Source organism: Pseudomonas sp. NPDC077451 (assembly GCF_044543345.1).
In the GTDB taxonomy this organism is placed as follows: Bacteria; Pseudomonadota; Gammaproteobacteria; order Pseudomonadales; family Pseudomonadaceae; genus Stutzerimonas.
In genome coordinates this window covers 657,525-714,365 of the sequence record NZ_JBITVX010000001.1, presented here as the reverse complement: position 1 = coordinate 714,365, position 56,841 = coordinate 657,525, and the positions used below count along the sequence as shown (strand labels likewise).

Sequence of the window (56,841 nt, the reverse complement as noted above, 5' to 3'; positions counted from 1 at the left end):
TCCGCCAGGCAATTCCCGGGTTCGAGAGCCCGGTTTCCCCAGACGAGTTGGCCGGCTTGTCCCTGGAGGAAGAAGTCGAGTCACGCCTGGTCATCGAACATGGCGAAACTCCGTGGGAGCTGCGCCGCGGCCCCTTCAGCGAAGAGACCTACCAGAACCTGCCGGAGCGTGACTGGACGTTGCTGGTCCAGGCCGTCGACCAATTGGTGCCAGAAGTTGCCGAGCTTATCGAGCACTTTCGCTTCCTGCCCAATTGGCGGATCGATGACATCATGGTCAGCTTTGCAGCACCGGGGGGCGGTGTGGGCCCGCATTTCGACAATTACGATGTATTCCTCCTCCAAGCGCATGGCCAGCGTCGCTGGCGCGTAGGACAGATGTGCGACAGCGAGAGCAAAATGCTCAAGCATGCCGACCTGCGCATACTCGCGGATTTTCAAGGCACCGACGAATGGGTACTCGAGCCAGGCGACATGCTTTACCTGCCACCAAGACTGGCTCATTTCGGTACCGCCGAAGATGCGTGCATGACCTACTCGCTAGGCTTCAGAGCCCCCAGCGCAGCGGAGGTCCTTACCCATTTCACTGACTTCCTGGCGCAGTTCCTGCCTGATGAGGAACGCTACAGCGACGCAGATATGCTTCCGATCGAAGACCCGCACCAGATCCAAAGCGATGCGCTGGATCGCCTGCGCGCGATGCTAGCCGAGCATATGGGCGACGAGAGATTGCTGCTAACCTGGTTCGGCCAGTTCATGACCGAACCGCGCTATCCGGAGCGAGTCCAGGGTCCGGAAATCGACGAGCAGGCAATGCTCGCAGCATTGGATGATGGCGCCATACTCGTGCGAAACCTGAGTGCACGCCTGGCCTGGAGTGAAGTGGACATCGGCTTGTTGCTGTTTGCCAGCGGTCAAAGCCGGCTGCTTCCAGGCCATCTGAAGGAGCTATTGAAAATGGTTTGTTCAGCCGATGCGCTCCATTCCGAAAACCTCGCTGGCTGGCTGAGCGACGAGGATGGGCGTAATCTCGTCCTGCAACTGGTCAAACAGGGAAGTCTGGAGTTTGCTGATGAGTGACATAGAAGTTCGCATCGCCGACTGGCAGCAGGATAACGCCGACTTACGCCGGATTAGGGAAACTGTGTTCATTGCTGAACAGTCAGTGCCCCCGGAACTGGAGTGGGACGCTGACGATGTCGAGGCCGTGCATTTCCTCGCCTTGGAAAGCGGCTATCCGATTGGTACCGCGCGACTGCTTAATGACGGGCATATCGGTCGCGTTTCGGTATTACGCGACTGGCGCGGAATGAACGTCGGCGGCGCGCTGATGAAAGCGGTCATCGAAGAAGCCGAGCGGCGCGGCCTCACCGAACAGCGACTCACCGCCCAAGTGCATGCCACATCGTTCTATGAGCGCCTTGGCTTCGAAGTAGTCAGCGAAGAGTTCCTTGAGGCCGGCCTTCCCCACGTCGATATGCTGCGAAAGAGCCACTAACCATATGATGCATGACGACCTGGATCACTCTATCAGCGAAGACGCCCGGTCGATGATCGAGTTCCAATCACCGGGTCGCTTCCAGATTGGTAACCCAGCGGCACAGCCTGCTCTTCAACAAGAATGGCAGGCCGCGCCGTTTACGCTAGGCGTCAGCACTACAGTTCAAGCTTTCGATGACATGGGCGAAGCTCGTAAGCATGCGCTTGCGCTGATTGAGCAGGTCAGGCGCAGCCTGAGCATCTATACGCCGGACCTGGAACCTTGGCTGTACAACCACAGCTGCATTCAAAAGGCATGCTCGCAGTTTTTACGGGCCCATCCACGCAACCGCTTGCGTATCTTGGTGGGCGACTCGTCTCGCGCAGTCAAAGAAGGTCACCGCCTGGTCACTCTGAGCCGCAGATTGACTAGCAGCTTGCACATTCGCCGCACTCATCAGGATTATCAGCTGCAAACCTCCGCGTTCCTCGTAGTCGATGGGTGCGGCATGCTGATTCGCCCGAATGCGGATCAATTCTCTGGTCAAGCGCTATACCGAGACCCTGGTCGCGCTCGCCAACAGCTAAGGCTATTCGACGCCGCCTGGGACCGTAGCCTTCCTGATCCCGATATGCGGAGTTTTTTGCTATGACTCGTCGTTTTATCGCTGCGTGCCTGTTAATCGCTAGCTCGGCGCTTAATGCTGCGACAGAGGTAATTCCGCTGGACTTCCGAATGGCGGAGGACGTGCTACCGATCGCCCAATCAGTTGTAGGGGATCAGGGCAAAGTCAACGCATATGGGAACCAGCTGATCGTGAACGCGCCGGCCGCTGTGATCACTGAGCTGCGCGATGTGCTGTCCAAGCTAGATACCGAACCTCTCAGGCTGCTTATAAGTGTCGATACCCAAAACTCGGCCGCAGGCAGCGAAAGTGGCTATCGGGTCGACGGCACAACCCGCATCGGTGATGTTGAAATCCAGAGCGGCGACGGCGAGAAGAGAGGCAGAGACCAGGCGCGCATCATTCGTCGCAGCACCAACAACCAAGGCGGAGGTGTTCAACAGGTCCAAGCCACCGAGGGCTATCCTGCATTGATTCAGATAGGCCAAAGCGTACCAATTACCACCATGGGGGCCGACGGCTACGGGCAGATCTATCAACAAACTCAGTATCGGGATGTCACGCGAGGTTTCTACGCCACCGCTACGGTTCAGGGCGACCGGGTGCAGGTTACGATTAGCAGCCATAACGACCGTATGAGCGCAGCCCAGCAAGGCGCAATCAACGTCCAGCAAACCGATACTCGGGTCAGCGGACGGCTCGGCGAATGGATTGAGCTCGGCGGCGTTGACGAATCTGCAAGCTCCAGCGAGAACGGAATGCTACGCAGATATTCCACAGCCGGCAGTCAAGACCTTTCCCTGCGACTAAAAGTAGACACGCTGGATTAAGAAAGTTCAGCAGACAAATAACGCTCGGTTAAGAAATGTAGTGCCTACCAAAGTTCACTACAAAAACATTTGACGAACCATTTTAGCCGGAGCATGATGGCCCCGCTCCCGCTAACCAGAGACTCTGAAAGGGTCTCCGGATCGCGCTCAGCCAACCAGCAGAGGCGTTCCGTGACTGTACTGCCCACAAGGCGGACTGACGAGGTTGCGACTGGAACGAGTCGTCCTGAGGGACGGGGAAGCGATTAACGCATCAGCTCGAGACATCAGTTCGCTGATCCACTCAACGGCCCCGCGTCGCTGTGTGTTGGAATGCCACGATCATTCCACAGCTAACCGAATCCTCTTGCGGTCGTAACTGCATACCCTCCTCCTCTTGGTTCAATCCTCGTCTCGGTCGATATTTCGACGCTCTGCCACGTGTTGTCCGCTTCATCAGCGCAAGCACGTAGGTTTCAGTGGGAAAAGTCGGTGCTCAACCAAACACGAATTTCTTTGAAGGATTGACCATGTCCGCTTATCAAAACGACATCAAGGCCGTTGCCGCTCTGAAAGAAGCAGCTGGAAGCAGCTGGAGCGCGATTAACCCCGAATCCGTAGCACGTATGCGCACACAGAACCGTTTCAAGACCGGTCTGGAAATCGCGCAGTACACTGCCGACATCATGCGCAAGGACATGGCTGAGTACGACGCCGATACGTCCGCCTACACCCAGTCGCTAGGCTGCTGGCATGGTTTCATCGGTCAGCAGAAACTGATCTCTATTAAGAAGCACCTGAAAACCACCAATAAGCGCTACCTCTACCTGTCGGGCTGGATGGTTGCCGCGCTGCGCTCCGAGTTCGGCCCGCTGCCAGACCAGTCGATGCACGAGAAGACCGCAGTCTCCGACCTGATCGAAGAGCTGTACACCTTCCTGCGCCAGGCCGACAGCCGCGAGCTGGACCTGCTGTTCACTGCTTTGGACGCCGCTCGCGAAGCCGGCGACACTGCCAAGGCCGCCGAGATCCAGTCGCAGATCGACAACTACGAAACCCACATCGTCCCGATCATTGCCGACATTGACGCTGGTTTCGGTAACCCGGAAGCCACCTACCTGCTGGCCAAGCGCATGATCGAAGCCGGCGCATGCTGCATCCAGATCGAGAACCAGGTTTCCGATGAGAAGCAGTGCGGACACCAGGACGGCAAGGTAACCGTTCCTCATGCCGACTTCCTGGCCAAGATTGCCGCCGTCCGCTATGCATTTCTCGAGCTGGGCATCGACAACGGCGTCATCGTTGCGCGTACCGACTCTCTGGGCGCCGGTCTGACCAAGCAGATCGCAGTGACCAAAGAGCCGGGCGACCTGGGTGACCTGTACAACTCCTTCCTTGACTGCGAAGAGATCACCGAAGCCGACCTCGGCAACGGCGACGTTGTGATCAAGCGTGAAGGCAAACTGCTGCGTCCTAAGCGCCTGCCGAGCAACCTGTTCCAGTTCCGCAAAGGCACCGGCGAAGCGCGCTGCGTACTCGACTGCATCACTTCGCTGCAGAACGGCGCGGACCTGCTGTGGATCGAGACTGAGAAGCCTCATGTTGGCCAGATCGCGGCCATGGTTGACGAGATCCGCAAAGAGATCCCGAACGCCAAGCTGGTCTACAACAACAGCCCGTCCTTCAACTGGACCCTTAACTTCCGCCAGCAAGTATTCGATGCATTCGTTGCCGAAGGCAAGGACGTCTCCGCCTACGACCGCGCCAAGCTGATGAGCGTTGAGTACGACGAAACCGAGCTGGCTCAAATTGCCGACGAGAAGATCCGCACCTTCCAGAAGGATGGGTCCGCTCATGCTGGTATCTTCCACCACCTGATCACGCTGCCGACTTACCACACTGCCGCGCTGTCGACCGACAACCTGGCAAAAGGGTACTTCGCAGATCAGGGCATGCTGGCCTACGTCAAAGGTGTACAGCGTGAAGAGCTGCGTCAGGGTATCGCCTGCGTCAAGCACCAAAACATGGCTGGCTCCGACATCGGCGACAACCACAAGGAGTACTTCGCTGGCGAAGCGGCTCTGAAGGCAAGCGGTAAAGACAACACCATGAACCAGTTCCACTAAGAACTGAATATGGCCCAGGCGCCGCCTGGGTCAATGGTGTAACAGATGTCTTGGCATCTGCAAAAAGCTGCCCCTATATGGAGCAGCTTTTTTTTGTGTACGACGCGCAAACGAGATCTAGTTTACCCCCGCCTCCCCTTCCCCTCGCACCCTCTTTGCGCAGCCCCACCCAAACAGAGCACTACTGACAAGCCGATCAAAGGCGTTCGACATTCATCACAGTGCTAACCCTGAACGACGGCATTGGAGCTCGTTTAGGCATGGCCGCCGCTAGCTGCTTCCTAGCTAAGGGGTGTTTAAAGGATGCCTTTGATGCTGCGTATGACGGCGCTGCATCCCATCAACCTGGACAGCTAGCGCGAAAGCTCTACCAACCAGATGAACATGCATATCTGAACTCGCATGCACAGTCTTCCCCGATAGGAAGACCTTCAGCTCTAAAACGGACGTAGCTAGAGCAAAAAAAAATCCGATGCCAGAATCTGGCATCGGATTTTTTGAAAGCTTAGAAGGAGCCCAAGACTAAACAGGGCACCCACCAGCTAGCGAAACAAGATACGAATTAACGAACCTGTGCTTCGACTTCAGCTTCTACACGACGGTTGATCTGACGGCCTTCCTCGGTGCTGTTGTCAGCAACCGGGCGGGCTTCACCGTAACCGACCGAATCGACACGCTGGCTCTCAACGCCGTACTGGTTGACCAGCACCTCGCGGACAGCCTGAGCACGACGCTCGGACAGACGCTGGTTATATTGATCGGTGCCCACCGAGTCGGTGTGACCTTCAACGATGGTGTTGGTCTGAGGGTACTGCTGCATGAAATCAGCCAGGTTCTTGATGTCGTTGTAGCTTTCTTCGCGAACGCGAGCCTTGTCAAAATCAAACTTGACGTCCAGCTCGACGCGAACGAGCTCTGGCTCTGGCTCCGGCTCGTTGTCGACCATTGGCGCCGGTGCTGGCGCAGGGGTCGGCTCGACCTGTGCTACCTGCTGCTTAGCACCACCACCGAAGTTCAGACCGACACCTACGCCAGCCATCCACTCGGCTTCGTCCGCATCGATGTTGTACATGCCGTCAACACTCGCCTTGGCGAAGAAGTTTTCGGTGAAGTAATACTTCACGCCAGTACCGACGTTGGCGAAGGTGCTGTGATCACGACCGCCACGGGCAGCTTGACCAATGCTTTGGTGAGCGGCACCTGCGGATACGTAAGGACGCAAACCAACGCCCGGCTGGCCGAAGTGGTAAGTGGCGTCCAGAGAAGTCAGGCTACCCTTGATATCTTTGTGCCCGCCTGCGCCGACCGAGTCTCGGGACGTCAAGTCGTGGTATTCGCCGTACGACAGACCAAGCGAAACGTCATCAGTCAGGAAGTAGCTAGCGCCAGCTCCGTACAGTTCGCCGTCACGCTGAACATCGCGCGAGCTATCGGTGAAGTAATGCTTACCGAATGCTTCCACCTCTACGGCACCTTGGCCCTGGGCCAGCGCGCTAATAGAAGTGGCGGCAACCAAAGAACCAATTACAACGCCTAAGGTGTTTTTAAGCTTCATCCGTAAATCCCCATCTGGTGGTGAGTATCAGAACAATCTAAGGAAACCGGCTAACTGCAAGCCCAAGCTGTTCGCTAACGATAGGACAGCTTAATGCCGTTAAGTTTCAGCGATTCCCGAAAATTTTTCGCGTAATTTATCTAGCGCCCGCTTGTAACGCATCTTTGTTGCGCTTAGCCCCATGTGCATAATGTCGGCAATTTCCTGAAACTCCAGTTCTGCCACAAAGCGCAGAACGAGAATCTCCCGATCGATCTGGTTCACATGGACCAGCCACTTGTCTAGCTCCGGCCTTTCCTCAACGTTCGGCGCCTTTTCCTCGGACGCCTCTTCCACAGGATCAAGGCTCAAAGCATCAAGTAAGCGGCGCTTGCGGCGCTCTTTCCGGTACTGAGTAATACACTCGTTGTATGTAATGCTATATAGCCATGTCTTGAACTTCGATTTACCTTCAAAGTTCTTTAAACCATATAAAACCTTGAGCATCACTTCTTGGCAAACGTCATCAGCGTCTCGGTCGTTTCCTAAATAACGTGCGCATACGTTGAAGAGTGTACGCTGATAACGGCGCATCAGCTCTTCATAGGCTCTCGTTACATGAAACAGCTCCGCATGGGCGCGCTGCACCAGCTCCTCATCGGAGAGCTGGCGGGGGTCGTAGCTCATGGTCGGCGGATGGGTTTTAGTCAAGGCGCTTCGAACCGGCAATAATCGTGGCGGCCGTTCGCGGTAACCCGCAGAAGAGGCTGCGCACTTTAACAGAATACCGGGCCTAACGGCTGCCTACGCGCTGCTCTAGCAGCACTCTATTTGCAACCGAGATCAGCTCGCCTTCATCGGTAAGCAGCAAGGTCTTCGCGGTTCCAATCTCTTCGATCGAACCCTCCAGCTCCTCGATGCGCACCCTCTGGCCAACCTCGTAAAGTTCACGAACGTAAATGCCGGCGAGAATCTGACTCACCAAGTCTCGGCTACCGAGACCGAAAGCCAACGCAACCGCCAACCCGACAGAGATCAGTGCAATTGCGATGACGTAATTAAGCAGCTCGGTCTTAACCTCCAGCTGGCCGATTGCGACGGAGATAATGATGATGATCACCAACCCCTGCGCGATTCGTCCAAGCCCGGCGGAATATTCAAGGCCAACGCTTTCAGCAGCGCCTCGCACCAAACCATTGACCAGCTGCGCCAAGAGTATGCCAACCAACAGGATCAGCCCCGCTCCGAACACCTTGGGCACGTATAGCGCGAGCATATCGAGCGTCGCCGAAACGCGAGCGAGTCCCAGAGATTCCGCAGCCGACACCAGAAAGATCAGCAATACGAACCAATAGACGATCTTGCCAATCAAGGCCGAGATCGGCATGCGAATACCGGCACGCCCAAGCAACTTGGTCGCCCCGGTACCGGCAACCAACCGGTCCAGACCCAGTTTTGCCAGGACCTTCGACAACAGAGTGTCCAGTAGCTTGGCGACGACAAAACCAACGGCAACCAGCAAGAGCGCCCCAAACAAACGAGGAATGAAGGCAGCGATAGGTTGCCAAAGGGCGCTCATAGCACCCAACAAGCTCTGGCTCCAGGGATCGAGTTCCATGATCAGTCGACCTTATTGAAAGTAGTACGGGAACCGGAATGGCGTCGAGTGACTGCCGAAGTGTGCGGTGCGCCAGCGCTAAACGCGATCAGCACAGCCTGTAGCCAATGCCCCATCAGGCCAAACAGGTCGCCAGCGCCCACCTGCCGGTTGGCCGTTTTCAGTACACGATCCAGGCGGGCATCGTCATGACGCTCCGACTGCGTGTTGAGCATGTCCCGCAGGGATTCTTCAAAGGGATCGTGCATGTTTACCTCTGCAACAGTGAGACTCTGACGGCACAGCCATACCAGTAGTCACATCACACCCATTTCAATCGGCGGAAGATCCACCATTGGAAACAGGCCACCGCACCAATAAGCACACAAGCCACAACAAATCCATAAGGATGCTCGGACCCAGGGATGCCGCCCACGTTGATCCCAAGCAAGCCTGTGAGAAAGCTCATCGGCAGAAAAAAACCGGTAATGATGCCGAGCAAGTACATGGTCCTGTTCATCCGCTCGCGCATTCGCCTTTCTTCTTCTGCTTCTAGCACTAGATTGACTCGCTCACGGACCAGCTCCAACTCCTCCAGATAGCGAATCAACCGGTTGCTCAGCTCGTTCCAGTAATCTGTATCGTCATCAACAAACCACGGCAGACGATTGCGCGTGAGCTGCGCGTATATCTCGCGCTGTGGTAACAGAAAACGGCGCAGACCAGCGGCCTGGCGCCGCAACGACAGCAACTTGTCTTGAGGCGGTGTATATCGTTCATCCGTCTCGACTCGGTCTTCTTCTCCATCCAGCTTTTCCGTCAGAACGGCAACGAGCTCATCAACCCGCTCGGTCAGCGCGTCAGCCAGGCCGAGCAATACTTCAGAGGCCGTTTTCGGACCAACACCGGCATCAAGCTGCTGGAGCACCACTTCGGTCGAGCGCAGCGGCCGCAGGCGCAACGAAATAACCCTGCGCGCATCTGCGAATACCCGTAGCGAAACCATGTCCTCGGGCTCCGCGTCGGGATTCAGGTTGACGCCTCGCAGGAATAGCAGCAACTCGTCGCCAGGCAGCGCCAGCAAACGTGGACGAGTATTTTCTTCCAGTAACACGTCGCATGCGAACGCGCTCAGGCCGCTCCGGTCGCGCAACCAAGCCTGGGCCTGAGCCTGACTGCGATCCCAATGAAGCCACAAGCTTTCATGCGCGGCTAACTTCAAAGAGGAAATGTCTGCATAGGCAATTCTGCGTGCACCACCTTGCCCGTTTAACACAAGGGCATGTAGAAGCCCTGTACGGCCTATTTCGTCAGGCAACGGTCGCGTCTCCTACAAATCGTAAAAAGCCCGGCATAGCCGGGCTTGATCAACCAACTGCCCCGGGCTAGTCGGGCATCTTCAGCTCTTCGGGCGAAACGATAATGCCGTTGTTGTCGGCATAAACGTATTCACCAGGGCGGAAAGTCACCCCACAAAAGGTCACCGGTACATTAAGGTCGCCTATTCCGCGCTTGTCGGTTTTCATGGGATGAGTGGCCAGCGCCTGGACGCCCAATTCCGTTTGCGCGATCACGTCGACATCACGGATGCAACCATAGATCACCAGCCCCTCCCATCCATTGCGCGCTGCTTTCTCAGCAAGCATGTCCCCGAGCAATGCACGACGCAGCGAGCCGCCACCGTCTACCACCAGCACCTTGCCTGCGCCGTTTACATCTACCTGCTCCTTGACCAATGAATTGTCTTCGAAGCATTTGATCGTGACGATCTGACCACCGAAGGAGTCGCGACCACCAAAATTGCTGAACATCGGCTCAACCACCTGCACCAACTCAGGGTAGGCATCGCATAGATCAGGGGTGATGTATTGCATGGTAAGTCTCCTCAAACTTGAAACGCGTTAGGCTCGGTCGCCACCATGCTTCAAAGATAAGCAATTTGCCTACCCGCACCGGCTTCCAGCCACAACGGCTATAGCAGCATTAGCGGAAGCGGCATGCATCGCGACAGAGATAAACGGCATTGGCTGATAGAACCGCTCGTGCTCAACGGCAAAAAGGGCGGAAACCGCCCTTTTTGCCGTGCTGTGTTTATTTGATCTCGGCGTCAGCCAGGAAGAACCAGGTATCGAGCACCGAGTCCGGGTTCAGCGATACGCTCTCAATACCCTGCTCCATCAGCCACTTGGCCAGGTCCGGGTGATCGGAAGGCCCCTGACCACAAATGCCAATGTACTTGCCCGCTTTGTTACAGGCTTCGATCGCATTCGCCAGCAGCTTCTTGACTGCAGGGTTACGTTCATCGAACAGGTGGGCAATGATGCCGGAGTCACGGTCCAGTCCAAGCGTAAGCTGGGTCATGTCGTTCGAGCCAATGGAGAAGCCATCAAAGAACTCGAGAAACTCATCGGCCAACAAAGCGTTGGAAGGCAGCTCGCACATCATGATGATGCGCAGGCCGTTCTCGCCACGCTTGAGTCCGAACTGACCGAGAATGTCGATAACCTGCGAGGCTTCGCCCAGGGTGCGCACGAACGGCACCATCAGCTCGACATTGGTCAGCCCCATCACGTCGCGAACCTTACGCATGGCACGGCATTCGAGTTCGAAGCAGTCGCGGAAGGATTCGCTGATGTAGCGCGATGCACCGCGGAAGCCGAGCATCGGGTTCTCTTCTTCCGGCTCGTAGAGCTTGCCTCCGATCAGGTTGGCGTATTCGTTGGACTTGAAGTCAGACAGCCGCACGATGACCTTTTTCGGCCAGAATGCCGCAGCCAGCGTGCTGACACCTTCTACCAACTTCTCGACGTAGAAGTCGACCGGGTCGCCGTAGCCGGCAATGCGCTTTTCGACACTGCTCTTCACGTCGGCCGGCAGGCCATCGAAATGGAGCAGCGCCTTGGGGTGAACACCAATCATCCGGTTGATGATGAATTCGAGACGCGCCAGACCGACGCCTTCGTTGGGTAGCTGGGCAAAATCGAATGCGCGATCCGGGTTACCGACGTTCATCATGATCTTGAACGGCAGTTCTGGCATCGCATCGATAGAGTTCTGGCGGATATCGAAGCCCAGCTCGCCTTCGAAGATCAGACCGGTATCGCCCTCGGCACAGGTGACCGTGACGCGCTGGCCATCCTGCAGCAACTCGGTGGCGTTACCGCAACCGACGACGGCGGGAATACCCAGCTCGCGTGCAATGATGGCTGCGTGGCAGGTACGACCACCACGGTTAGTGACGATGGCGCTGGCGCGCTTCATCACAGGCTCCCAATCTGGGTCGGTCATGTCGGAAACCAGTACGTCGCCCGGCTGAACCTTGTCCATCTCGGAGACGTCGTGAATGATCTTGACCGGACCGGCGCCGATGCGCTGACCAATAGCACGGCCTTCGACCAGTACTTTTCCTTTCTCCTTCAGCAGGTAACGCTCCATGACGTTCCCGCTGCTACGGCTCTTAACTGTTTCCGGGCGAGCCTGGACGATGTAAAGCTGGTTATCATCGCCATCTTTGGCCCACTCAATGTCCATCGGACGACCATAGTGCTTCTCGATGGTCATCGCCTGATGGGCGAGATTGGTCACTTCCTCATCAGTCAGGCAGAAGCGCATACGCTCAGCCTGATCAACCTCGACGGTTTTGACCGACTTGCCGGCGCTGGCCTCCTCGCCATACACCATCTTGATTGCCTTGCTGCCGAGATTACGACGCAAAATGGCAGGGCGGCCGGCTTCAAGGGTGTGCTTGTGTACGTAGAACTCGTCTGGGTTGACAGCACCCTGGACGACAGTTTCACCGAGGCCATAGGCACCCGTGATAAACACGACGTCACGAAAGCCTGATTCGGTATCTAGGGTAAACATCACGCCAGCCGTGCCGGTCTCGGACCGCACCATGCGCTGAACACCTGCGGACAGCGCAACCAGCTTGTGATCGAAGCCCTGGTGGACGCGGTAGGCAATCGCACGGTCGTTGAAGAGGGAGGCGAAGACTTCCTTGGCGGCACGAATCACGTTATCCACGCCGCGTATATTCAGGAAGGTTTCCTGCTGGCCCGCGAATGAGGCGTCCGGCAGGTCTTCAGCCGTGGCCGAAGAACGAACCGCGACCGCCATGTGGTCGTTTCCACCGGCCATCTCAGCGAATGCGGCACGAATGTCGGCATCGAGCTTAGGAGGGAATTCGGCTTCCATGACCCAGCCGCGAATTTGTGCGCCGGCTTTGGCAAGGGCATTGACGTCGTCCACGTCCAGCGCATCGAGAAGCGCGTGGATTTGCTCGTTGAGACCGCTGAGCTCCATGAAATCACGGTAGGCCTGGGCGGTAGTGGCGAAACCACCAGGTACCGAAACTCCCGCACCTGCAAGGTTGCTGATCATCTCGCCGAGGGAGGCGTTCTTGCCCCCTACACGCTCAACATCATGATTGCCGAGCTTATCGAGGGAAACTACGTACTCTACCAAGGTGATCTCTCCACGTTGTGTTGGAAACTCGGTTCGTGCCCATCCGCGGCACGGTGGCCTGGCCCTGCAAAATAAGTAACAATGCCAGCCAATCGAGGCTCGGCGAAGGGGCCTACTATAGCTGAGAACCGTTCTTGACTTAAGGTCCCATGCGCAATGAAACGAACTGCATTTTTCATATCCGACGGTACCGGGATTACAGCCGAAACGCTCGGCCAAAGCCTGTTGGCACAGTTCGAAACCATCACGTTTACCAAGCTCACCCGGCCATATATCGATACGGCTGAAAAAGCGCGTGCAATGGTACAGCAAATCAATAAAGCGGCGGAAAGCGACGGCGCCCGGCCGATCATATTCGATACGCTGGTAAACCAGGAAATTCGCGACATCCTGGCTGAGTCCAATGGCTTCATGATCGACATCTTTTCTTCCTTCCTTGCCCCGCTGGAACATGAACTGATGTCACGCTCTTCCTATTCTGTCGGCAAATCCCATTCGATCAGCCATAACGCCAACTACATGGAGCGAATTGACGCCGTCAACTTCGCTCTGGACAACGATGACGGTGCCCGCACGCACTACTACGACAAGGCGGATCTGATTTTGGTCGGCGTCTCCAGGTGCGGCAAAACGCCCACCTGCTTGTACATGGCGATGCAGTACGGCATCCGGGCCGCCAACTACCCGCTGACCGAAGACGACATGGAGCGACTGCAACTTCCGAGCGCGCTCAAAACCCACCGCGACAAACTGTTCGGCCTGACCATCGACCCGGACCGCTTGACCGCCATTCGCAATGAGCGCAAACCCAACAGCCGATATGCCAGCTACGCCCAATGCGAGTTTGAAGTTCGCGAGGTAGAGAACCTCTTCCGCCGCGAAAACATCAACTACATCAACTCCACGCATTTTTCCGTAGAAGAGATATCCGCCAAGATCCTCGTGGAAAAGGGCGTAGAGCGTCGGCTCAAATAGGCGCCGTTCTGCTAGACAACAAAAAGGCCGCTTAGTGCGGACTTTTTGTTTTTCGCGCTCGACAAATTTGAGCTTTGCCAACGCCGAGTCGCATGATTGTGTCGGCAATCGCTTAGAACGAGTCACCAGGAACGCGCACCCAGCCCTCCATGAGAACTCTGGCGCTCCGACTCATGATCGCCTTGGTTACCGACCATTTTCCGTCAGCCTGCTCCGCCTCGGCACCGACGCGAAGCGTGCCGGAAGGATGCCCAAAGCGTACTGCCGTCAGTTCGCCGCCACCGGCAGCCAGGTTAACGAGAGTACCAGGCACTGCCGCAGCCGCACCGATAGCAACCGCACAGGTCCCCATCATGGCGTGATGCAACTTGCCCATGGACAATGCCCGCACCAGCAGATCAACCTCGCCTGCTTCGATGGTCTTGCCGGATGACGCTCGATAGGTTTTTGGCCCTGAGACAAACGCAACCTTTGGCGTGTGCTGGCGGGTCAACGCCTCTTCCGCTGTCCTGATCAGCCCCATACGCAACGCACCGGCAACTCGAATCGCCTCCAGCCGCGCCAACGCTTCGGGATTGCCGTTGATATCCTCACGCAGTTCGGTGCCCTGGTAACCGATGTCCTCGGCATTGACGAAAACCGTTGGGATGCCCGCACTGATCATGGTCGCCTTGAGCGTACCGATGCCCGGGACGTCCAGCTCATCGATCAGATTGCCGGTGGGGAACATCGATCCTCCCTCCTCGCCGTCGTCGGACGGATCGAGGAATTCCAGCACGATCTCGGCAGCCGGAAAGGTCACGCCGTCCAGTTCGAAATCGCCAGTTTCCTGAACTCGACCTTCGGTGACCGGTACGTGGGCGATGATGGTCTTGCCGATGTTTGCCTGCCAGATACGCACCACACAGGTACCGTTCTGAGGAATGCGCTCGGAATCCACCAGTCCGGCATGCAGGGCGAACGCACCTGCGCCGGTTGAGAGATTGCCGCAGTTGCCGCTCCAGTCGACGAAGGGCTTGTCGATCGACACCTGACCATAGAGGTACTCGACGTCGTGACCAGGCCGGCCGCTCTTCGACAGGATGACGCATTTGCTGGTACTGGAGGTCGCACCGCCCATGCCGTCGATATGCGCCGAGTAAGGGTCGGGACTACCGATCACGCGCAAGAACAGCTCGTCGCGCGCAGCGCCCGGCACCTGGCAGCTTTCCGGCAGGTCCTGCAAGCGGAAGAACACGCCCTTGCTGGTGCCGCCACGCATGTAGGTCGCGGGAATTCTGATCTGGGTTTGATGAGCCATGAGTGAGTCCTGGCTGGAAGATGATTGGGTTGTAGGGTGGATCACGCTTGACCGATCCACCGCGCGGGCTGGTGCGGTGGATGGAAAATCGCCATCCACCCTACGAGGACGGCCGGTCACACCTGCCCGAGAAAGTCCTTGGCGAAGCGCTGCAGCACGCCACCCGCCTGGTAGACGCCCACCTCGGCCGCGGTGTCGAGGCGGCAGATGACCGGCACAAGGGTTTCTTCACCGTTCTTATGGTGAATGACCAGAGTCAGGTCGCAGCGCGGCGACAGTTCGCCATCAATGTCATATGTTTCGGTGCCATTGAGACCAAGGGTCAAGCGGGTAGTACCCGGCTTGAACTCGACCGGCAATACGCCCATGCCGACCAGGTTGGTGCGATGAATACGCTCGAAGCCTTCGGCCACGATCACCTCGACACCGGCTAGCCGCACGCCCTTGGCTGCCCAGTCACGCGAACTACCCTGACCGTAGTCGGCACCAGCGACGATGATCAGGTTTTGCTTGCGGTTCATGTAGGTTTCGATGGCTTCCCACATGCGCATCACCTTACCTTCCGGCTCGACCCTGGCGAGCGAGCCCTTCTGCACCTTACCGTCGACCACAGCCATCTCGTTTACCAGCTGCGGGTTGGCGAACGTCGCCCGCTGTGCAGTCAGGTGGTCGCCGCGATGGGTGGCGTAGGAGTTGAAGTCCTCCTCCGGCAGGCCCATCTTCGCCAGATACTCACCGGCTGCTGAATCCAGCAGGATGGCGTTGGATGGTGACAGGTGATCGGTAGTGATGTTATCCGGCAGAATCGCCAGCGGACGCATGCTTTTCAGCGTGCGTTCACCAGCCAGCGCACCTTCCCAATACGGGGGACGACGGATGTAAGTGGACGTCGGCCGCCAGTCGTAGAGCGGGCTTTCAGCTTCCTCGATGGTGCCGAGGTCGAACATCGGGATGTAGATCTGACGGAACTGCTCGGGCTTCACCGACGCCGCAACAATGGCGTCGATTTCCTCGTCAGATGGCCAGAGGTCCTTGAGCGTGACCGGATTGCCATGCTGATCGGTGCCAAGCACGTCCTGTTCGATGTCGAAGCGCACAGTGCCCGCGATGGCATAGGCGACTACCAAGGGTGGCGACGCCAGGAACGCCTGCTTGGCATACGGGTGGATGCGGCCATCGAAGTTACGGTTGCCTGAAAGTACGGCCGTGGCGTACAGATCACGGTCGATGATTTCCTTCTGGATCTTTGGATCCAGCGCCCCGGACATGCCATTACAGGTCGTACAGGCGTAGGCGACGATGCCGAAACCGAGCTTTTCCAGTTCGGTCAGAAGGCCGGCGTCTTCCAGGTACAGCTTGGCGACCTTGGAACCTGGAGCGAATGAAGTCTTGACCCAGGATTTGCGCACTAGACCCAACTCGTTGGCCTTCTTCGCCAGCAGGCCGGCCGCAACCACGTTCCGCGGGTTGGAGGTGTTGGTGCAGCTGGTGATGGCCGCGATGATCACTGCCCCGTCCGGCAGTAATCCTTCAGCCTCTTCGGCCCGCGCCGCAGCCAGCATATCTTCGTCAGCAATGCCGCGCTCGTGCAGCGCCGAGGTCGGCAGACGCTTGTGCGGGTTGGACGGGCCGGCCATGTTGCGCACCACACTGGACAGGTCAAACTCCAATACGCGCTCGTACTCAGCCCCTTCCAGCGCCGCTGCCCACAAGCCGGTTTCCTTGGCGTACTGCTCGACTAGCGCGACCTGCTCCGGCTCGCGGCCAGTCAGTTTGAGGTAGTCGATAGTCTGTTGGTCGATGTAGAACATCGAAGCCGTTGCGCCATATTCCGGGCACATATTGGAGATCGTCGCGCGATCGCCGATCGTCAGGCTGTCAGCGCCTTCACCGAAGAACTCTACCCAGGCCCCGACTACTCGCTCCTTACGCAGGAACTCGGTCAAGGCTAAGACGATGTCGGTAGCGGTGATACCCGGCTGCCGCTTGCCAGTCAGGCGCACACCAACGATATCGGGCAGGCGCATCATCGACGGTAGGCCGAGCATCACGGTTTCGGCTTCAAGACCGCCGACGCCGATGGCGATCACACCCAGCGCATCGACGTGCGGCGTATGCGAGTCGGTACCGACGCAGGTATCCGGGAAGGCCACGCCACCGCGCGCCTGAATCACCGGCGACATCTTCTCCAGGTTGATCTGGTGCATGATGCCGTTGCCGGCCGGGATTACGTCGACGTTCTTGAACGCTGTCTTGGTCCACTCGATGAAGTGGAAGCGGTCCTCGTTGCGACGCTCCTCAACGGCGCGGTTCTTCTCGAACGCATCCGGATCGAAGCCTGCAAATTCGACCGCCAGGGAGTGGTCGACGATCAACTGAGTCGGAACAACCGGATTGACCTTCGCCGGGTCGCCACCCTGCTCCGCGATCGCATCGCGCAGACCGGCGAGGTCGACGAGCGCGGTCTGGCCAAGGATGTCATGGCAGACGACGCGTGCCGGATACCAGGGAAAGTCGAGGTCGCGCTTGCGCTCGATGATCTGCTTCAGCGAATCGGTCAGCGCTTCGGGCTCACAGCGACGCACCAGCTGTTCGGCCAGGACGCGGGACGTATAGGGCAGCTTGTCATAGGAACCCGGTTGAATAGCTTCGATCGCCTCACGGGTGTCGAAGTAGTCAAGCCCAGTACCTGGCAAAGGTTTGCGGTGTTCTGTATTCATGCCGGAAGAACTCAATTCAGTAATGTTCTGTGGGGCAAGGTGCGGGGAGCCCGACGACGAGCCCCCTCGCTCCGATCAACGCTGGGCGATCGGGACAACCTTGCGCTGCTCCGGACCGATGTACTCGGCGCTCGGCCGAATGATCCGGTTGTTGCTGCGTTGTTCGAACACATGGGACGCCCAGCCGGTGACGCGCGAGCAGACGAAGATCGGCGTGAACAGCTTGGTCGGGATGCCCATGAAGTGATAGGCGGACGCATGGTAGAAATCGGCGTTCGGGAAGAGCTTCTTCTGCTCCCACATGGTTTCGTCAACGGCGACCGAGACCGGATAAAGCACGGTGTCGCCCACTTCATCCGCAAGCTTTTCGGCCCAGACCTTGATCACCTCGTTGCGCGGGTCGGAAACGCTGTAGATCGCGTGGCCGAAGCCCATGATCTTGTCCTTGCGCTCGAGCATGCCGAGGATGGCTTCACGTGCTTCTTCCGGGCTCTTCCACTGCTCGATCATGTCCATGGCCGCTTCGTTGGCGCCGCCATGCAGCGGGCCACGCAGCGAACCGATAGCGCCGGTCACGCAGGAATAGAGATCGGACAGCGTTGAGGCGCAGACGCGGGCTGTGAAGGTCGAAGCGTTGAACTCGTGCTCGGCATAAAGAATCAGCGAGACGTTCATCACCTTGACGTGCAAGTCGCTAGGCTTCTTGTCATGCAACAACGCGAGGAAATGACCGCCCAGGGTCTCTTCGTCGCTGGAGCAATTGATGCGCACGCCATCATGGGTGAAGCGGTACCAGTAGCACATGATCGCCGGGAAAGCGGCCATCAGGCGCTCGGCCACGTCGCGCTGCTGGTCGAAGCTGAGCTCCGGCTCGAGCGTGCCGAGCACCGACGAACCGGTACGCATGACGTCCATCGGATGCGCACTGGCAGGGATGCGCTCGAGCACTTCCTTTAGCGCCTGCGGCAGGTCCCGCATGGTCTTCAGGCGACTCTTGTAATCAGTCAGCTGCTGTGTGTTTGGCAACTCGCCGTAGAACAGCAAGTAGGCCACCTCTTCGAAATCGCACTCGGCCGCCAGCTCACGTACGTCGTACCCGCGGTAGGTCAACCCGGCACCGGTCTTGCCCACGGTACACAGGGCGGTCTGGCCGGCGATCTGGCCACGCAGGCCTGCGCCACTCAAAACTTTTGCTTCAGCCATTGCTATCTCCTTCTTGGATTTGTTCTGGATACTGCAAATCACGTTGTAAATGACCGCATCGACCTCGCTGACTCAGCGGGGTCTTTCTGTCAGCTCTTTTTCTGAGCGAACAGTGCGTCGAGGTGCTGCTCGAATGCGTGGTAGTTGATGCGATCGTAGAGCTCCATGCGCGTCTGCATGGTGTCGATCACATTCTTCTGAGTGCCGTCACGGCGCAGCGCGGTGTAGACATTCTCGGCCGCCTTGTTCATGGCGCGGAACGCCGACAATGGGTAGAGCACCAGGGACACATCGACGCCGGCCAGCTCTTCGGTGGTGTACAGCGGCGTTGCACCGAACTCGGTGATATTGGCCAGAATTGGCGCCTTCACGCGGTCGGCGAAGGTCTTGTACATCGCCAGCTCGGTGATGGCTTCGGGGAAGATCATGTCGGCACCCGCTTCGATGCAGGCGGCGGCGCGGTCCAGTGCGGCATTCAACCCTTCCACCGCCAGCGCATCGGTACGCGCCATGATCACGAAGCTGTCGTCGGTGCGCGCGTCCACAGCCGCCTTGATGCGGTCGACCATCTCCTGCTGGGTGACGATTTCCTTGTTTGGGCGATGGCCGCAGCGCTTGGCCCCAACCTGATCCTCGATATGGATCGCCGCCGCGCCGAACTTAATCATCGACTTGACGGTACGCGCCACATTGAACGCCGAGGAGCCGAAACCGGTGTCTACATCTACCAGCAGCGGCAGGTCGCAGACATCGGTGATGCGACGCACATCGGTCAGCACATCGTCGAGACCAGTGATACCGAGGTCCGGCAGCCCCAGCGAGCCCGCGGCAACGCCGCCGCCGGACAAGTAGATGGCCTTGAAGCCGGCGCGCTTGGCCAGCAAGGCGTGGTTGGCGTTGATGGCGCCAACGACCTGCAGCGGATGCTCGCTGGCCACCGCGTCACGGAAACGCTGACCGGGGGTAGGAAGTGTCATGCCTCACCTCTTGGTTGTGATGTCTGTTGTTGAGCAGCCAGGTAGTGCCGCTCGATATTGCGCTTGGAAGCGCAGATGTGGCGCCGCATCAGTAGCTCGGCCAGCTCGCCGTCACGGTCGGCAATGGCATCGAGGATCCGGTGGTGTTCGGCGAACGCCTGACGCGGGCGGTTGGGCGTTGCGGAAAACTGGATGCGGTACATACGGACCAGTTGATACAGCTCGTCGCACAGCAACTTGGCAAGAGTGCGGTTACCGCTGCCTTGGATAATCCGGTAATGGAAGTCGAAGTCGCCTTCCTGCTGGTAGTAGCCGACGCCGGCCTGGAAGGCCTCATCGCGCTCGTGGGTGCTCAATACCTTGCGCAGGTCTTGGATCTCCGCCTCGCTCATACGCTCGGCTGCCAGGCGACAGGCCATGCCTTCCAGTGACTCACGGATCTCGTAGAGCTCGATCAGCTCGGCATGGCTGAGCGACACCACCCGTGCGCCAACATGCGGCACGCGAACCAGCAGCTTCTGCCCTTCCAGCCTGTGGATCGCCTCGCGCAGTGGCCCGCGACTGATGCCGTAGGTACGCGCAAGCTCAGGCTCCGATATCTTGCTACCGGGCGCGATATCGCCTTTCACAATGGCCGCCTGAATCCGTCGAAATACGTGCTCGGAGAGGGTTCCGCTGTCCACCTGATCAAGGCGGGGGACTTCCAGCGCATCCAGCATATTGTTGACACCTCAGCGATTTATGGCCACAACTTAGCCCTGAGACCACGCCCGGTCAATGATACAAAAGTAGATTGTCGACAATCGCCCTGATGATGCTGAGTCGCCTGGACCCATGGCGCCGCAGTACGGCTTGAGCCTAGCTTCGTGATCTGCCGCCCATGCTAGAATGCGCCGCTATATACGCCACGTCCGGCGCTCGCTCCGACGTGCTTCAGCCTGGCTCGTTGTTCCGGCCGCTTTTCCGACTCGACTACCTGGATTTATGAGCACCAAAACCCGCCTTCTATTGCTCTGCCTCTTAAGCGCCCCGCTCTGGTCACAGGCCGATGACAAAACGATCTACGGCCTGAATGAGCATGTGGCATTGCCGGATTTTGGTCTGGAGGTGCCAGCCAAGCTTGATACCGGCGCCCAGACTGCCTCGCTCAGCGCGCGCGACATCGAACGCTTCAAGCGCAACGGAAAAAGCTGGGTGCGCTTTTACCTGGCTATTGATGAAGCCCATGACCGCCCCATCGAACTCCCGTTGCAGCGCATCAGCAAGATCAAGCGTCGTGCTGGTGACTTCGACCCAGAGGAAGAGAAAACCTATACACCGCGCCCGGTTGTTGAACTCAATTTGTGTATGGGCAAGGCAAAACGCAGCATCGAAGTGAACCTCACGGACCGAAGCGCATTCCAATACCCACTTTTGATCGGTTCCGATGCGCTTTCTCGCTTCGGTGCCTTGGTCGACCCTGACCTTAAGTACGCTGCTGGCAAACCCGGCTGCATTATCGAATCTGACGCTGACGAGTAACCCCATGCGCGCACTTACCCTGCACCTGAAAATCCTGATTCTTTTGCTCGTCTCGCTGGGCATCGCAATCACCGCCTACCAGATATTCGTATTGGGCATTCCGGTGACTGAAGATGAAACCGATGACCTTTGGAATATTGACGCCAAGGTCGAATTCCAGGCCAACCCGCGCGAGCCGGTGAAGCTGCAGATGTACGTACCGCCGCTCAATCAGGAATTCGTCAGCCTCAATGAGAGCTTCATTTCCAACAACTATGGCGTGAGCATCAATCGTGCCGATGGCAACCGCCGGGTTACCTGGTCAGCGCGGCGCGTCAATGGCAAGCAGACGCTGTACTACCGACTGGTACTGACCCGACGCTATAGCGGTGAACAGACCAAGGCTACCGGCCCGATCTTCCGTGACAGCATTCCGGTTGAAGGGGCTGAGAAAATTGCGGCAGAAGCATTGCTATCACCCATTCGCCAGCATTCGGCAGACGTTGAAACCTTCATCAGCGAAGCCATCAAGCGGGTCAACAATGCCAATGACGACAACGTCAAGCTGCTGCTTGGCGGTGACGCTTCGACGCCCAACAAGGCACGGGTGATCGAGCTATTGCTGTCCATAGCCCACGTACCCATGGAGCGCGTACACACGGTTCGCCTGCAGGCCGACATGGCGCAATCTCCGGAGCTCTGGCTGCGGAGCTTCAACGGCGACAAATGGCTGTATTTCAATCCGGAAACTGGCGAGCAAGGTTTGCCTGATGACCGTCTGGTCTGGTGGACCGGCAACGAGCCGCTGCTGAACCTCGAAGGTGGGCGCAACCCGCAAGTTACCTTTACGCTCAACAGCAGCGAGATGAATGCCATCCGTCTGGCAAAACTGACTGACGAAAATACCGACGCCGACTTCCTCGAATATTCGCTTTACGGCCTTCCACTGCAAACTCAGCAGACCTACCAGATCATGATCATGATTCCGATCGGCGTTCTGGTCATTCTGATTCTGCGCAACCTCGGCGGTTTGCAAACACTGGGTACCTTTACACCAGTACTGATTGCGCTGGCCTTCCGTGAAACCCAGATCGGCTTCGGCATCATCCTGTTCACCGTCATCACCGCAATGGGCCTGTCGCTGCGCTCGTATTTGGAGCATTTGAAACTCCAAATGCTGCCCCGCCTGTCCGTTGTGCTCACGTTCGTCGTGGTGCTGATCGCGGTGATCAGCCTGTTCAGCCACAAGCTTGGGCTCGAGCGCGGCCTATCCGTCTCACTGTTCCCCATGGTCATCCTGACCATGACCATCGAGCGCCTCTCCATCACCTGGGAAGAACGCGGCGGCGGTCATGCGTTCAAGGTGGCAGTCGGTACGCTCATCGCAGCTGCGCTGGCGTTCCTGCTGATGAACATTCCGGAGCTGACCTACTTCATCTTCACCTTCCCGGCGGTTCTGCTGATCATGGTTGGCTTCATGCTCGCGATGGGTCGTTATCGCGGCTACCGCCTGACCGAACTGTTTCGTTTCAAAGCCTTTTTGAAGGATTGAGCCATGTTCGGTCTAATCAAGACGTGGAAGGCCCTCGAAGCCAAAGGCATCATGGGTATCAATCGCCGCAATGCGGACTACGTGCTCAAGTACAACAAGCGCAACCTGTATCCGATCGTCGATGACAAGATCATCACCAAGGAGCGAGCAATCGAAGCCGGTATCGATGTCCCGGAGATGTACGGGATCATCGAGACCGAGCGTGATATCGAAAAGCTCAAGGATATCGTCAAGGACCACACCGACTTTGTGGTCAAACCAGCCCAGGGTGCGGGCGGTGACGGCATTCTCGTCATAGCCGATCGATTCGAGGGTCGTTACCGGACGGTGTCAGGAAAGATCATTACTCACGACGAGATCGAGCATCAGATTTCCAACATCCTCACCGGGTTGTATTCGCTGGGCGGTCACCGTGACCGCGCCCTGATCGAATACCGCGTTACCCCTGACCCGATTTTTAAGAGCATCAGTTACGAAGGCGTCCCGGATATTCGCATTATCGTTCTGATGGGTTACCCGGTAATGGCCATGTTGCGCCTGCCGACTCGGCAGTCAGGCGGTAAGGCCAACCTGCACCAGGGTGCCATCGGCGTTGGAGTAGATCTGGCGACAGGCATCACGCTACGCGGCACCTGGTTGAACAATAAAATCACCAAGCACCCCGACACCACCAACGCAGTGGACGGGGTACAGCTGCCGAACTGGGACGGCTTCATGAAACTTGCAGCCGGCTGCTACGAGCTTTGCGGCCTTGGCTATATCGGTGTCGACATGGTGTTGGATGAGGATAAGGGGCCGCTGATTCTCGAGCTCAACGCACGCCCTGGCCTCAACATTCAGATCGCTAACGACTGTGGCCTGACCCACCGCGCCCACGCCGTGGAAAAGCGGGTCGAGGAGCTCAAGAAGGATGGGGTGCAGGAAACCCCCGAAGAGCGAGTGCGATTCGCTCAGGAGCTGTTTGGCCACATCCCGGCTCACGACTGAACCTGAGCCCGGCCCACTGGCCGGGCTTCCTCCGAACGAAACACATCATGCCCCTCTGCACGCTCCATGCCCTTCCCTATCGCCCCGACCCAGCTTTCTGGTTCGAGCGCATCCACCATGCGCCCGGCGCAGTGCTGCTCGATTCCGGCCGGCCGGTTGCCGAACGTGGCCGATTCGACTTGCTCAGCGCATGGCCAATACAGGTTCTCGAACCTAGCGCGTCGGAAACGGGCGTTGAATTTTTTTCGAGGCTGCGTGAGGCGCTCCGTTCGTTAGGTGATGCCGAAGCGCCGCCGAACGCCGATCTTCCCTTTATAGGCGGCCTGCTGGGCTATCTCAGCTATGACTTCGGCTCACGATTGGAAAAGTTCTCAAATGATGCTGCCGTCGACCTGGATCTTCCCCATGCTCGGTTCGGCATCTATGCCTGGGCAGTGGTGAACGATCATCAGCGTCAATCCACGCACCTGGTCTTTCATCCATCAATGGATCAGACGGAACGCGATCGCCTGACCACGCTGTTCGAAACGGATTGGCAATCTCCACTCGTAACGTTCAGCCTGTCATCTGCCTTCACACCCGACCTGATACCCAGCAAGTACCAAGACGCGATCGAGCGTATCCAGCATTACATCCAAGCAGGTGACTGCTATCAGGTGAACTTCGCCCAACGCTTTCAGGCCACTTATAGTGGCGACCCGTGGCGGGCGTTCCGCCTCCTGCGTGACGCATGTCCGACCCCCTTCGCTGGCTTTATGGCGACCGAAGAAGGAGCCATTGTCAGCGTCTCCCCTGAGCGCTTCCTGCGCGTGAGCGACAGGACAGTCGAGACCCGCCCGATCAAGGGCACTCGCCCTAGAAAGCTCGATCCTCAAAGCGATCAGGCACAAGCCGACGCGCTGATGGCCAGCACAAAGGACCGGGCAGAGAATCTGATGATTGTCGACCTGCTTCGCAACGACCTGGGCCGCAGCTGCGAAATCGGAAGTATCCGCGTGCCGGAGCTGTTTTCCCTGGAAACCTACCCCAATGTGCATCACTTGGTTAGCAGCGTCAGCGGGCGACTTGCAACGGGCAAGGATGCGCTCGATCTGCTCACCGGCGCCTTTCCCGGCGGATCGATTACAGGCGCACCGAAGATCCGCGCGATGGAGATCATTGGTGAGCTAGAGCCGACTCGCCGCGCCATTTACTGTGGCTCGCTACTTTACCTGGATGTGCGTGGCGAAATGGATAGCTCTATTGCGATCCGCACCCTGCTGTTCCGAAAAGAAGACGTCTACTGCTGGGGCGGCGGCGGCATCGTGGCAGATTCAGCCTGGCAGGCTGAGTATCAGGAAACCCTGGATAAGGTGAGCGTGTTGCTGGGAACGCTGGAGACAACGCTAGAAGCATAAGGCTCCACGGCGGCTGGGCATGCTGCCGTGGAGCCAATTTCTTTACAGCGTCAGCTTGCGGCTGGATGCCTTGATGAATTCTTGCTTGAGCGCATCGAAGGTATGCACCGCGGGAAACTGCGGGAACTCTCGGATGACGTTGTCCGGCGCATGGAAGAGGATGCCGGCATGCGCCTCGGAAAGCATGGTGGTGTCGTTGTACGAGTCGCCTGCTGCGATGATGCGGTAGTAAAGGCTCTTCAGCGCGATCACCGACTGTCGCTTGGGATCTTTCTGGCGCAGCTGATAGTCCACGACGCGATCCGAGTCGTCGATGATCAGACGATGACAGAGCAGCGTGGGGAAACCCAGCTGGCGCATCAGTGGCTGCGAGAACTCGTAAAATGTATCGGACAGAATCACGACCTGAAAACGTTCTCGCAGCCAGTCCACGAAATCGACGGCGCCATCGAGCGGCTTCAGCGTGGCGATGACTTTCTGGATGTCCGAGAGCTTCAGATTGTGCTCGTCCAGAATTCTCAGTCGCTGTTTCATCAGCACGTCGTAGTCAGGAATGTCGCGCGTGGTCGCCCGCAGCGATTCGATTCCGGTTGCCTCGGCGAAGGCAATCCAGATTTCCGGAACCAAAACACCTTCCAGGTCGAGACAGGCTATTTCCACGGACGCGCTCCTTACAGCAGAAAAATTGAAGCGGCACTCTAACGGCATGGACCCAGCGAAGCAACGCGTCGCTTATTCCACAAAGATCGGTCTGTAGACCTGAAACGTTATTTAGCGTCATAACTACTGTTTGTTAACATCGTCGCCAGCAGAGCGCGCCAAGCGCCAACCAAGGAAGCCGCCTGATGAGCCAACCCATTGATGTAGCCGCGCTGGCAGCCTCCTATGCCGGCAAATCCCCGCAGGACATTCTCAAACTGGCCTTTGATCTTTTCGGTGATGATTTGTGGATCTCGTTCAGCGGAGCTGAGGACGTCGTGCTGGTCGACATGGCCTGGAAGCTGAACAAGAGCGTGAAAGTGTTCAGCCTCGATACCGGACGACTGCACAGCGAGACCTATCGCTTCATCGAGCAGGTTCGCGAGCACTACGGTATTGCCATCGAAATCATGACGCCGGATCCAGCACTGCTACAGCCTATGGTCAACGAAAAGGGGCTGTTCAGTTTCTACCTCGACGGCCATGGCGAGTGCTGCGGGATTCGCAAGATCGAACCCTTGCGTCGCAAGTTGTCAGGCGTTCGCGCCTGGGCAACAGGCCAGCGCCGCGACCAGAGCCCTGGTACGCGCAGCCAGGTTGCGGTGCTCGAGATTGACAGCGCGTTTTCCACACCCAACCACAGCCTGTACAAGTTTAACCCGCTGGCGGAGATGTCCAGCGAAGAAGTGTGGGGCTACATCCGCATGCTCGAGCTGCCATATAACAGCCTGCACGAGCGCGGGTTTATCAGCATTGGTTGCGAGCCGTGCACACGTCCGGTGCTGCCCAATCAGCACGAACGTGAGGGCCGCTGGTGGTGGGAAGAGTCGACCCAGAAGGAATGCGGTTTACACGCTGGCAACCTGATCGCTAAAAGCTAACGACCGACACTAGCCTTTCTCGATGAAGGGGCTGACGAATGGCCCCTTGTCGCGGCTTGGCACCGAACGCTCCCGTTTCGCCCGCTCCCCGCCTCTTGTCGAGATGGGCCTAAAAGGTTGGCAGGTCGACGTTCATGAACAATTCATCCAGCTCGACCTTATTTTTGCAATGCACGGCTTTCTCGAGCATTTCGCGGTCGAGATGCGGCGCAAAAGTTTCAATGAAGTCGCACATGAAACCGCGCAGAAAGGTGCCGCGACGGAACCCGATTTTGGTCACGCTGGGCTCGAACAGCTCGCTCGCATCGAGCACGACCAGATCCGGGTCGAGCTTTGCATCGACGGCCATGCGCGCAACGATCCCGACACCCAATCCGAGGCGCACATAGGTCTTGATGACGTCGGCATCAGCGGCGGTAAAGACCACCTTCGGTGATAACCCCCTGTGGCTGAACGCCTCGTCCAGCTTGGACCGTCCGGTGAAACCGAACACGTAGGTCACGATTGGATGCTCAGCCAAGGCTTCCAGCGTGAGCTTCTCCAGTTTTGCCAGCGGATGCCCCTGCGGCACGACGACGCAACGGTTCCAGCGATAGCACGGCATCATGACCAGGTCGCCGAACAGTTCCAGCCCCTCGGTAGCAATAGCGAAATCGACGGTTCCATCTGCGGCCATCTCTGCAATCTGCATTGGCGTGCCTTGGTGCATATGCAGCGATACGTCCGGGTATTGCTTGATGAATGCACTGATCACGGGCGGCAGTGCGTAGCGCGCTTGCGTATGGGTGGTCGCGATGCTCAGCGTGCCGCGCTTCTCGTTTGAGAACTCCTGGGCGATCTGTTTAATGCTTTCGCATTTACGAAGGATCTCTCCAGCGGTAGTGATGATCCGCTCACCAGCTGGCGTAACCCTGGTCAGATGCTTTCCGCTGCGCGCGAAAACCTCTACGCCCAGCTCATCTTCGAGCAAACGAATCTGTTTGCTGATACCAGGCTGCGAGGTGAACAGGCTTTGCGCTGTTGCCGAGACATTGAGGTCATGATGCGCCACCTCCCAGATGTAACGCAGTTGCTGAAGCTTCATAGAGATCCCTCAAAGGCCAATGGCGCCCGGACGCCACCCATATTTTTATAACTTTAAGCACCAGAACGGCGGAATTCTAGGCCATTTTCGTATGAGTCACCTGCAGATATCGAGCCATAGACTCCTTCCGCCCTTCGCCAAGGCAGAGCGACAAGCCCAACCCTCGCTCTTTATAGGTCTGCCAACCCAATCGCATTGCCGGGCCAGCCACAGAACCCGTATCTGGCGGTCCTATTGAGCTTAGCAGCCGAGAAGCGAACCACTACGGCACCGAGAACCGCCCAGCGGACATGAGCCGCCGGGCGGGCTGGCCAAAATCGTCAGAGAGCGCGTGCTGACAGGAAACGCAGAGCCTGGTAAAGCGCCTCGGTCTTCGGCATCGCAAATCCCACGCCTGCCGCAGCAGCCAGCGGAGCGGCGTAGATCGCATCAAGCTCCATCGGGCGACCGTTTACATGATCGTGATACATGCTCGGCAGATAGTTGGGCATGTGATCGGTGGCCATCAACATGCGGTCCACCAGCGCATCGGGCAGCGGCTCGCCACACGCGGCAGCAGCTCCACAGGCTTCCAGCATGATCGATCTGACCAGCGCTCGGCTGTTAGGATCTTTCATCAAGGGTTCCGTACCGGCGTCGAGCAATACGGAAAGACCGTTATATGGCAGATTCCAGACCAGCTTCTGCCAACGCGCCTGCGCGAGGTTCGTAGCCGCATTAGAGTCGACACCCGCCGCACGGAACATTGAGACACCCTCTTCAACCAAGCTCTGCTGCTCAGCGGCGCTGGCCGGGCCGGAGTGATAGCCCAGATTCACTCCACCAAGCGCCTGGTGCTCCACAACGCCTAACGCTGAACGATGCGCGCAGATGAAACAGAGACCACCCAGCAGATGGATGTTGTCTGGCAGCACTTGACGCAGGGTCTCCTCGACCCCCAGGCCGTTCTGCAACACCACAACTTTGGCATTTTCCGCTGCAGCCTCGGCGATCAGGGGAGCCAAGTCCGAATTGCTGGTGCTTTTCGCGCCAATCAGCAGCCAGTCGCACTTGGGCATTTGCGCAGGAGTGCGGTAGGCCTGTACCGAGTCCAGCTGCATCGAGCCATGCACCGCACTGTTTATCTGCAGGCCATTCTGCAGAACCGTCTCGTATTCGCTGCGCAGAAGGAAATGCACATCGTAGCCAGCCCGGGCGAGCATCACGCCGTAAAAGCCGCCGATAGCGCCAGCACCGATAATTCCGATTCGAGATTTGGGAGCAGTCATGCGGGAACTCCAACTACAGATCAGTGGGACGCCATGGTTGGCGCACGTTAAACGGTCACCTTATCAGTGTCCCTAGGCAGCGCCCAGCAGCTATGGATAGCTACCTGGTACGCCAGCCACCGGCGATGTAGCAGTCCGACTTCAAGATGATTGTCGAGGCAGCGCAATACGCGATAAGGTTCCGCTTCCCCGCTGCGCCCTCAAGCTCTGCTCCGCCGCACCGGGATTGGCTGGCGGACGGCATCTGTGATTGACGAGAACACGATGGCTGATTTACCGATCGATGACCTTAACGTTTCTTCCAACGAGACACTCATTACGCCTGAACAGTTGAAGCGTGATATACCGCTGACCGCTGCAGCGCTGGCGACCGTCTCCGAAGGGCGCCAGGTAATACGCGACATTCTCGACGGCAAGGATCATCGCCTGTTCGTCGTGATAGGCCCCTGCTCGATTCATGACCTGAAAGCCGCGCATGAATATGCCGAGCGTCTAAAAGTGCTTGCCGACAAGGTCTCGGATACCCTGTTCCTGGTCATGCGTGTCTACTTCGAGAAGCCACGCACCACGGTCGGCTGGAAGGGCCTGATCAATGATCCGTACATGGATGACTCGTTCAAGATTCAGGATGGCCTGCATATTGGCCGTCAGCTACTGCTCGATCTAGCAGAAATGGGCTTGCCGACCGCTACCGAAGCCTTGGACCCGATCTCCCCCCAGTACCTGCAGGACCTGATCAGCTGGTCGGCCATCGGTGCGCGGACCACCGAATCCCAGACTCACAGGGAAATGGCATCAGGGCTGTCGTCTTCGGTGGGTTTCAAAAATGGCACCGATGGCAGCTTGACCGTAGCGATCAATGCGCTGCAATCCGTATCCAGCCCACACCGTTTCCTGGGTATCAACCAGTCCGGCGGGGTCTCCATCGTCACGACCAAGGGCAACGCCTATGGTCATGTGGTGTTGCGTGGTGGGAATGGCAAGCCGAACTATGATTCGGTCAGCGTCGCAGTCTGCGAACAGGAACTCAGCAAAGCCGGCATCAAGCCCAACATCATGGTGGATTGTAGCCATGCCAATTCCAACAAGGACCCAGCCTTGCAGCCACTGGTGATGGACAACGTGGCCAATCAGATCCTCGAGGGCAACAATTCGATCGTTGGATTGATGGTGGAAAGTCACCTGGGCTGGGGCAACCAGCCCATTCCCAAGGACCTCGGCGATCTGAAATACGGTGTCTCGATCACCGATGCCTGTATTGACTGGGAAGCCACCGAAAAAGCCGTTATCGGCATGCACACGAAGCTGAAGGACGTACTGCCCAACCGTGCCCGCAGCTGACGCTGTCAGAAGCGGAAAAACGCCGGCTTGCCGGCGTTTTTTTATTCCCGGTCGAGACCGTCCGAGGAAGCACCCTGCCGTTCGATGTACCACTCCACATACGAACAGGAAGGAATAACCGTATAACCCTCCTTCGCGGCGTAATCCAGCGCATGCTGGGTCAATACGGCCGCAACACCTCGACCACGCAGCGCATCGGGTACGAAGGTCCGGTAGATATCCAGAGTTTGTTTGCCGAGATCAACATAGGCCAGATACGCGCGGTGACCATCCACGGTGGTCTCGAACTGATGGCTCGTTCGATCATGATGGATGCTTAGCTGTTCGGTCATCTCGCCTCCTCTGCAGGCTTGACCTGCCCTGTTTGTTTGGAAACTACGTGCAGCGTCCACACGTATTCTCCGTTCTTATTGTTAGCTGGACGACGCATGCTACCGCCAGGTAAGACTTGGCTTCAATTGCTTAAATCAGTAGCCGCCGCGCAATAAGCCGAACGAGCTGTAATCAAATGACCGACGCAGATGAAAACTGCAACTTTTCGGTACTCACACCGGTCCATGTATCGAGTGCAGCGGCTGACTTTGGCTGTTTTTCAGCCAGTTTGACCAGCAGTTGCCGTTAAATGAATGAGCATGCAGAAAAAATGTGGTAGCGGCTGCTTGGCTCAGTTTACTTAGCGCAACTAATCGGTAGTATGTGCGCGCCAACTTTCCATAACGGGAGTTGCCATGGATTTCATCCTTAAGGGGAACACGATGAACAACGTTCTGAAATTTTCTGCTCTGGCTTTCGCCGCAGTTCTGGCCACTGGTTGCAGCAACAGCATGACCAAAGAAAGCGAAGCCCGCCTGACCGCGACCGAAGACGCCTCTGCCCGCGCTCAGGCGCGTGCCGACGAAGCGTACAGCCGTGCCGACGAGGCTCTGCAGGCTGCTCAGAAGGCCCAGCAGACTGCTGACGAAGCCAATGAGCGTGCACTGCGTATGCTGGAACGCGCCAGCCGCAAGTAAGCTTCAGGCAAAGAAAAGCCGACCTGCAATCAGGTCGGCTTTTTTATGCGCGCCAGATTCTCCTGGCGCGATCTACAGGCGCGGATTCTAGAAGACGTGCTCTTCATGAGTGGCCAGCGCTTGGCCCCGCTCGGCAATCTGAATCGGCAGGCCATCCTCGCCAGCGATGATCTCACGAACCATTTCCCAATCCAGCTGGAGGGAACCTGCAGCCTCATCACGCTTGAGCAATGTATTGATGACCACCGCATGCTTGTCCATGAGTGTCATCGGTTTCTCTTCGTCTTGAAGTGGCGTGTGTGCTTCCAGATAGATCTTGCCCTGGCTCACGCCAAATTTGTACGGCTCATCGATGATCCGCACCGAGGTGCCGACCTTGACCAAGCCTGCCAGCTCCAGGACGTTGTGGTTGAGCATACGGAAACAGCCATGACTGACGCGCATGCCGATACCGAATTTTTTGTTCGAACCGTGGATGAGATACCCGGGCAACGCCAGGCTCATCTTATAAGGACCAAGCGGATTATCAGGTCCTGGCGGCACGACCTTTGGCAAAGGATCGCCATCGGCAGCGTGTTCATCGCGGATAGATTGCGGCGGGTACCAAGCCGGATTGCTTGTCATGGCTGAAATCCGTGTATTGCCAACCGGGGAACCCCACCCTTCACGCCCGATACCGAGCGGAAAAGTGTGCACCACGTTTTCGCCTTCCGGGTAGTAATAAAGACGGTACTCCGCAAGGTTGATCACGACGCCTTCTCGCGGTCCGGGCGGCAGGATGTACCGCGTCGGTAGGATGATGTCGGTCCCTTCACCCGGTAACCAGGGATCCACGCCCGGGTTTGCCGCAATCAGTTCCAGATAGCCCAGATCATGCGTCTCGCCGAGTGCAGCGAACGTGTCCTCGTAGTTGGCCTTGATCACCTGAATCTGCCCAACCACGTCCTCACCCTCTGGAGGTAGCGGTAGTTCGAGAGCGACAGACTGGCCGGCCGAAAGCAAGGCTGCGAGTGACACACTGGAGGCGACTGCAAACGCACGCGAAAGCATTCAGGGGTTTCCTTGGGAAAGTGTTCGTGTTGGCGGCGATTGTACTCGAACCGCTGACGGCCGCCGAGCTACCAGGCGCTGACGGCAGACGGAAGGCCTTTACGCTGTGCGCTAAGTGCTTCACGGCAAGCGGGACAGAGGCGGCGATCTTTAAGAATCGAGCGCTCGATGTCTTGCCAGAGCGGGCGCGCTGGAAGAAAACCGCCACAAAGCGTGCGGTCAACCTGACCATTCAACTCAAGTTGCCGTAATGCCAAGTGCAGCCGATTTTCGCGGCAGGCAAACAGATCGAACTGCTCGTCTGGAACGATGAGGCGATAGGCAAAAAGGGTCCAGGCTGGGCGCGGCATCTGAGGCTCCGATTCGAGGGGCGCGACAGTAGCCGCGCGCACGTTTCAAAGCAAGGGTTCGAGCACCGGCCAGACGTTGTCCAGCAACTGCTGCTGCGCACTCGCAGTGGGATGGATTCGATCGGCTTGCATCATGCCCTCAACGCCCCCGATACCTTCGAGAAAAAACGGGACGTATGGAAGGCTCTGCTCGTCTGCAAGCGAGTCGAACGCGTCCGCAAATGCACTTGTGTAACGTTGTCCCAAGTTGGGGGGCAAACGCATACCGAGCAACACGACCTTGGCATCGGCCTCGCGTGACAGGTCGACCATGGCTGCCAGGTTTTGATTCAGTTGTTTTGGCGGCTGACCACGGAGCCCGTCATTGCCACCTAACTCGATAATGACTACTTCCGGATCATATTCCTCCAGCAGCGCAGGCAACCTCGCCAGCCCTCCAGCGCTGGTGTCACCGCTGATCGAAGCGTTCACCACGCGATGATCGAGATTCTCTGTATCAAGGCGTTGCTGAAGCAGCTGTACCCAGCCCTGGCTGGTTTCCAGCCCGAAAGCGGCGCTGATACTATCCCCGACCACCAACACCGTTCCCGCCAAGGCGCCCTGAGCCCAGCACAGCAAAACCAGGACCCCACCTTTCAGCCAATTTCGCATCGGAATCTCCATGAGCGCCAGCATTCTTTACGCCCGGAACCTTAGCAAAGCGGTACCCAGCGCGGAAGGCGAGCTGGCGATACTAGACGATGTGTCATTGAGTCTCGACAAGGGCGACAGCCTTGCGATAGTCGGCACTTCCGGTTCTGGTAAATCGACACTGCTCGGCTTGTTGGCTGGCCTGGACCTGCCCAGCTCGGGCGAGGTGCACCTGGCCGGCCACCTGCTTGGCGCTCTCGACGAAGACCAGCGAGCACGCGTGCGAGCTGAACACGTCGGTTTCGTCTTTCAATCGTTTCAGCTGCTCGACAGTCTCAACGCCCTGGAAAACGTCATGCTGCCGCTGGAACTGCATGGCCGCCGTGACGCACAGGCGAAAGCTACCGAACTGCTCGACCGGGTTGGCCTAGGCGCGCGTTTGCACCATTACCCAAGGCAACTGTCAGGTGGCGAACAACAGCGTGTCGCCGTGGCCCGCGCATTTGCCGCGGAGCCGGCGGTGCTGTTCGCTGATGAGCCGACCGGCAATCTCGACAGTCATACGGGCGCAACCATCACCGAGCTGTTGTTCGAGCTCAACCGCGAACGCGGCACGACGTTAGTGCTGGTGACTCATGACGAACGCTTGGCACAGCGTTGTCAGCATCTGCTCCGCCTGGAAGGCGGTCGGCAACTCCTCGACGAGTTGAGCCGATGAAGAATGTCCCCGCCAGCCGCTTGGCGACGCTAGCGCTGCGTCAGCTGTTGCGTGATGCGCGCGCTGGTGAGTTGCGCGTGTTGTTCTTTGCGCTGTTGATCGCGGTCGCAGCCAGCACGGCTATTGGCTATTTCGGCGCGCGCCTGAACGACGCCATGCTGCTGCGTGCAACCGAGTTTCTGGGCGCCGATCTCGTGCTGCGCGGCAGCGCGCCCGCCGAACCCGAACAGGTCGAGGCAGGCGAGCAACTACAACTCCAGCACGCTCGGGTGGTTGAGTTCTCCAGCGTCGTCGCAACGGATGACAACCTGCAGCTGACCAGCGTCAAAGCCGCTGACGATAGCTATCCGTTACGCGGAGAGCTTCGCAGTGCAGCAGCGCCCTACCAGCCAGAACAACCAGGTCCAGGCCCGCAGCCAGGCGAAGCCTGGGCCGAAGCGCGCCTGTTCGCCGCCCTGGACCTGCAGATCGGCGATCAAATAGAGGTGGGTAACAAGCCGCTGCGGCTGACCCGCGTACTGACTTACGAACCTGATCGCGTCGGCGATTTCTACAGCTTGACGCCACGCGTGCTGATGCATCTCGACGATCTCGAGGCCACCGGCGTGGTCCAGCCCGGTAGCCGTGTGAGCTATCGCGAACTCTGGCGCGGCTCGCCCGAACAGCTGGGAGCTTATGAAGAGCGCATCAAAGCCGACCTCCAACCACACCAACGTATCGAGACAGCCAAAGACGGCAACCGCCAAATCGGGGGTGCGCTGGGGCGCGCCGAGCGCTACCTGAACTTGGCCAGCCTGGCCGCCGTGCTGCTCGCGGGTGTCGCGGTGGCCTTGTCGGCGGCGCGTTTCGCGTCGCGCCGCTTCGATGCCAGCGCGCTGTTGCGCTGCCTCGGTCTGTCACGCCGCGAAGCACTGATGCTCTATTCCCTGCAACTCGCCTACCTCGGCCTGTTTGCCAGCACGGTTGGCGCACTACTGGGCTGGGCAGCGCAACATGGGTTGTTCTTCCTCCTGCGCGAACTTGTGGTCAGCGAAGTGCCACCGGCCACGCTCTGGCCGGCCCTGGCGGGAATTGCAACCGGCCTGGTTGCGCTGGCCGGTTTCGCACTACCGCCCCTGGCCGCGCTCGGTCGTGTGCCACCGCTGCGGGTACTGCGCCGCGACATGCTGCCGATCCCGCCAAGCTCCTGGCTGGTGTATGGCGCCGCCGTCATCGCCCTTGGCGTGATCATGTGGCGGCTCAGTCTGGACCTGAAGATTACCCTCGCGCTGCTGGGGGGCGGTCTGCTCGCCACCGTGATCCTTGGCGGACTGCTTTTGCTGGCACTGAAAGGGCTGCGTCGAGCGCTTTCCGGGGCGTCGCTGACATGGCGTTTAGGGCTCGGGCAACTGCTCCGACACCCGCTGGCGGCGGCTGGTCAGTCGCTGGCTTTCGGCCTGATCCTGCTCTCCATGGCGCTGATAGGGCTGCTGCGCGGCGAACTGCTCGACACCTGGCAGAACCAATTGCCGGATGACGCCCCCAACCATTTTGTTCTGAATGTCCTGCCCGCCGACCGGGACGCATTCGCCGCACGCATCGACGCACTCTCCAATCACGTCGCGCCTTTGTATCCGGTGGTACCGGGTCGCCTGGTTGCCATCAACGGCGAGCCGGTGCGCCAGCTGGTCAGCAAGGAAAGCCAGGGCGAGCGCGCGATTCGTCGGGACCTGAGCCTGACCTGGGCCCAGGAAATACCTGCCGACAATCGCCTAACCGCCGGTCAATGGTGGCCTTCAGCGCGAGGCGAACTGCCTGGCGTGTCAGTGGAAGCCGAGCTGGCCGAGAGTCTTCAGGTACAGCTGGGTGACCGACTCAGCTTCACAGTTGGTGGGCTGACCCGCGACGTCAGCGTGACCAGTCTGCGGGAGGTCAACTGGGACAGCTTCCAACCCAACTTCTACATGATCTTCGAGCCACAGACCTTGGAGGATATACCCGCCACCTACATGACCAGCTTTCATCTGCCCGAAGGGAAGGATCGCGAGCTGGTACAGCTAGCCAGGGATTTTCCGTCCGCAACGATATTGCAGGTGGAAGCCTTGCTCAGCCAGTTGCGCAGCATCCTGTCGCAGGTTTCGCTAGCGGTCGAATATGTGCTGATGTTCGTGCTGGCAGCAGGGCTGGCGGTATTGTTCGCCGGTCTACAAGCGACGCTGGACGAACGGATTCGTCAAGGTGCACTGCTCCGAGCACTCGGAGCGGAGCGGACGTTATTGATCAGAGCCAGACGTACCGAATTTGGGGTATTGGGCGCCGCCAGTGGTGTACTTGCCGCATTGGGTTGTGAACTGGTCAGCGCCCTGCTCTATCACTTCGTCTTCGATCTTCGCTGGCAGCCGCATCCATGGCTGTTACTGCTACCGCTGATCGGTGCGCTGCTGGTCGGTGCGGCTGGGGTGCTGGGGACGCGGCGAGCCCTTAATGCCAGCCCACTGAACGTCCTGCGTGAAAATTGACCGGAGCAGGCTGAGCGTTTGACAACCTGTAGAATGCCCAGCCCGTGCCTGAACTGGAAACTCCATGAGCCGTTATCGTCCACCTCGCCCTGCCGGCACCCCTCTGATCACCCCCGAAGGCGAGGCACGGCTGCGAGCCGAGCTGCATGAACTGTGGCACGTGAAGCGTCCTCAGGTCACCCAGTCGGTCAGCGAGGCGGCGGCGCAAGGCGACCGTTCGGAAAACGCCGAATACACCTACGGTAAGAAGATGCTGCGCGAAATCGACAGCCGCGTACGTTTTTTGACCAAGCGACTGGAAAAACTCAAGGTCGTCGGTGAACGACCCAGCGACCCCGGCAAGGTGTATTTTGGCGCCTCGGTGACAGTCGAGGACGAAGATGGCGCGCAGGCCCGCTACCGTATTGTCGGGCCAGATGAGCTGGACCTGCGCCAGGGGCTGATCAGCATCGATTCGCCGTTGGCGCGTGCCTTGGTTGGAAAAACGCTGGATGCTGAAGTCCGGGTGCAAACGCCCACCGGACCAAAACTCTGGTACATCGTCGCGATCGACTACCCATGACCAACCAGTTATCTTGAGACCGATCAGTCACGTATTTCTTCGATCTAGCGGTTAATTTCGGCTAACTTACAAATCATCACTTTCCTACCCAGCCAGATGTTCCATCTGGTAACAGACGCCTCGGTGGCCGCCACCAAGCCCGGCGACCATCCCGCAGGCGGAACGCCTGCGCTAGAGCCTCCTATCTATATCGCCTGGCAAACTGGCACGAATGCTGCGCCTGTAGCCACTGCAGTACGCGCTACGCGCGGTGAATGGCGAGGGATTGCCCAATGTCCAGTCACCCTTGATTGAGTGCATTCATGAATAAGAACAAGACTGTGTTCGCTCTATGCCTCGGAACCTTCGTGGCAATTTCAAGCCAGGCCCAGGCCGGCCTATTCAGCTCCAGCGGCTACACCCAGACGCGTTACCCGATCGTGCTCGCGCATGGCATGCTCGGCTTCGACAGCATGCTTGGCATCGACTACTGGTACGGCATTCCCCAGGCGCTTCGACGTGATGGCGCACAGGTTTACATTACCGAAGTCAGCCAACTCAACACCTCGGAGCTGCGTGGAGAGGAACTTCTTCAACAAGTCGAGGAAATCGTTGCGATCAGTGGCAAACCGAAAGTGAATCTGGTCGGCCACAGCCACGGTGGGCCAACCGTGCGCTATGTTGCTGCCGTTCGCCCCGACCTGGTCGCGTCGGTCACCAGCGTAGGCGCGCCGCACAAAGGCTCCGACGTTGCCGACCTGTTGCGCAAGCTCCCCGAGGGTTCGGGTGGCGAAGCCATACTCGCCGGGCTCACCAACGGCATGGGGGCATTGATCCATTTTCTTTCGGGAAGCCCCAGTACCGAACCACAGAATTCGCTCGGCTCACTTGAATCACTCAACAGCGAAGGCGCCGCCCGTTTCAATGCGAAATATCCGCAAGGGGTTCCGACCAGCGCCTGCGGCGAAGGTGCGTACAAGGTCAATGGGGTGCGCTATTACTCCTGGAGCGGCACCAGCCCGCTGACCAACCCACTGGATGTGAGTGACGCCATGCTGGGCGCCGGCTCGCTGGCCTTTGACGAAGCCAATGACGGCCTGGTTGGCCGCTGCAGCTCGCATTTGGGCATGGTTATCCGTGATAACTATCGAATGAACCATCTGGATGAGGTCAATCAGGTGCTAGGACTGACCAGCCTGTTCGAAACCGATCCGGTGACCATTTACCGCCAGCACGCCAACCGCCTGAAGAACGCAGGCCTCTGAGGCTCCGGTGGGGCCGCTCGGCCCCACCTCCTGACCACAAGGCATCCTGATGAAAATGCTTGCCGTCCTGTTCGTATTGACACTTATCCTCGGCGTCGCGATGTACGGAGGTGTCCCGCCCGACCCTACGCCTACTCAAATCCTTGGCCACTCTCAGCCCGTTCAGATCAACACTAGCGAGGTCAGTCCGCAACAAAGCCCAACACCCACCCGGAAGCTGCCGCGGGCTGACGCGACTGCCCGTCTACCGGACTCTTTTGCAGGTACACGGGTGGACGGCCGACTGCGGGCTGACGCGGGCGGAAGTCTGATCATCGATGCGGAGATACGCCGTGTTTTCGATTACTTCCTGGCCTCGATTGGCGAGGAACCGCTCGAAACCAGCGTCGCCAGGCTACGGCGCTATATCGAAACGCAGCTCCCCAAGCCTGCAGCGGACCATGCCATCCAGCTGCTGAGCCAGTACCTGGATTACAAAAGGCAGCTGCTGTTGCTGGAGCAGCACCATACGCAACAGGCCGACATAGACGCCATGCGCGCTCGCTTTCGGGCGGTTGAGCAGCTGCGCGCGGGGATCTTCGATGATCGGGTCCACCAGGCATTCTTCGCGCTAGACGAAGCGAATGACCACTTCACGCTGGAACGCCTGGCCATTCGGCACGACGCAACGCTCGACGCGTCAGGCAAAGGCGCGGCATTGGACAGGTTGCAAGACAGCCTGCCAGCGGAACTGAAGGATACAGTGGCGGTACAGATGCAAATGCAACTGCGAGAGCAGACACGTGCGCTGGCAGCCAACGGTGGCAACCCGGCCGCTCTACGACAGCTACGCCAGCAGCTGGTCGGCAACGCAGCCGCAGCCCGCCTGGAGGCACTCGACCGTCAGCGCCAGGCATGGCAAAGCCGCCTGACCGCCTATAACCAGGCGAAACGCCGGATTCAACGCAGCCAGGGACTCGGCGAGGCGGATAAACGTGCCGCCATCGCCCGCTTGGCGGCCGAACAATTCAATGAGAACGAGCGCCAACGGCTGCAAGCTGCCGAGCAGCTGCTCGCCGCCAAGCGCGGCTAAGGATTCAATTGCTGGAAGCGCTCTGCGGGCCGCCTTCGAGTAGGTACCGCTCCCGGGTGTAGGCCAGGTAGTACTTGTTCACGGCATTGACATAGCTGACCACACCCATACCCATGCTCGACATGGCAACGCGCTCAACCTGGAAAAACCACTGGTCCGGGTTAAGGCCTCGACGGCGGGCCTCGGCACGCAGGCTCTGGACCCGCTGCGGTCCGAGGTTGTAGGCCGCGAGCACAAACGCCATGCGCTCGCGCTCGTTCAGCCTGGGACTGGAAAAGAAGGTTTGGCGGATATTTGCCAGATACTTCGCGCTGGCAAGCACGTTGTTATCCAGTTGACCGATATCCTTCACGCCCATGCTACGAGCGGTCGCCGGCGTCACTTGCATCAGCCCGGTGGCTCCACCCGCACCGCGCGCCGACGGATCGAGCGTCGACTCTTTGAAAGCCAGCGCAGCCAGGTTGAGCCAATCGATCTGTTGCTGCTGGGCATGCCGCTGCAAGGTCGGACGGACTTTTTCCAGGCGCTGTCTGCCGACACGATCCAGCGGGTACTGCACCCGATAGAGCCTGCGATAGACGCGAACGAATGCTGCATCCTGGTTATCAGGCGCGCTGTAGGTTTGGAGGAAACGGTCGACGCTCGCACTTAGCATTCCCGCATCCTTTTGCACAAACCAGTGCATATCGGCGGGGTCGCCCAGTGTCAGCTGCGATTCGATGCGCAGCTTAGGCAATACTTTTGCCCAGCGCTCTGCAATGGGCTGCTCCACCACGGTAGCCGGATAGACGCCAGCCTGTACCATCTCCAGCACGTCCTCCACCGCCAACGTGGGATCAACCCACTCGACGGCGATCGGTGCCCGTCCAGCTTGCATCAGGCTCCGATTGAGCTTCTCCAGCGCGGGGCCCGCGGCACTGCCGGCCGACAACGCCAGGCTACGACCTGATAGTTGCTCGAAGCTCTTATAACGAGGGCCACCCTGTCGACTCACCAACACCATTGGCACCTGAGCGATCACAGCACGGCTACGGCTTATCCGGCGCGCCGCGCCTTGCGGCAAGATCTCTCCAGGGGCAACCAGATCGCCCTCACCGCGTTGCAGCGCACCGAGCAACTGGTCCTTGGCCTTGGGAATGATTTTCAAGCTGATCGGCGTGCCCTTCGAACCACGATTGAGATACTGCTCGAAGGCGCGCAGGCGCACGTATTCCACACCGATGGGCTCGCCTTTGACCTCGCCGGAACTGTTACGACTTTGATTGACCAAAACCCGAAGAACGCCGCTGCGGCGAATATCGGCGAGATCGCGTACGGTACCCACCGACTGCCAGGCTGGCGGCCCCATCACCCGTGCGACCACCGGCCAGGGTGCAAGCACCAGCAGACACAGCAGTAGGGAAAATAATCGGGTCATTTCCGGGTATCGGCTCGAATGAGACAAAATGCACAGCAGCACCCTGCCGCAAAGTGGCGAAGACTCTCATAGCCTTTGCTTGGCCGCCAGCGGCACCTTCTAATAGGCTTTAATTAACAGTCGCAAATACCTGATTTTTATCTATATATTTTGATCTTATAAGCGAGACGCTTCATGCAACTTGTCGACATCGGCGTCAATCTCACCCACCCAACGTTTGCCCGTGATCCCCGTGCAGTTGTGGAGCGCGCCTACACGGCGGGCGTCACGCAATTGGTTTTGACCGGCACTAGCCTTTCTGAAAGCGAAGCAGCACTGGCCCTCTGCCGGGAGCTAGATGAAGGCCGGCAACGGTTGTTCTGTACTGCAGGTATCCACCCTCATGACGCGAGCCAATGGACGTCCAGTACTAGTGCACAGCTCAAAGCCCTACTCGCCGAACCCGAGACGCGCGCGGTCGGCGAGTGCGGACTGGATTTCAACCGGGATCTGTCCCCTCGTGCACAGCAGGAGCGGGTCCTGGAAGAACACCTGCAGTTGGCAGTAGAAACCGGCCTGCCGGTGTTTCTTCACGAGCGCGACGCCGACCAGCGTCTGGTACAAATACTTCGGCCGTTCCGTGACAAGCTCAGCGCTGCGGTCGTGCACTGCTTTACCGGTGAGAAACGCGCGCTCTATGCCTACCTCGATCTCGACCTCCACATCGGCATTACTGGCTGGATATGCGATGAGCGCCGCGGCACTCACCTGCATCCACTGGTGCGCGACATCTCTGAAGCTCGCTTGATGCTCGAAAGCGATGCACCCTACCTGCTGCCACGCACGCTGCGGCCGAAACCTAAAGGTGGGCAGAACGAGCCGGCATTTCTTCCTGAAGTACTCCGTGAAGTGGCGCAGCATCGAGGTGTCAGCGAGGAACAGCTGGCGCAGAGCACGACCCGCTGTGCTCAGAAATTCTTCCGCATCGAGCCGCTGAATGAACACTGAACTGGCTCAAGCCCAACCACTTTCGGCCGTTAACAGAACGGGTTCGCAAAAAGGCGGCGATGCCACTGCGCGACGAACGTTCCGGTCATCGACATAAGAAGAGCATGCAATGGCTTTATGGATTCGCGATCTCTCACTGAAGTACAAGTTCTGGGCGCTGAACCTGGTGTCATTCGCTACCACGCTGCTACTGGTGCTCTTTGCCCTGCAACTCGAACAGCAATCGCGAAGCCACGACGCTCAGAACAATGCGCAGCAATTGGGGGCTCTACTACAGGCCTGGCCAGAAGGCTCAGCAATACCTAGGAACGCCGACATTCAAGTATTTCCGGCCGGTCAGGCAATTGCTGTCGAGGGGCAACCTGTAACTGCCAGCCAAGGGTGGGTTGCAATCGAGCATGACCGGCTGTTCGGCAAGACACCGATCGTGGGCACCCAACTGGTAGCCCGACCGGGCGGGGACACCCTTGCCGTGCTGGCTCGTGTGCCCAGCACCATGCAGCTGCTGGGTGAACATTTCTTCAGCTATGCCATTGCTGTTGCTGTGTTGATGTTGGTGCTGCTGGCCGCATCACAGTTGTTGATCCACTTCCTGCTAAGCCATCTCAATACGCTCAAGAACGTAATGGTGCATGTCGAGCGCAGCGGCGACCTGTCGATGCGAGTACCTTTGGCCAGCGGTGATGAGGTCGGCGAGATGGCTGCGGCATTCAACGCAATGCAAGCCGGTTACCAACGCATTGTCAGCACCGTTGCCCAGGCGGCGACCCGGCTCGATGACGGAGCCGCTCGACTGGCATCAAGCATGAGCGAGGTCCGCCAGGGCATGCTCGGCCAGCAGAGCGAAACCGACCAGGCAGCGACTGCAATCAACGAGATGACCGCCACTGTCCACCACATCGCCGAACACGCCAGGGAAACACGCGACCAGTCGCAGAGTGCCGACCGCCTCGCGGGCAACGGACAGAATGTCGTGGGACGGGTCGAGCGCTCTATATCCAGCCTGTCGCAGGGCGTCCAGCAAACGGCCGAAACGATCGGCCAGCTGGCGGCCGACAGCCAGAAAATCAACGGCGTGGTCAGCGTTATCCACAGCATCGCCGAACAAACCAACTTGCTGGCCCTGAACGCGGCGATTGAAGCCGCACGTGCCGGTGAAATGGGCCGCGGCTTCGCTGTGGTTGCAGATGAAGTGCGCAGCCTGGCCAAACGCGTTCAGGTATCGACTGACGAAATCACCCAGATGATCACCGGTCTGCAAACCATGACCCGCGACGCCGTCGAATTCATGCAGGAAAGCTCACTCAAGGCAGACGACTGCGTGCGCGAAGCAAGGGAGGCAGGACTCGCGCTCGAAGCCATTACTGCGGCAGTCGCACAGATGCGCGAAAGCAACACGCAAATTGCCGTGGCCGCTGAACAACAGAGCGAAGTTGCCGAGGAGCTGAACCGCTCAGTCACCGGCATTCGCGACGTCACCGAGAGAACTGTCCAGCAAACCGTCGAATCGGCAAACACCAGCGCAGAACTCGCGGCACTCTCCGGCGAACTCAGCAAAGCGATTCACCAGCTCAAGCTTTGACCGCATCAGCATGTACGGATGGCCTATTGGCCCGCTGGCGTAAGAGCCAGCGGGCGGCGCTCTGCTTATCCGAAGACGGTTACCGTCTGTCGACTCAGTGCAACCAGTTCACCGCTGCCAGTCCATAACGCGGCCGCGCAATGACCGTAGCCGTCCTGAGCGTGCTCGATCACCGCGCGGTACCGGCACCATTCGTGGGTATCGAGTATCGGCAGTGGCTGGACAAACTCGATGGTCCAGGTCAGCGAGCTGCCCGGGGCGAAACTGTTCAGGTGTGGCAGCACGGCCGGTGGCCATGCGTCGACGAGGGCAAGCAGATGCGAGACAGTTACTGGTTCCCGGTCGACCTCGCCACGCTGACGAACCCATCCGCCCATTTCTCGCGATGTATTACCTGAGAAAGGAAGACCGCCAATGCCCCAGCGCATGGCCAGATGGCGGGTGAACTCAGGTGTCGCACCGCTGATGTAGGGCAGCTCCTGGCAGGCTTCCACCGGCGGCAGTTCTGGCGCCGGCTCAGCCTCCACCCTGACGGCGGAGACACGTGCTGCGCCGAAGCTGCCTTGCACCAGAGTCACCACCTGGCCGTTCTGGATGGCACGGCCGAGTACCTGACTGACCGCCTTGCCTTCACGCAGCACTTCAGCCTCGAAGCTGACGGGCACATCAACCGCAAGCGGCCCAACAAAGGTGATCGACAGCGACCGCACCGGACGATCACTCGGCACTTTGGCCTGCATAGCCTCAAATACCAGCGCCGCGGCCAACCCTCCAAAACCGGCCCGGCCTTGCCCCCAGCTGGCAGGCACGACGACATCTTGAGGAGCTTCACGCACGGCTTGTAGCAGTTCGGACAGGGTCATTCCTACCTCGACTCGTTGTTATTGCGGTTTATCTTATCGCTGCGCGGACCCACGGGGGCATTGCCGAACAGTTGGTGATGTCATGCCATCTCAAGCAGCTATAGGTTGTCGCCGTCGATATCAACCCGCGGCTTGCTCACTCTGGCACGCCAAGGCAGCTGGCGTCGCAAGCTTCGGAGTACAGCCTTCATCTCGGCCAGGTCGGTCGGCTGACCCGCATAACGGGCCTGTTCGTACAGTCCAGCGAACGCTTGAATCTGGGCGGCAGAAGGCGGCAGCCGCTCTGCTGCACGTTGGGCGAAGTCGCGCGCACCCTCGCCTGCCTGCCGCGCCACGCCATGCCGCGCCAGCAATTGTTCGAAGCGCTGGAACTGGCGCAGTTGCGCATCTTGTTCCCGGCGCCAAGGCTTCAGGAGCAGAAGCGCCAGCAGGACAACCAGCAACGCCCCCGTGGCGACCATCAGTAGACCGAGCTTGCGGGAGTCGACCTTACCGAACAATCCTTGCAGTACTTCCAGCTGCCGTTCGCCCTGGTAATTAAGGACCCAGCGCTGCCAGCCGTAATTGAGACTGTCCCAGCCAAAACGCAGGTCGTTCAGCCAACCAATGTCGCGGTAGCGCCGAAGGTCCATGATGGCGCCTTCGATCAGATCCTGCTCAGCGTCAAGCGCCTCCTCCAGCCCGCGCTCGATCCGTTCCGGCGCGACCTGGAATGTCGGATCCACACTGGCCCACCCGCTGCCCGCCTCCCAATATTCAACCCAGGCATGGGCATCAAGTTGACGCACCGACAGGTAGTTGCCCGAAGGGTTGACCTCCCCACCCTGATAGCCAGCGACCACCCGCGCGGGGATACCGGCCGCGCGCAGCACGAAGGTCATCGCGCCTGCGTAATGAATGCAAAATCCGTTCAGCGTATCGAAGAGAAAACCGTCGACGATGTCCTCGCCCACCGGCGAAGGTCGCAAGGTATAGCTGTACGGCTGCTGGTTGAAATGGCTGAGCAGCGCTTGCACCGTTGCCTTGGGCGTCTGATGCGCGCGTCGCAGCTCCGCCGCCCAGGCCCTACTGCGTAAGTTGCCAGTGGACGGCAGTTCCAAAGCCCTTCCCAGAACAGCAGGTCCAGCATTTGGCTCGCGCAGTGCCTCCGGCCAGGAAGTCGCCTGGTACAACAGCGGTTTGTCGACTGGCCGAGGGCGCGCCAGGTGGAAATCGCTCATCAGTCGCACATCGCCCGCGTCGACCTGCGCTACGTCCAATCCATACAACCATGGCCGCCCACTGGGCTGCATGACGATGCTGTATGCAACCGGTGCCCCCCGCGGTGACCATTCTGGGGTCTGCGGAAGCTGCGATTTGAAAGATTGCGACCATCGCCTTCCATCGAAACGCTCAAAGGTTACTGCTCGCCAGTACAGCTGATCCCTATCAGGGATCGGGCCCTCGAAGCTGGCGCGAAATGCCAGGGCACTCGAGCGACTCAGCTCGGCCATATCGCCTGGCGACATGCTGTCAGCCAGACCGGTGACGCCGCGATCCTTCGGTTGAGGCAATGACCAAAGCGGCCCTAGACGCGGAAACAGGACGAACAGCACCAGCATCAGTGGGATCGCCTGCAGGAGCAACGAGCCGGCCAGTCGCAACGTCGGCCAGGGATGAGTGCCCGCAGGGCTCTGCTGTAAGCCGATCATCGCCGCCAGCAGCGCGGTGATTGGCGCCAAGCTATAGATCCCAGCGAGCAGGCCGTCATTGAACAGATAGCTGGTGACCACGGCAAAGAAGCCAAGAAAGACCAGTACCAACGCATCGCGACGACTACGCATCTCCACCAGTTTGAGAATAAACGCCGCGATCAGCAGCACCACACCTGCATCGAGCCCGATCAGCCCGCCGCGTGAGAAATAAACGCCAAATGCAGCGCCCAGCATCATCAGTGCCTTTACCCAGCTCCGTGGGTATGGAGCGCGCATGCGGAAGATCTGCACCCGCCAGATCGCGCAACCCAGCCAGAGGCCGATGATCCACAATGGCAGATGAGCCAGATGCGGCAGGATGACCAGCACCTGCGCGACCAACAGCCAGACCAGGCCGTTGCGTGGGATAGGCTGCAAGCTGCTCATTGCGGCGCCGCCGATTGCTGGCCGAACAGCGCCAGTGCTCGCAGACAACGGTTCCGGTGCTCAACACCCACAGCGGCCTCAATGGTGGTTTCCGCTATTCGGAGGGCGAAGGGTTGCTGGCGCGACGACAGTTCCACCACCCAATGACAGAGCAACGACAACCGGGATTCGATATCTCCGGCGAGTTCATCGAAATCCAGTAGCGGGTCCTCACCGGACAGCGCAGTGAAATCCTTCACCAGCAAGCCTTGACCGCGCGAATAGGCTTTCCAGTGCAATCGTTTTTTCGAGTCGCCTGGTTGCCAGGGACGCAAGCCCTGGTAATCGTCGATGCCGCTGCCCAGTGCCCGCGAACCTTCACCGCTCTCTTCGTCCAGCCCGACGCCCTGGGGTAGATCACCCGCAAGCGGGCGTGGGTACACCAGCGCGGCGAGCTGCAAATCCACCCAGCTCCACGCCACGAGAATGCCCAAGGGAAATCTACTCTCAACGCGCAACCGTCCTGGTCGTAGCCAGCCACGGCGCTCGGTGGGCAGGCTCAGGTGCAGTTCACAGGTGCCTGCGGCCGGCACGTCAACCAACTGCAGCCCGCTTTTGGGCCATCCGACCGAGACGGCTTGGTAAACGCGTCCGCGACTCTCCAGGCGCACCCGCAAACACGCCTGCTCGCCAAGAAAAACCGCCTCAGCCCCCCCTGCCTGCAATTCGAGACCCGCCAGGTTGCGCCAGGTATGCAGAATCGCCACGACAAATACCGAGCCCAGCAAAAACGTCAGGGCATAAGCCAGACTGTTCTCGTAGTTGATCGCGGCAAGCAGCATCAACAGCAGCGCGACGAGGAAGCTCATCCCGACCGCTGTGGGCATGATGAAGATGCGCCGCTGGTTGAGGCGTACGCTAGGGCCCGGAGGGATGCGTTTGAGCAGCCAGCGATCTCGTATCCGTGGTAGCACTCGCATAGCCGCTCCCCGTCAGCCCAGCAGCGGCGGCATCACAGCGCCGGCACTTCGCGCAACAGCCATTGCACCAGCGCGCCGCCGCCATGCCCGGTGGCATCGGCGCGTTCGCGCAACCGATGGCCAACCACCGAGGGCAGCACCGCCTGGACGTCTTCCGGAATCACGTAATCTCGGCCGTCGAGAAAGGCCCAGGCACGGGCTGCCGCCAGCAGCGCCAGGCTGGCGCGAGGTGACAAGCCCCAGGCAAATTGCGGCTGAGTGCGCGTGGCCTCGACCAAGCGCAGGACGTAATCGACCAGAGCATCACTGACGCGAACAGCGCTCACCGTCTGCTGGATAGCAGCTAGCTCGGCGCGATCCAGCTGGGGTTGTAACCGAGTGAGCAAATTACGACGCGAATCGCCGAGCAGCAACGCTTTCTCCGCCGCTTTGGCCGGGTATCCCAGCGAAAGGCGCATGAGGAAGCGATCCAGCTGGGATTCGGGCAACGCGAAGGTGCCGCCAGAGCTGACCGGGTTCTGCGTGGCGACCACGAAGAAGGGCTCCGGCAAAGGTCGCGTCGCGCCCTCGATCGTTACCTGCCCTTCTTCCATCGCTTCAAGCAGTGCGCTCTGGCTTTTCGGTGTGGCCCGGTTGATTTCGTCAGCCAGCACCAACTCGGCAAAGATCGGTCCAGGGTGGAATACGAACTGACCGCTATCCTTGTCGAAAACAGAGGTACCGAGGATATCGCCGGGCAGCAGGTCGGAAGTGAACTGGATGCGCTGGAAGTCCAGCCCCATGACCTTTGCAAGCGCATGGCTCAAGGTCGTCTTGCCCATGCCGGGCAGGTCCTCGACCAGCAGGTGCCCCCTCGCCAGCAGGCAAGCCATGGCCAATCGCACCTGCGATTGCTTGCCGAGCAGCACTTCATTGACCGCCCGCAGACAGACATCCAATCGGGTGCGCATGCAACTCTCCTTTGTTTTATCCGTCGATCCTACTGACCCGGCCTAGCTCAAGCAAAGCGGTGAAATCCTGGTGTTACGAACTTGTGATATGACGCTTGATCCTGCGTGCGCTGACGTTGTGCCTCATCAGACCCCGAAACGCGCGCCATCGCCCAAGCGGTCGGAAACGCACGCGCCCACTAGGGTCGCTGCATCTCGAAACGCTCGCGCGTGTAGCTATATGCTGCACCGCCGAGCCTGCCGACTAGATCGAGCCGCGCGGAATCAACACGACCGCGCTCATCTAGCACGCGGTCGTCGATATGCGCCAACAACACCTCAGCGAAGATGAGCTGACAATTGGGCGACTCGGAAGGATACGGCAGGATCTGCGCGACACGGCATTCGAAGGCAACGGGTGCACCAGCGACCCGCTGCACCTTCACAAGGCTCGCGGATTCGCTGGCAATCCCGCAGTGTTCAAATTCGCTGATGCCATGAGGCAATGCAGCCGCAGAGGCGTTCATCGCTTCGGCTTGCTCTGCACTGACGAGCTGCACAACGAGCTCCCCCGTTTCGTGCGCGTTGCGGGCGGTGTCTTTCTGCAAGCCGTCCTTGAGTCCGACGTTGATCAGCAGCGTTGGCGGGTTGCTGCTAATCACCTGGAAAAAACTGAACGGCGCAAGATTGCTGACGCCTGCGGTCGAACACGTCGAGACCCAGGCAATCGGTCGGGGCGTGATGGTGGACGCCAGCCAGCGATAGGCCTCGACTGGCGCCAGGTTAGAAAAATCGAGCAGCATGCGGATTCCTACTGAGTCGGTCTGGCACCCGGCCAGAACCGATGGATAAGAAGTGGCAGCCGGACGGCTGCCACAGAATCGCAGCGGTATCAGCGGCCTGCGCGCGATTCACGCAGATAGAAGCGCGCCTTCTTGGCCTTCTCCACGCAGCCCTGGTAAGCCTCGAATTGTTGCTGGGTCTTGGCGCCCGTCAGCAGTGCCATCGCCTTGGAATAGCTCACCGTGCCGGCGAACCCTTCCGCCTCGGCCAGGCTCTGCTCTTCCCAAGCGGCGTTCAGCTGAGATGCGCAGCTGTCTCGATAGGCCGTCTTGGCGGCGCAACCGGTAAGGGCAAGTGCCAACAGCGATAGACAGATAATGTTCTTCATCGATACATCCTCTTTTCCGAGACCTGCTCAGTTTTGTTGAACCGCGGCGCGCTCGCGCAAGAATTCCACGACCGCGTCCTGTTCACCTGCGAATTCGATCCGGGCGGCCTTGCTTTCACGCTGGTAGGCGTACATCGGATCGTAGTACTGCCTTAACAACGTCTCGATCCACTCGCGGTGGAGATCAACCGAGCCGGTACTCGCTTGCTCGGCAAGCGCCTGATTCATGATTGCCGCCAGCCGTGTATAGCATTCGCCGCCAAGCCGCCTGCTGATATTGACCAGACTTTGCTGCAAACGCTCGGCAAATGCGGTGAATCCTTCCGCGCCGTGCTCAACGGTGAACTCTGCACAGAGGTCGATCACATAATCCTTGAGGATCCGGTCCACCCGTCCATCGAAACTGTCTTCGAGCCAGACCAGCGGATATTGCTGCATCCCCTGAAATAAGGGCAGCGGAATCGAACAACGACCGACCAGCCGCGCTTCATCCTCCAAAACGAATTGCCTCGCACCCGCTTTCTGCATCTTCAACAAGCGAATCGCCAGGGCGTTCTCGAAGTCGATCTGCACCGGCTGCGGAGTGGCGCGCTTGCCGAAGCTTGAACCGCGATGATTGGCAATGCCTTCCAGATCGACTCCGTCGTCCAGGCGTGCCAGCACCTCGGTTTTACCCGTCCCAGTCATACCGCCGACCAACACGAAATTGTCATGCGCGGCGGCATGCTCAATGGTTTCAAGCAAAAAGTGCCGCATCGCCTTATAGCCACCGGTCACGCGCGGATAGTCGATCCCCGCCTCGGTTTTGAGCCACTGCTGCACCAGCTGTGAACGCAACCCGCCGCGGAAACAGTAGATGTAGCCCTGAGGGTTGTTGCGCGCGAATTCGGCCCAAGCCTGAATTCGGTCGGCCTTGACTTGACCACTCACCAACCGGTGGCCCAGTTCAATCGCCGCTTGTTGCCCATGCTGCTTGTAACAGGTGCCAACCTTCTGCCGCTCGAGATCGTTCATCAGCGGCAGGTTGACCACGCCGGGGAATGCGCCTTTGGCAAATTCCACAGGCGCTCGCGCGTCCATCATCGGTACATCGTTAAGGAACAGCTCAACAAAGTTATCGGTATCACCACGCATCAACGTACCTCAACGGCATAGGCGCCGGCTTCGATCACTTCACCGATTGGCTTGAGCGTCAGGCCGAGTTCGGCGGCGACCGCGAGGAACTCCGCCTCGCCTTCCGGCGCGACCGCAACCAGCAATCCGCCACTGGTTTGCGGGTCGCAAAGCAGCTGTTTTTGCACCTCGTCAATGGCCGCGATGCGGTCGCCATAACTGTCGAAGTTACGGCCAGTGCCACCGGGCACACAGCCTTGCTCGAGGTAGTACTCGACGCCGTCCAGACGCGGCACACAGGCGTAGTCAATGCGCGCGGTCACAGCGCTGCCATCGGCCATTTCGACCAAATGGCCAAGTAGCCCGAAACCGGTGACATCGGTCATGGCCCGCACGCCGTCGAGCTTGCCGAAGCGGCTGCCGGGCGTGTTGAGCGTGCACATCCAGTCACGCGCCCTGCCGACATCCTCGGGCCGCAACTTGGCCTTTTTCTCCGCAGTGGTGAGGATGCCGATTCCCAATGGCTTGGTCAGATAGAGTTTGCATCCAACCGTGGCCGTGTCGTTGCGCTTCATCTGGCTCTTGTTGACCAGGCCGGTGACCGCTAGACCAAAGATCGGCTCGGGCGCGTCGATTGAATGCCCGCCCGCCAGCGGAATGCCTGCGGCTTCACACACGGCACGACCGCCTGCGATGACTTCGCGGGCTATTTCCGGCGGCAGCACATTGACGGGCCAGCCAAGGATGGCGATCGCCATCAGCGGGTCCCCGCCCATGGCGTAGATATCACTGATGGCATTGGTCGCGGCGATGCGGCCGAAATCGAAGGGATCATCGACGATCGGCATGAAGAAATCCGTAGTCGATACAACCCCGCGCTCTTCGTCGATGCCATACACCGCAGCATCATCACGCGAGGCATTTCCGACCCACAAACGCGGATCGAGATTCTGTGCCCCGCTGCCGGCGAGGATCACGTCCAGCACCTTGGGTGAAATCTTGCAGCCGCAGCCGGCACCGTGGCTGTATTGGGTGAGGCGGATGGGTTCGCTCATCTGGGAAAGGTCTCGTGATGCTGGCAAAACGGGCGACGATTGTAGCAAGGCTGGTCACCGCATCGCTGCGCCATGGCCGATAGGGTTGCAATGAAGCGGCCGGCTCCTCGGCTTTAGCTTGAAGCTTGCAGCCCGAAGCTTGAAGCTACAGCCCCATGCCAAAGGGAGAATCACATGGGCAACAAGGTCGCACTGGTATTGGGTTCAGGAGGCGCACGCGGTTATGCGCATATCGGCGTGATCGAAGAACTCGAAACCCGGGGGTACGAGATCACCTGCGTCGCAGGTTGCTCGATGGGTGCAGTCGTAGGCGGTATTTACGCAGCAGGCAAGTTGGAAGAGTACCGCGAATGGATCGAAAGCCTAGATTACTTCGACATGCTGCGATTGGTTGATCCGAGTTTCAGCCTCGGGGCGATACGCGGCGAGAAGATCTTCGGACGGATTCGCGAGATGCTCGGATCGGTCAACATCGAGGATTTGCCGATTCCGTTCACAGCAGTTGCGACCGATCTCACGAACCAGCAAGAGATCTGGTTCCAGGAGGGCAACTTGGAACTGGCCATGCGTGCCTCAGCAGCCATCCCAAGCCTGTTCACGCCGGTCATGCAAGGCAACCGAATGCTGGTCGACGGCGGGATACTCAACCCATTACCAATCGTGCCGGTGGTCTCAAGCCACAGCGACATCATCATCGCCGTCAACCTCAACGCCAATAACCATCGACAATACCCCCTGCCGGAAGTGGTCCGACCAGGACGCTTCGATGCCATGGTCAGCTCGATCAGCTCGCACCTTCCGTTCTGGCGCAGCAAGGGGCTTGAAGAGCATATAGCCGAACTCACCGCTGTCGATGGGCCTGGTGCGAGCCAGCCGCCGGGCGCCCCGTCTGGGCAAAGCGCGCCGAAGTCAGCCGAGGGTTCGATGGTGATCGACGTGGGCGGCCCGGCATCCTTGCTGGAACTCATCAACCAGAGCTTCGAGGTGATGCAATCCTCACTGACGCAATACAAGATTGCCGGCTACCCACCCAACGTGCTGGTCAACATTCCCAAGCGCGCCTGCCGTTTCTACGAGTTTTACAAAGCACCGGAGCTGATCAAGCTGGGGCAGATAATTGCCAGCGACGCGCTTGATAAGTACGAGCGCGAGCAGCTCTAAACAGGGAGCCGACAATCAGCAACAGCTGGCTAGTCGCGGACTGCTGCATCGTTGGATTGATTGCCCGATAGTTTTGCTGGCGTGACGACCCCTGGCACTTCCTTGACCAGCCAGTCTTCCAAGAGGCTGTAGGCAACTGCCAGCAGCGTCGGGCCGAGGAACAGCCCCATGAAACCGAACGCCAGCACGCCACCAAACACGCCAAGCAGCACCACCACCAATGGCAGGTTGCCTCCGCGACTGATCAGGTAGGGTTTCAGCACGTTGTCCACCCCACTGATGATGAACATTCCCCAGATACCCAGGAAGATCGCCATGCCGTACTGTCCCTGCCAGACGAGCCAGAGCGTGGCGGGGCCCCAGACCAAGGGTGGGACCATCAGGAAACTGAAAGCGAACGTCAGCAGACCGAGGATCAGCGCACCGGGTACGCCTGCAATGCTAAAGCCGACATACGCCAGAATCGCCTGGGCAGCAGCAGTGCCGATCACACCGTTGACGACGCGCTGAACTGTCCCTGCCACCAGTTCCAGATAATGATCAGCGCGATCACCGATCAATCGGTGCAGCAGGCTATGGACGAATGCAGCCAGTTTTGGCCCGTCGCGATAGAAAAAGAACACGAGTATCAGGCTGAGCGCGAGCTCCAGCATCCCCCCGCCTACGCGCGCGCTGCGCACCAGCAACCAGTTGCCGACTTGACCGACATAGGGCCGGATCGTCGCGAAAAATGCCGTCCCTTGCTCGTCCAGCGTGTTCCAGATATTCAACAGGTTGTCGCCGATCAGTGGCAGCTCAGCGAGCCACGCCGGCGGTGCTGGTAGTCCCTGCACTTGCAGGTTGTGCACTAGCACGTTGAACTCGCGGATCTGGTCGGCAATGTTGAATCCGAGCCAGACCAGCGGCACGGCTACCAGCACCATCCAACCGCCGGTCAACAGGGTTGCGGCAAGCGTGGAATTGCCCTTCATCCAACGGGTCAGCACGCGCATGATCGGCCAACTGGCGAATGCCAGCACCGCTGCCCAGAATAGCGCCGAGGCAAACGGGGCCAGCACCCACACACAGGCACCGAGCAGCACCAGGAGCAGAATCTGCACCAGCAGACGATCGTTGTTAAGCATGGTGTTACCTATGGAGAAGGCGGTGCACTTTGGAGCAAAGTGGACCAGAAGCAGTGGCTATTGCAGTCTGGAATATACCCTCAACGCAACAGCGTCATACGCAGCCCATCCTCGTCGGAGGTCTCCGCTTCCATGCGCCGCGCCTTGATTCGTTCCTGTGTAAGCGCTTCATACCAAGCCGCAGCGCCTTTGCCTTTCAGCGAGACCCGTATCGTGCTGTCGAGCCGCAGGACATTGGCCAGCAGCGCGCCCCACTCCGCCGTCGGCTCTTGCGGCAATCGAGGCAGCCAGAGTTCGCCAGTGCTTTTCAACTGACGCAACAGAGTGCCCGGATTTGGCAGGATGATACCGAGCGACTGATCAGGCTCGAACTGCTCCACATGCAGATAAGGACGACCGTTGCCACGGGTTACACCGTATAGCGCCATCAGCCGATCCGAATCGCCTGGCAGGCGCGCCAGCAAATAGGCTTGCCTCGCCTCTGGGCCGTACAGCGTCGAGCGATGAAACACCTCGTTAGCCCATAGACTGCTCGATCCGCACTCACGACCCTCACACCAGAAAAGCAGTTCAGCGCCCTCGTTCAACAGACGATTTCGTCCACGCTCGAACGCTTCGATGCCAGTATGGACATCGGGCAGCAGATAGGTAACCGCCGTCAGGTGGCCGCTGGCGGCGATCTGGTCGCTCATGCGTAGCCGCCCGCTGATACGCCGTATCGAATCCAGCGGATAGGTTCGGTCCAGCACGTCCCGCTCTTTGAAGCCCACGATTTCAGATTGCGGGTATCGCGGAAGCAAGTCGAAATCTCTGCTGCCCGGAAGATCCGCCGCATCAGCGGTACCGATAGCCAGGATCAGCGCTGTTATCCATCTAACTCGCATACGACACCTCAATGGGTCACGACCGACGGCGGGGTCTGACCCTTGGAGGTGGCAGTGGTATGGAGGTTGATCATTGCGGTGTTCCCTGCTGAGGCGATAGCCCAGCGTCACCAGTTGGCAAATGCAAGTCAAGCGGGGCTTTGCGACAGATTCTTGCGTAATCCCGTCCTGGCTCGATTCACCCTGCGAAGAACGGGTTGAAAACCGCCGCCACCGCTTCGGCCCCGACTTGATCATCCAAGTGCAGGTGATGGCCGCCGGGCAACCGATGCAGCACGAATGGCAAGGCCTGGGTCAGTTCGAGCATGGCCGGCTGGGTCAGCAAACCTTGCTCCGCCAGCACCAGGCTCGCCGGGCAGGCAACGCCATGCACGAATGCCCACGCGTGGGCACGAGTCAGGCGCATCGACGACGGAAGCATCAAGCGTGCATCAGTGCGCCAGGTATAGCCGCCTGGAACCGGCATCAACCCTCGCTGCGCTAGCCGCTCTGCCGCCTCGTGGCTGACCGCCCCCACGCCTTTCATGCGCGCCGCGACAGCCTGCTCGAAGCTGGCGTAGACCGGCTTTCGCTTGTCGTCGACGACAAGCAATTTTTGCAGCGATTCCCCAAGCTTCTGCGGCGCCGTTTCGGCTTCGCCGGTATAGGGGATCACCCCGTCGATCAGGGCCAGTCGCTCGACCCGATCAGGCATGGCACCGGCCAGCAACACCGACACGATGGCGCCCATCGAGTGCCCCAATAAAGAAAACCGTTTCCAGCCAAACTGTTCGGCCGTCTGCAAGACGTCGTGCGCGTAGTCCCAGATGTTGTACGCCGCCCCAAGCGGTCGATGATCGGAATGCCCGTGCCCTGGCAGGTCTAGCGCAACGATCCGGACGCCCTCAAGCAACGGCGCCAAACGCGAAAAGGTGGCCGCATTGTCCAGCCAGCCGTGCAAAGCAATGACCGGCTGACCGTCCTCCGGACCGTACAGGTGAGCCGCAACCTCGATATGTGGCAGGCTCAGACGGATCTCTTCGAACGTGACACTCATGCGGCACCCCGCCTGTCCAGTTCGGTCCAGCGACCGAACAACTGCCTGAGCAGGGCCGCGGTTTCATGCGGTCGCTCGAGCGGAAACATATGCCCGCCGGGCAAGGTATGCGCCTCGCCGTGCGCAACCAGCCGTAGCAGATAAAGATGATGGGGCAGCACAACTCGGCTCTCACGTCCCCGCACGACAGCCAGCGGCATCTTCAGCGCATGGGGCCAGCCGGGCGTCACATGCGGCACGCTACGATAGATACGAATTTCAGTCTCCGGGTCGAAGCGCAAACGCACCCCTTGAGCAGTCGGCTCGAGCCCATGCTCGACATACGCATCCAGGCAGGCAGGATCGAAAGCACGAAACAGTGCCTTGCTGGCGAAGTAACGCCGCGCTTCGTCGACGCAACTGAACTGTTCGCGACGACCAAGGGTACGTCCCGCGGGCGTCAGACGATCAATGAAACCAAAGCGTTTACCCGCCCAGATCAAGGTCTGATCCAGCCAGGTCGGCATAGGCGAATCGAGCATGACCACCCCGCGATAAAGCTCCGGGCGTTGCAAGGCGGCGTGATAGTGCAGCATTCCACCAAGCGAATGACCGACTCCCCAGACTGGCTCCTGCAACGCCGCTAGCTGTTCAATCAGCTCCTGCACCAGGTTCTGCCAGTTGTCATCGACCGGGAAGCGCGGGTCATGACCGTGCTGATCGAGGTGGGTGACTGCGTACTCAGGCGTTAGGTCTTCAAACAGCTTGCGATAGGTGGCGGATGGAAAACCGTTGGCGTGAGCGAAAAA

The 56,841-nt window shown here is 59.0% G+C and carries 53 protein-coding genes (2 of these 53 running past the window's edge); 21 read left to right on the top strand and 32 right to left on the bottom strand.

Annotated elements, in window-relative coordinates; genetic code table 11:
* From ACIGHL_RS03370 to ACIGHL_RS03350, 5 genes are all read left to right on the top strand, one after another.
* Nucleotides 1–1,079 carry the 3' portion of a ribosomal protein uL16 3-hydroxylase gene (locus ACIGHL_RS03370; protein ID WP_128121195.1) on the top strand. Its footprint begins 88 nt before the window's first position, so the window shows 1,079 of its 1,167 coding nt (coding positions 89–1,167); its start codon lies off the left edge, out of view; its stop codon occupies nt 1,077–1,079.
* The gene (locus ACIGHL_RS03365; protein WP_128121194.1) at nt 1,072–1,497 is read left to right on the top strand and encodes a GNAT family N-acetyltransferase; all 426 of its coding nucleotides are present in this window, start codon (nt 1,072–1,074) and stop codon (nt 1,495–1,497) included. The genes ACIGHL_RS03370 and ACIGHL_RS03365 overlap by 8 nt, the downstream gene beginning before the upstream one ends.
* 7 nt (nt 1,498–1,504) lie before the next feature.
* Nucleotides 1,505–2,131 (top strand): DUF7931 domain-containing protein, encoded by a 627-nt coding sequence (locus ACIGHL_RS03360; RefSeq protein ID WP_181690029.1) that lies wholly within the window; start codon nt 1,505–1,507, stop codon nt 2,129–2,131.
* Complete coding sequence (locus tag ACIGHL_RS03355) at nt 2,128–2,934, top strand: secretin N-terminal domain-containing protein (protein WP_128121192.1); 807 nt, start codon at nt 2,128–2,130, stop codon at nt 2,932–2,934. The genes ACIGHL_RS03360 and ACIGHL_RS03355 overlap by 4 nt, the downstream gene beginning before the upstream one ends.
* A 509-nt stretch (nt 2,935–3,443) precedes the next feature.
* The gene (locus ACIGHL_RS03350; protein WP_128121191.1) at nt 3,444–5,039 is read left to right on the top strand and encodes an isocitrate lyase; all 1,596 of its coding nucleotides are present in this window, start codon (nt 3,444–3,446) and stop codon (nt 5,037–5,039) included.
* A 562-nt stretch (nt 5,040–5,601) separates the two neighbouring features.
* On the opposite strand, the gene ACIGHL_RS03345 is transcribed toward ACIGHL_RS03350, so the two are convergent.
* The 7 genes from ACIGHL_RS03345 to ppsA form a co-directional block, all read right to left on the bottom strand.
* Nucleotides 5,602–6,594, bottom strand: a complete 993-nt coding sequence (locus tag ACIGHL_RS03345; RefSeq protein ID WP_128121190.1) for an OmpA family protein — start codon at nt 6,592–6,594, stop codon at nt 5,602–5,604.
* Between the two features lie 99 nt (nt 6,595–6,693).
* Complete coding sequence (sigX, locus tag ACIGHL_RS03340; RefSeq protein WP_045426473.1) at nt 6,694–7,260, bottom strand: RNA polymerase sigma factor SigX; 567 nt, start codon at nt 7,258–7,260, stop codon at nt 6,694–6,696.
* 106 nt (nt 7,261–7,366) lie between these two features.
* A complete protein-coding gene (locus ACIGHL_RS03335) occupies nt 7,367–8,191 on the bottom strand; it encodes a mechanosensitive ion channel family protein (protein ID WP_128121189.1) in 825 nt (274 codons plus the stop codon).
* Nucleotides 8,192–8,193: 2 nt separating this feature from the next.
* The gene (locus ACIGHL_RS03330) at nt 8,194–8,439 is read right to left on the bottom strand and encodes a CrfX protein (protein ID WP_128121188.1); all 246 of its coding nucleotides are present in this window, start codon (nt 8,437–8,439) and stop codon (nt 8,194–8,196) included.
* Nucleotides 8,440–8,492: 53 nt separating this feature from the next.
* Complete coding sequence (cmaX, locus tag ACIGHL_RS03325) at nt 8,493–9,488, bottom strand: divalent cation transporter CmaX (RefSeq protein ID WP_128121187.1); 996 nt, start codon at nt 9,486–9,488, stop codon at nt 8,493–8,495.
* A 67-nt stretch (nt 9,489–9,555) separates the two neighbouring features.
* A complete protein-coding gene (gene rraA, locus ACIGHL_RS03320; RefSeq protein ID WP_128121186.1) occupies nt 9,556–10,044 on the bottom strand; it encodes a ribonuclease E activity regulator RraA in 489 nt (162 codons plus the stop codon).
* A 217-nt stretch (nt 10,045–10,261) separates the two neighbouring features.
* Nucleotides 10,262–12,634: a phosphoenolpyruvate synthase gene (ppsA, locus tag ACIGHL_RS03315; RefSeq protein WP_128121185.1), complete on the bottom strand. Its 2,373-nt coding sequence runs from the start codon at nt 12,632–12,634 to the stop codon at nt 10,262–10,264.
* Nucleotides 12,635–12,790: 156 nt separating this feature from the next.
* Between ppsA and ppsR the strand changes: the two genes are divergently transcribed.
* Nucleotides 12,791–13,609: a posphoenolpyruvate synthetase regulatory kinase/phosphorylase PpsR gene (gene ppsR / locus ACIGHL_RS03310; RefSeq protein WP_045426458.1), complete on the top strand. Its 819-nt coding sequence runs from the start codon at nt 12,791–12,793 to the stop codon at nt 13,607–13,609.
* Between the two features lie 112 nt (nt 13,610–13,721).
* On the opposite strand, the gene prpF is transcribed toward ppsR, so the two are convergent.
* The 5 genes from prpF to ACIGHL_RS03285 form a co-directional block, all read right to left on the bottom strand.
* Entirely contained in the window at nt 13,722–14,909 is a 1,188-nt protein-coding gene (gene prpF, locus ACIGHL_RS03305; RefSeq protein ID WP_128121184.1) for a 2-methylaconitate cis-trans isomerase PrpF, read from the bottom strand.
* A 116-nt stretch (nt 14,910–15,025) separates the two neighbouring features.
* Nucleotides 15,026–17,629, bottom strand: coding sequence for a Fe/S-dependent 2-methylisocitrate dehydratase AcnD (gene acnD, locus ACIGHL_RS03300; RefSeq protein WP_128121183.1), 2,604 nt, complete (start codon nt 17,627–17,629; stop codon nt 15,026–15,028).
* Between the two features lie 75 nt (nt 17,630–17,704).
* Nucleotides 17,705–18,832 carry a bifunctional 2-methylcitrate synthase/citrate synthase gene (gene prpC, locus ACIGHL_RS03295; protein WP_128121182.1) on the bottom strand — a complete coding sequence of 376 codons (1,128 nt, stop codon included), beginning with the start codon at nt 18,830–18,832 and terminating at the stop codon, nt 17,705–17,707.
* An 89-nt stretch (nt 18,833–18,921) separates the two neighbouring features.
* Entirely contained in the window at nt 18,922–19,809 is an 888-nt protein-coding gene (gene prpB / locus ACIGHL_RS03290; protein WP_128121181.1) for a methylisocitrate lyase, read from the bottom strand.
* The gene (locus tag ACIGHL_RS03285) at nt 19,806–20,528 is read right to left on the bottom strand and encodes a GntR family transcriptional regulator (protein ID WP_102836314.1); all 723 of its coding nucleotides are present in this window, start codon (nt 20,526–20,528) and stop codon (nt 19,806–19,808) included. The genes prpB and ACIGHL_RS03285 overlap by 4 nt, the downstream gene beginning before the upstream one ends.
* A gap of 265 nt (nt 20,529–20,793) precedes the next feature.
* Between ACIGHL_RS03285 and rloA the strand changes: the two genes are divergently transcribed.
* The 4 genes from rloA to pabB are packed head-to-tail and all read left to right on the top strand — an operon-like array spanning nt 20,794 to nt 25,245.
* Nucleotides 20,794–21,330 carry a retropepsin-like aspartic peptidase RloA gene (gene rloA / locus ACIGHL_RS03280; RefSeq protein ID WP_128121180.1) on the top strand — a complete coding sequence of 179 codons (537 nt, stop codon included), beginning with the start codon at nt 20,794–20,796 and terminating at the stop codon, nt 21,328–21,330.
* Between the two features lie 4 nt (nt 21,331–21,334).
* Nucleotides 21,335–22,861, top strand: coding sequence for an osmotic stress tolerance membrane protein RloB (gene rloB, locus ACIGHL_RS03275; protein WP_128121179.1), 1,527 nt, complete (start codon nt 21,335–21,337; stop codon nt 22,859–22,861).
* Between the two features lie 3 nt (nt 22,862–22,864).
* A complete protein-coding gene (locus ACIGHL_RS03270) occupies nt 22,865–23,848 on the top strand; it encodes an alpha-L-glutamate ligase-like protein (RefSeq protein ID WP_128121178.1) in 984 nt (327 codons plus the stop codon).
* Nucleotides 23,849–23,895: 47 nt separating this feature from the next.
* Complete coding sequence (gene pabB, locus ACIGHL_RS03265; protein WP_128121177.1) at nt 23,896–25,245, top strand: aminodeoxychorismate synthase component I; 1,350 nt, start codon at nt 23,896–23,898, stop codon at nt 25,243–25,245.
* Between the two features lie 42 nt (nt 25,246–25,287).
* Here pabB and thrH read toward each other — a convergent pair whose 3' ends face one another.
* Nucleotides 25,288–25,905, bottom strand: coding sequence for a bifunctional phosphoserine phosphatase/homoserine phosphotransferase ThrH (gene thrH / locus ACIGHL_RS03260; RefSeq protein WP_128121176.1), 618 nt, complete (start codon nt 25,903–25,905; stop codon nt 25,288–25,290).
* Nucleotides 25,906–26,090: 185 nt separating this feature from the next.
* Between thrH and ACIGHL_RS03255 the strand changes: the two genes are divergently transcribed.
* The gene (locus ACIGHL_RS03255; protein WP_128121175.1) at nt 26,091–26,825 is read left to right on the top strand and encodes a phosphoadenylyl-sulfate reductase; all 735 of its coding nucleotides are present in this window, start codon (nt 26,091–26,093) and stop codon (nt 26,823–26,825) included.
* Between the two features lie 109 nt (nt 26,826–26,934).
* On the opposite strand, the gene cysB is transcribed toward ACIGHL_RS03255, so the two are convergent.
* Nucleotides 26,935–27,909 carry an HTH-type transcriptional regulator CysB gene (gene cysB, locus ACIGHL_RS03250; protein WP_064482502.1) on the bottom strand — a complete coding sequence of 325 codons (975 nt, stop codon included), beginning with the start codon at nt 27,907–27,909 and terminating at the stop codon, nt 26,935–26,937.
* Between the two features lie 320 nt (nt 27,910–28,229).
* Nucleotides 28,230–29,177, bottom strand: coding sequence for a putative 2-dehydropantoate 2-reductase (locus ACIGHL_RS03245; RefSeq protein ID WP_128121174.1), 948 nt, complete (start codon nt 29,175–29,177; stop codon nt 28,230–28,232).
* A 264-nt stretch (nt 29,178–29,441) separates the two neighbouring features.
* Here ACIGHL_RS03245 and ACIGHL_RS03240 point away from each other — a divergent pair, with 264 nt between their 5' ends.
* On the top strand, nt 29,442–30,518 hold the full coding sequence (locus tag ACIGHL_RS03240; protein WP_046163601.1) for a 3-deoxy-7-phosphoheptulonate synthase: 1,077 nt from the start codon (nt 29,442–29,444) through the stop codon (nt 30,516–30,518).
* 41 nt (nt 30,519–30,559) lie between these two features.
* Here ACIGHL_RS03240 and ACIGHL_RS03235 read toward each other — a convergent pair whose 3' ends face one another.
* The gene (locus ACIGHL_RS03235) at nt 30,560–30,850 is read right to left on the bottom strand and encodes a GNAT family N-acetyltransferase (protein ID WP_128121173.1); all 291 of its coding nucleotides are present in this window, start codon (nt 30,848–30,850) and stop codon (nt 30,560–30,562) included.
* A 423-nt stretch (nt 30,851–31,273) separates the two neighbouring features.
* Between ACIGHL_RS03235 and ACIGHL_RS03230 the strand changes: the two genes are divergently transcribed.
* On the top strand, nt 31,274–31,528 hold the full coding sequence (locus ACIGHL_RS03230; protein WP_029404583.1) for an Lpp/OprI family alanine-zipper lipoprotein: 255 nt from the start codon (nt 31,274–31,276) through the stop codon (nt 31,526–31,528).
* A gap of 87 nt (nt 31,529–31,615) precedes the next feature.
* On the opposite strand, the gene ACIGHL_RS03225 is transcribed toward ACIGHL_RS03230, so the two are convergent.
* The 3 genes from ACIGHL_RS03225 to ACIGHL_RS03215 form a co-directional block, all read right to left on the bottom strand.
* Nucleotides 31,616–32,578 carry a L,D-transpeptidase family protein gene (locus ACIGHL_RS03225; protein WP_128121172.1) on the bottom strand — a complete coding sequence of 321 codons (963 nt, stop codon included), beginning with the start codon at nt 32,576–32,578 and terminating at the stop codon, nt 31,616–31,618.
* A gap of 68 nt (nt 32,579–32,646) precedes the next feature.
* Entirely contained in the window at nt 32,647–32,928 is a 282-nt protein-coding gene (locus tag ACIGHL_RS03220) for a hypothetical protein (RefSeq protein ID WP_045426416.1), read from the bottom strand.
* A gap of 45 nt (nt 32,929–32,973) precedes the next feature.
* On the bottom strand, nt 32,974–33,579 hold the full coding sequence (locus tag ACIGHL_RS03215) for an arylesterase (RefSeq protein WP_128121171.1): 606 nt from the start codon (nt 33,577–33,579) through the stop codon (nt 32,974–32,976).
* A gap of 10 nt (nt 33,580–33,589) precedes the next feature.
* Here ACIGHL_RS03215 and ACIGHL_RS03210 point away from each other — a divergent pair, with 10 nt between their 5' ends.
* From ACIGHL_RS03210 to ACIGHL_RS03190, 5 genes are all read left to right on the top strand, one after another.
* Nucleotides 33,590–34,276, top strand: a complete 687-nt coding sequence (locus ACIGHL_RS03210) for an ABC transporter ATP-binding protein (RefSeq protein WP_045426413.1) — start codon at nt 33,590–33,592, stop codon at nt 34,274–34,276.
* Nucleotides 34,273–36,774, top strand: coding sequence for an ABC transporter permease (locus ACIGHL_RS03205; protein ID WP_128121170.1), 2,502 nt, complete (start codon nt 34,273–34,275; stop codon nt 36,772–36,774). The genes ACIGHL_RS03210 and ACIGHL_RS03205 overlap by 4 nt, the downstream gene beginning before the upstream one ends.
* A 64-nt stretch (nt 36,775–36,838) precedes the next feature.
* The gene (greB, locus tag ACIGHL_RS03200; protein ID WP_216706803.1) at nt 36,839–37,336 is read left to right on the top strand and encodes a transcription elongation factor GreB; all 498 of its coding nucleotides are present in this window, start codon (nt 36,839–36,841) and stop codon (nt 37,334–37,336) included.
* A gap of 302 nt (nt 37,337–37,638) precedes the next feature.
* Nucleotides 37,639–38,580, top strand: coding sequence for a triacylglycerol lipase (locus ACIGHL_RS03195; RefSeq protein ID WP_216706802.1), 942 nt, complete (start codon nt 37,639–37,641; stop codon nt 38,578–38,580).
* Between the two features lie 49 nt (nt 38,581–38,629).
* On the top strand, nt 38,630–39,652 hold the full coding sequence (locus ACIGHL_RS03190; RefSeq protein WP_128121169.1) for a lipase secretion chaperone: 1,023 nt from the start codon (nt 38,630–38,632) through the stop codon (nt 39,650–39,652).
* 4 nt (nt 39,653–39,656) lie between these two features.
* Here the strand turns inward: ACIGHL_RS03190 and ACIGHL_RS03185 are convergent, their stop codons facing one another.
* On the bottom strand, nt 39,657–41,069 hold the full coding sequence (locus ACIGHL_RS03185) for an MltF family protein (protein WP_128121168.1): 1,413 nt from the start codon (nt 41,067–41,069) through the stop codon (nt 39,657–39,659).
* 174 nt (nt 41,070–41,243) lie between these two features.
* Here ACIGHL_RS03185 and ACIGHL_RS03180 point away from each other — a divergent pair, with 174 nt between their 5' ends.
* Nucleotides 41,244–42,056 (top strand): TatD family hydrolase, encoded by an 813-nt coding sequence (locus tag ACIGHL_RS03180; RefSeq protein ID WP_216706801.1) that lies wholly within the window; start codon nt 41,244–41,246, stop codon nt 42,054–42,056.
* Between the two features lie 109 nt (nt 42,057–42,165).
* Nucleotides 42,166–43,638, top strand: a complete 1,473-nt coding sequence (locus ACIGHL_RS03175; RefSeq protein WP_128121166.1) for a methyl-accepting chemotaxis protein — start codon at nt 42,166–42,168, stop codon at nt 43,636–43,638.
* Nucleotides 43,639–43,703: 65 nt separating this feature from the next.
* Here ACIGHL_RS03175 and ACIGHL_RS03170 read toward each other — a convergent pair whose 3' ends face one another.
* The 8 genes from ACIGHL_RS03170 to selD form a co-directional block, all read right to left on the bottom strand.
* Nucleotides 43,704–44,501: an acyl-CoA thioesterase gene (locus ACIGHL_RS03170; RefSeq protein ID WP_128121165.1), complete on the bottom strand. Its 798-nt coding sequence runs from the start codon at nt 44,499–44,501 to the stop codon at nt 43,704–43,706.
* 98 nt (nt 44,502–44,599) lie between these two features.
* Nucleotides 44,600–46,621, bottom strand: coding sequence for a transglutaminase TgpA family protein (locus tag ACIGHL_RS03165; protein WP_216706800.1), 2,022 nt, complete (start codon nt 46,619–46,621; stop codon nt 44,600–44,602).
* Nucleotides 46,618–47,580, bottom strand: coding sequence for a DUF58 domain-containing protein (locus tag ACIGHL_RS03160; RefSeq protein ID WP_216706799.1), 963 nt, complete (start codon nt 47,578–47,580; stop codon nt 46,618–46,620). Before ACIGHL_RS03160 ends, ACIGHL_RS03165 begins: the two co-directional genes overlap by 4 nt.
* Nucleotides 47,581–47,612: 32 nt before the next feature.
* Nucleotides 47,613–48,530 carry an AAA family ATPase gene (locus tag ACIGHL_RS03155; protein WP_216706798.1) on the bottom strand — a complete coding sequence of 306 codons (918 nt, stop codon included), beginning with the start codon at nt 48,528–48,530 and terminating at the stop codon, nt 47,613–47,615.
* Nucleotides 48,531–48,709: 179 nt separating this feature from the next.
* Nucleotides 48,710–49,312, bottom strand: coding sequence for a flavin reductase family protein (locus ACIGHL_RS03150; RefSeq protein WP_216706797.1), 603 nt, complete (start codon nt 49,310–49,312; stop codon nt 48,710–48,712).
* An 89-nt stretch (nt 49,313–49,401) separates the two neighbouring features.
* Entirely contained in the window at nt 49,402–49,680 is a 279-nt protein-coding gene (locus ACIGHL_RS03145; protein ID WP_045426380.1) for a hypothetical protein, read from the bottom strand.
* A 27-nt stretch (nt 49,681–49,707) separates the two neighbouring features.
* Nucleotides 49,708–50,814 carry a tRNA 2-selenouridine(34) synthase MnmH gene (gene mnmH, locus ACIGHL_RS03140; RefSeq protein ID WP_128121163.1) on the bottom strand — a complete coding sequence of 369 codons (1,107 nt, stop codon included), beginning with the start codon at nt 50,812–50,814 and terminating at the stop codon, nt 49,708–49,710.
* The gene (selD, locus tag ACIGHL_RS03135) at nt 50,814–51,848 is read right to left on the bottom strand and encodes a selenide, water dikinase SelD (RefSeq protein WP_046164023.1); all 1,035 of its coding nucleotides are present in this window, start codon (nt 51,846–51,848) and stop codon (nt 50,814–50,816) included. Before selD ends, mnmH begins: the two co-directional genes overlap by 1 nt.
* Nucleotides 51,849–52,022: 174 nt before the next feature.
* Between selD and ACIGHL_RS03130 the strand changes: the two genes are divergently transcribed.
* Nucleotides 52,023–53,009 carry a patatin-like phospholipase family protein gene (locus ACIGHL_RS03130; RefSeq protein WP_128121162.1) on the top strand — a complete coding sequence of 329 codons (987 nt, stop codon included), beginning with the start codon at nt 52,023–52,025 and terminating at the stop codon, nt 53,007–53,009.
* 29 nt (nt 53,010–53,038) lie between these two features.
* On the opposite strand, the gene ACIGHL_RS03125 is transcribed toward ACIGHL_RS03130, so the two are convergent.
* The 4 genes from ACIGHL_RS03125 to ACIGHL_RS03110 all read right to left on the bottom strand — a co-directional run.
* On the bottom strand, nt 53,039–54,133 hold the full coding sequence (locus tag ACIGHL_RS03125) for an AI-2E family transporter (RefSeq protein WP_128121161.1): 1,095 nt from the start codon (nt 54,131–54,133) through the stop codon (nt 53,039–53,041).
* A gap of 80 nt (nt 54,134–54,213) precedes the next feature.
* Nucleotides 54,214–55,017, bottom strand: a complete 804-nt coding sequence (locus tag ACIGHL_RS03120; protein WP_128121160.1) for a DUF4892 domain-containing protein — start codon at nt 55,015–55,017, stop codon at nt 54,214–54,216.
* Nucleotides 55,018–55,195: 178 nt separating this feature from the next.
* Nucleotides 55,196–56,053 (bottom strand): alpha/beta hydrolase, encoded by an 858-nt coding sequence (locus ACIGHL_RS03115; RefSeq protein ID WP_128121159.1) that lies wholly within the window; start codon nt 56,051–56,053, stop codon nt 55,196–55,198.
* Nucleotides 56,050–56,841, bottom strand: the 3' portion of a protein-coding gene (locus tag ACIGHL_RS03110) for an alpha/beta fold hydrolase (protein ID WP_128121158.1). It continues 15 nt past the right edge of the window; the window shows 792 of its 807 coding nt (coding positions 16–807); the start codon falls outside the window, past its right edge — the gene reads right to left on this strand; its stop codon occupies nt 56,050–56,052. The genes ACIGHL_RS03115 and ACIGHL_RS03110 overlap by 4 nt, the downstream gene beginning before the upstream one ends.

Excerpts from the sequence above, each read along its gene's own strand:
- sigX (WP_045426473.1), bottom strand. The coding sequence starts at position 7,260 with ATGAGCTACGACCCCCGCCAGCTCTCCGATGAGGAGCTGGTGCAGCGC.
- ACIGHL_RS03235 (WP_128121173.1), bottom strand. The coding sequence starts at position 30,850 with ATGACCGAACAGCTAAGCATCCATCATGATCGAACGAGCCATCAGTTC.
- ACIGHL_RS03195 (WP_216706802.1), top strand. The coding sequence starts at position 37,639 with ATGAATAAGAACAAGACTGTGTTCGCTCTATGCCTCGGAACCTTCGTG.
- ACIGHL_RS03115 (WP_128121159.1), bottom strand. The coding sequence starts at position 56,053 with ATGAGTGTCACGTTCGAAGAGATCCGTCTGAGCCTGCCACATATCGAG.
- ACIGHL_RS03205 (WP_128121170.1), top strand. The coding sequence starts at position 34,273 with ATGAAGAATGTCCCCGCCAGCCGCTTGGCGACGCTAGCGCTGCGTCAG.
- ACIGHL_RS03185 (WP_128121168.1), bottom strand. The coding sequence starts at position 41,069 with ATGACCCGATTATTTTCCCTACTGCTGTGTCTGCTGGTGCTTGCACCC.
- ACIGHL_RS03210 (WP_045426413.1), top strand. The coding sequence starts at position 33,590 with ATGAGCGCCAGCATTCTTTACGCCCGGAACCTTAGCAAAGCGGTACCC.
- ACIGHL_RS03175 (WP_128121166.1), top strand. The coding sequence starts at position 42,166 with ATGGCTTTATGGATTCGCGATCTCTCACTGAAGTACAAGTTCTGGGCG.
- ACIGHL_RS03365 (WP_128121194.1), top strand. The coding sequence starts at position 1,072 with ATGAGTGACATAGAAGTTCGCATCGCCGACTGGCAGCAGGATAACGCC.
- acnD (WP_128121183.1), bottom strand. The coding sequence starts at position 17,629 with ATGAATACAGAACACCGCAAACCTTTGCCAGGTACTGGGCTTGACTAC.
- greB (WP_216706803.1), top strand. The coding sequence starts at position 36,839 with ATGAGCCGTTATCGTCCACCTCGCCCTGCCGGCACCCCTCTGATCACC.
- pabB (WP_128121177.1), top strand. The coding sequence starts at position 23,896 with ATGCCCCTCTGCACGCTCCATGCCCTTCCCTATCGCCCCGACCCAGCT.
- ACIGHL_RS03245 (WP_128121174.1), bottom strand. The coding sequence starts at position 29,177 with ATGACTGCTCCCAAATCTCGAATCGGAATTATCGGTGCTGGCGCTATC.
- ACIGHL_RS03335 (WP_128121189.1), bottom strand. The coding sequence starts at position 8,191 with ATGGAACTCGATCCCTGGAGCCAGAGCTTGTTGGGTGCTATGAGCGCC.
- ACIGHL_RS03240 (WP_046163601.1), top strand. The coding sequence starts at position 29,442 with ATGGCTGATTTACCGATCGATGACCTTAACGTTTCTTCCAACGAGACA.
- ACIGHL_RS03150 (WP_216706797.1), bottom strand. The coding sequence starts at position 49,312 with ATGCTGCTCGATTTTTCTAACCTGGCGCCAGTCGAGGCCTATCGCTGG.
- ACIGHL_RS03125 (WP_128121161.1), bottom strand. The coding sequence starts at position 54,133 with ATGCTTAACAACGATCGTCTGCTGGTGCAGATTCTGCTCCTGGTGCTG.
- ACIGHL_RS03215 (WP_128121171.1), bottom strand. The coding sequence starts at position 33,579 with ATGCGAAATTGGCTGAAAGGTGGGGTCCTGGTTTTGCTGTGCTGGGCT.
- ACIGHL_RS03155 (WP_216706798.1), bottom strand. The coding sequence starts at position 48,530 with ATGCGCACCCGATTGGATGTCTGTCTGCGGGCGGTCAATGAAGTGCTG.
- prpC (WP_128121182.1), bottom strand. The coding sequence starts at position 18,832 with ATGGCTGAAGCAAAAGTTTTGAGTGGCGCAGGCCTGCGTGGCCAGATC.
- ACIGHL_RS03345 (WP_128121190.1), bottom strand. The coding sequence starts at position 6,594 with ATGAAGCTTAAAAACACCTTAGGCGTTGTAATTGGTTCTTTGGTTGCC.
- ACIGHL_RS03225 (WP_128121172.1), bottom strand. The coding sequence starts at position 32,578 with ATGCTTTCGCGTGCGTTTGCAGTCGCCTCCAGTGTGTCACTCGCAGCC.
- selD (WP_046164023.1), bottom strand. The coding sequence starts at position 51,848 with ATGAGCGAACCCATCCGCCTCACCCAATACAGCCACGGTGCCGGCTGC.
- ACIGHL_RS03350 (WP_128121191.1), top strand. The coding sequence starts at position 3,444 with ATGTCCGCTTATCAAAACGACATCAAGGCCGTTGCCGCTCTGAAAGAA.
- ACIGHL_RS03270 (WP_128121178.1), top strand. The coding sequence starts at position 22,865 with ATGTTCGGTCTAATCAAGACGTGGAAGGCCCTCGAAGCCAAAGGCATC.
- rraA (WP_128121186.1), bottom strand. The coding sequence starts at position 10,044 with ATGCAATACATCACCCCTGATCTATGCGATGCCTACCCTGAGTTGGTG.
- ACIGHL_RS03180 (WP_216706801.1), top strand. The coding sequence starts at position 41,244 with ATGCAACTTGTCGACATCGGCGTCAATCTCACCCACCCAACGTTTGCC.
- ACIGHL_RS03360 (WP_181690029.1), top strand. The coding sequence starts at position 1,505 with ATGCATGACGACCTGGATCACTCTATCAGCGAAGACGCCCGGTCGATG.
- prpF (WP_128121184.1), bottom strand. The coding sequence starts at position 14,909 with ATGGCTCATCAAACCCAGATCAGAATTCCCGCGACCTACATGCGTGGC.
- prpB (WP_128121181.1), bottom strand. The coding sequence starts at position 19,809 with ATGACACTTCCTACCCCCGGTCAGCGTTTCCGTGACGCGGTGGCCAGC.
- ACIGHL_RS03190 (WP_128121169.1), top strand. The coding sequence starts at position 38,630 with ATGAAAATGCTTGCCGTCCTGTTCGTATTGACACTTATCCTCGGCGTC.
- ACIGHL_RS03130 (WP_128121162.1), top strand. The coding sequence starts at position 52,023 with ATGGGCAACAAGGTCGCACTGGTATTGGGTTCAGGAGGCGCACGCGGT.
- ACIGHL_RS03220 (WP_045426416.1), bottom strand. The coding sequence starts at position 32,928 with ATGCCGCGCCCAGCCTGGACCCTTTTTGCCTATCGCCTCATCGTTCCA.
- rloB (WP_128121179.1), top strand. The coding sequence starts at position 21,335 with ATGCGCGCACTTACCCTGCACCTGAAAATCCTGATTCTTTTGCTCGTC.
- ACIGHL_RS03255 (WP_128121175.1), top strand. The coding sequence starts at position 26,091 with ATGAGCCAACCCATTGATGTAGCCGCGCTGGCAGCCTCCTATGCCGGC.
- ACIGHL_RS03330 (WP_128121188.1), bottom strand. The coding sequence starts at position 8,439 with ATGCACGATCCCTTTGAAGAATCCCTGCGGGACATGCTCAACACGCAG.
- ACIGHL_RS03230 (WP_029404583.1), top strand. The coding sequence starts at position 31,274 with ATGAACAACGTTCTGAAATTTTCTGCTCTGGCTTTCGCCGCAGTTCTG.
- ppsR (WP_045426458.1), top strand. The coding sequence starts at position 12,791 with ATGAAACGAACTGCATTTTTCATATCCGACGGTACCGGGATTACAGCC.
- ACIGHL_RS03145 (WP_045426380.1), bottom strand. The coding sequence starts at position 49,680 with ATGAAGAACATTATCTGTCTATCGCTGTTGGCACTTGCCCTTACCGGT.
- rloA (WP_128121180.1), top strand. The coding sequence starts at position 20,794 with ATGAGCACCAAAACCCGCCTTCTATTGCTCTGCCTCTTAAGCGCCCCG.
- ACIGHL_RS03120 (WP_128121160.1), bottom strand. The coding sequence starts at position 55,017 with ATGCGAGTTAGATGGATAACAGCGCTGATCCTGGCTATCGGTACCGCT.
- ACIGHL_RS03160 (WP_216706799.1), bottom strand. The coding sequence starts at position 47,580 with ATGCGAGTGCTACCACGGATACGAGATCGCTGGCTGCTCAAACGCATC.
- ACIGHL_RS03355 (WP_128121192.1), top strand. The coding sequence starts at position 2,128 with ATGACTCGTCGTTTTATCGCTGCGTGCCTGTTAATCGCTAGCTCGGCG.
- mnmH (WP_128121163.1), bottom strand. The coding sequence starts at position 50,814 with ATGCGTGGTGATACCGATAACTTTGTTGAGCTGTTCCTTAACGATGTA.
- ACIGHL_RS03285 (WP_102836314.1), bottom strand. The coding sequence starts at position 20,528 with ATGCTGGATGCGCTGGAAGTCCCCCGCCTTGATCAGGTGGACAGCGGA.
- cysB (WP_064482502.1), bottom strand. The coding sequence starts at position 27,909 with ATGAAGCTTCAGCAACTGCGTTACATCTGGGAGGTGGCGCATCATGAC.
- ACIGHL_RS03165 (WP_216706800.1), bottom strand. The coding sequence starts at position 46,621 with ATGAGCAGCTTGCAGCCTATCCCACGCAACGGCCTGGTCTGGCTGTTG.
- ACIGHL_RS03170 (WP_128121165.1), bottom strand. The coding sequence starts at position 44,501 with ATGACCCTGTCCGAACTGCTACAAGCCGTGCGTGAAGCTCCTCAAGAT.